This window comes from Sporolactobacillus sp. KGMB 08714, assembly GCF_036598985.1.
Classification (GTDB): domain Bacteria; phylum Bacillota; class Bacilli; order Bacillales; family Sporolactobacillaceae; genus Sporolactobacillus.
Genome location: NZ_JAUUBW010000067.1, coordinates 1 through 57,671, shown reverse-complemented (window position 1 = coordinate 57,671; position 57,671 = coordinate 1). Strand labels below are relative to the sequence as shown.

Sequence of the window (57,671 nt, the reverse complement as noted above, 5' to 3'; positions counted from 1 at the left end):
TCGGTCTGGGAACGCCGTACTGGGACAGTGATGCCCGGGGTGCGGTATTCGGGCTGACACGGGGGACGACCAAAGAACATTTTATCCGGGCCACGCTCGAATCGCTCGCCTACCAGACCAAAGATGTGGTGAATGCGATGGAGGAAGATTCCGGAATCAAGCTGAAAACCTTGCGGGCGGACGGCGGCGCTTCGCTGAATAATTTCTTAATGCAGTTTCAGAGCGATATTCTCGGCGTACCGGTCGAACGGCCGACAAACAGTGAAACCACGGCGCTGGGGGCCGCTTATCTGGCAGGGCTTGCCGTCGGTATCTGGAAAGACCGCAGCGAGATCGCGAAAATATGGAGACTGGGCAAAAACTTTCATGTGCAGATGAGTGTGGAAAAACGTGCGGCACTTTACAGCGGCTGGAAAAAGGCAGTGGAAGCAACACGGGTGTTTAAGCCGGCCGCTGCCGATAAGAATCCGGTTACGAATGCCGACTGAGAGCAATTCATTGGTATTTTGCAAGGACTTGCGGGAAAATAGAATATGTAAAAGTTAATAAATCGGTCATGAATCTGGAGCGGCCGCTGAGTATGCCCGAAGAATCCGTCATTTTCAGGAAACCGGGGTATACCGGCGGTCTGCTTTTATTTAATCTGAAAAAACGGAGGATGAACGGATGGCTTTTTCCACATTGAACAGGACACAGTATCTTGATAAAATGGCGGACGGACCGCTCGATTTGTTTGTCATCGGCGGCGGCATTACCGGTGCCGGCATTGCTCTCGACGCTACGGTGCGCGGACTGAAAGTCGGGCTGGCCGATATGCAGGATTTCGCCGGCGGCACGTCGAGCCGGTCGACGAAACTGGTTCATGGCGGGCTGCGCTACCTGAAACAGCTGGAAGTCAGAATCGTCGCGGAGGTCGGCAAGGAACGGGCCGTTGTCTATGAAAATGCGCCCCACGTCACGAGTCCCGAGAAAATGATGCTGCCTATCTATAAACATGGAACTTTCGGCAGAATTTCTACATCGCTCGGTCTGAAACTTTACGATTATCTGGCGGGTGTGAAAAAGAGCGAACGCCGGGTCATGCTCAGCCGGAGCGAGACACTGGATAAAGAACCGCTTTTAAAGAAGGAAGGGCTGAAAGGGAGCGGTTATTATGTGGAATACAGAACGGACGATGCCCGGCTGACGATCGAAGTCATGAAAGAAGCCGTCCGACGGGGTGCTGTCGCCGTCAATTACGCGAAAGTCGACGATCTGATTTACAGTTCGGGACACCGGCTGACCGGGGTCAGAGTCACCGACCGCCTGACAGGCAGGACATACAGTATCTATGCCAATAAGATTGTCAATGCCGCCGGCCCGTGGGTGGATTCCATCCGTGAAAGGGATCATTCAAAGAAGGGCAAGCATCTTCATCTGACTAAAGGCGTACACATCGTCATTGACGGCAAGCGCTTCCCAATGGATCAGTCTCTTTATTTTGACACAACGAACGGAGACGGACGGATGATTTTTGTCATTCCCCGCGAAGGAAAAGTGTATGCCGGTACCACGGATACGACCTACACGGACAAACCGATCGATCCCAAGCCGGCGGCGGAGGACCGGGATTATATCCTTGCAGCGATCAACGGCATGTTTCCGACCGTCCATCTGACGGCCGGCGATGTCGAGTCCTGCTGGGCCGGCGTTCGCCCTCTGATCCAGGAAGAGGGCAAGTCTCCCTCCGAAATTTCCCGGAAAGACGAAATTTTTCTTTCTGAATCGGGACTGATTTCAATAGCCGGCGGCAAGCTGACCGGCTATCGGAAGATGGCGGAACGTGTGGTTGATGAAGTCGTCGGCCAGCTGCACAGGGAAACCGCAAAGGACTATCCGGCATGCGAAACAAAACAGGTGGAACTGTCCGGCGGCCATTTCGGCGGGGCGGAGCATTTTCCGGTTTTTATTAAGAAGAAAACCGCGGAAGGAATCGGGCTGGGACTGACAGAAGCGGAAGCACATTGGCTGGCCTGCAAATACGGAACCAATACGGATCTGCTGCTGGAACTGATCCGTTCGCATCGTGACGAAGCGGAGGCGCACCATCTCCCGCCGCTTATTTACGCGACGCTCGAATATGCTGTGACGGAGGAAATGGCTGTTTTGCCAGTCGACTACTTCACGCGAAGGACAGGTACGACGCTCTTTAACATCGAGTGGGCCAGGGAATGGGAGGAACACGTCATCAATTTTTTGGCTGCCCGATTATCCTGGAGCGAAGAACAGACCCTCCGCTATCGAAAAGCGCTGGAAGCCGCTTTTGACGAGGCCTCAAATCCGCAATGACGGCTTTCATCCGCTTTCCGGCCTGAAAGAACGGGCAGAGTCCGGATCAGGCTGCAAAAACAGAACCGTTTTCTCCCTTTGCTGTGCGGCTTTTTGTCTTTCGGACGTGTTTGCCGGTAGAAGGCCTGCAGAATAAAGCGGCTGAAAAAGACAGACAAACCCCGGCCGATCAGGATAAAAATCAGTTTGCCGAACCGAGAGAATCTTCGGCCGCAGGGAATGGCGGAGTGTATGAGCCGGAAAGCAAGACCTGCAAACCGGGGAGCGAGGTCAATGAATCGTAAAGCCTGATAAGGCCGTCCCATCATCGATTTTTCGACGATGGGGCATTTATTTTGTTTTTAGTCAGAGGGATGCCGAGAATGGGAGAGGACTGGCGGAGAACCGCTGTATTGCATAATTCCGCATTTTTAATGGCAGACTTATTTAAAGAATCTTATTTGCGGAAGGTGGCCTGTATGCATCCCTCCTGGTTATCGCTCATCCCGTTCTTTTTAGTGATTCCGATATCGATTTTTACACGTCAGGTCCAGCCGGGTTTATTTGTGGCTTTGCTGGTCGGCAGTTATATCATCGAACCGACGCTTTTCGGAGGCATTCATAAATTTCTTGATTACGTCTTCCTGGCCGCTGTCAAGCCCAACAATATGAAAATCATTTTATTCCTGTACGGTTTCTCGGGGCTTCTCAGCGTCGTTAAAATGGCCGGCGGAATTAAGGGCTTTGTTGACTGGGTTACAAAAAAAATTAAAACGAAAAAAGGCGCCATGGCGCTTATATGGATCTCTACACTCGGAACTTTCAGCGATCCCGACTTCCGGATTGTCACCGTGGCCCCCATTATTAAGGCCCTTCAGGAAAAGCTGAAAATGTCCAGGCGAAGTGCCGCCTATATCATCGATGTGACCTCGAACCCCGTTGTGGCCCTGGTCCCGGTTGCAACGGCTTTTGTCGGCTACATGGTCAGTTTAATCAATACCTCATTCAAACAAAACGGAATCGGCGGACAGCCCTATACGGTCTATATCAAGAGCATTCCCTTTAACTTCTTTTCTTTTGCGATCATACTGGTCGGGCTTTACTACACTTTTTTTACACAGCCTGAAAATAAAAAGGGCGCCGGGGCCGGTCAAAATCGGAAAAAATCAGACGGTGTGCAGTCCTATGCCGATAATTTGCGTTTGGACGCGGCATCGGAATCAGATGCATTTTCCGCTCGGCGTCATCCGAAAACGGCACAGACGGCTTTGCAGTCGAATGAATACAATAAAACAGAAACAGAACGGATCAGTCCGGCGTCGGGGCAGGCTGAAATGTCCGATTCTTCATTACCGTTAGATCCGACGGCGGAAGCCATGCACGGTATTAGTCAAACCGGAAAGAGGGAAACAGCCGATCGCTCATTAAATACGCCTGATCCGAAACCGCCGGGAACCGGCAATCCTTATTCGCGATTGTATCGTGAAGAATACGCCCGCCATTTGGACGCGGCCGATCGCTCCGCGCTAAGCGATTCGGGGAATCGGAATGGCGAAGAGGAGAATGAGCCGTCGCGGCCGTATAATCTGCTGGTCCCGATCCTGCTTTTAATTTCTCTGACACTTTTTCTGAGCTGGTGGAACGGTCATTATCATGCCCATTCATTTGTAGATGCCTTCCTGAAAGTGGACGAACTGGATGTCATGCTTGAGTCTGTGCTGATCACGCTGATCGTGACAATCGTTCTCGTCATGCTGCAAAAATTCCCGACTGCCAAAGTGGTTACCCGCTTCATAAACGGGGGCAACCAGCTGATGTCCGTCATTGTCCTTCTGACACTTATCTGGGGTGTTTCCGACGTTTCCACGGATTTAGGTTTTTCACAGTATATAACCGGCTCCGTCGGCGGGTGGATTCCGCCTCATTTTGTCGCTCCGATCCTGTTTATCCTCGGTGCCTTTCTCTCTTATTTCATTGGCTCTTCCTGGGGAACATGGGGCCTCTTAATGCCGCTCGGAATCACACTGGCCCATCAGTCCGGCGCCAATCTTTTTCTGGTGATCGGCGCCGTCTTTGCAAGCGGGACTTACGGTGCCACCTGTTCTCCGCTCAGTGACAACAGTGTGACTCTGTGCACCATGATGGATATGGATGTCATGGACTATTGCAGGTGGAAGCTGATTCCGACAACTATTGCCGCGGGAATTGCTCTTGTCCTCTTCGTCGCGGCTTCCTTTATTTTTAAATAGGCATAGCGGGCACCGCTCGTTCTTCAGTAACATCGGAACAGGGCCTCCCCTTCCTTTTTTCGGATTGGCTTCCGTTAAAAGTCTTTTGACTTTAATAATGAAGTATTTGTTTTGCCTGATCTGTCTTTTTACCGAACAGCCGTGGAGAAATTGCCGCTTTTTCCGTATGGGAATCACTGAAGCGATATTGAGCGCGTATATTGCTGATGAAGATAGATGAAGCTATTTTATGTAACCTGATATAAAATTTATATAAGGGAAAGAGTGCCATGCCAACGATCAATGTGCGGACGGAGCGCGATTTTCTCGGCGCACGGGAAGTGCCGGCCGATGCCTATTACGGCATTCAGACACTGCGCGCTGCCGAGAATTTCGCAATCACCGGATATCGAATACAAGATGAACTGATTAAAGCTCTGGCTGTCGTAAAAAAAGCGGCGGCTCTTGCGAACATGGATGCCGGACTCCTGAATCCGGAAATTGGCCGGGCTATTGCACAGGCCGCGGAAGAAATCATTAACGGCAGCTGGCATGATCAGTTTATCGTGGACCCGATTCAGGGCGGGGCGGGAACGTCGATCAACATGAATGCGAACGAGGTCATTGCAAACCGGGCCCTTGAATTAATCGGAAAAGCAAAGGGCGAATATGCCGTAATCAGTCCGAACAGCCATGTCAATATGTCCCAATCAACAAACGACGTCTTTCCCACAGCCACCCATATTGCCTCGCTGCGGCTGCTGAAGCGTCTGCTGCAGACGATGCAGCAGATGCATGAGGCGGTTCTTAAAAAAGCGCGGGCCTTTGACTCGATTATTAAACTTGGCCGCACCCATCTGCAGGATGCCGTACCGATCCGGCTCGGTCAGGAATTCGAAGCCTATGCCCGGGCCATAGGCCGGGATATCGGACGGATCAGGGGTCTGGCCGACGGCCTCTATCAGGTGAATATAGGCGGGACAGCGGTCGGAACGGGTCTGAACGCCGATCGGAAGTACAGGGAACACGTCGTGGTCCGTCTGGCGGAGATCAGCGGCCTGCCTTTAAGAAGAGCCGAGGATCCTGTCGACGCCACACAGAATACAGATGTTTACACCGAAGTCTCGGCGGCGCTGAAGATATGCATGATCAGCCTGTCAAAAATAGCCAACGATTTACGCCTGATGGCTTCGGGACCGCGGGCAGGTTTCGGTGAGATTATCTTGCCCGCCCGCCAGCCGGGCTCCTCGATCATGCCCGGAAAAGTCAATCCGGTCATTGCCGAAGTGATCAATCAGGTTGCATTTCAGGTAGCCGGCAACGATCTGACCATTTCGATGGCCGCCGAAGCCGGGCAGCTGGAATTAAACGTCATGGAACCGGTCCTGGTGTTCAATCTGCTGCAATCGCTGACGATTATGGATCATGCCTTTCTTTCATTTACAAATTATTGCCTGAACGGGATTGAAGCGAATAAAGAACGTCTGAAAGCCTACGTTGAGAACAGTGTGGGGGTCATCACGGCGCTCAGTCCGCATATCGGTTATGAAGCGGCTTCCCGGCTTGCCCGTGAAGCAATTCTGAAAGGAAGACCGGTCCGTGAAATCTGCTCTCAAAGCGGTCTGCTCTCGGAAGAAGAATTGAATGCAATGCTGAACCCTTATGAGATGACAGAGCCGGGTATTTCAGGTAAAAAAACGGATCAGGATCTGTCTTTGCAAAATAACGGGCAGAAGATTAGAGAAATCGGCCGGTTCTGGTGAAACGGACAACGATCCGGCGGAATAGAATAAGACAACGTTCGCAGGGAAAGTGATTCTTGCGGACTTTTTTTGTATTCCGGAGCGATCTTCGGCTCTGAACGATCGATCCGTAAAAGTTCGCAAATCGACGGTAATCGACCGAGAAACGGTAATAAACGACTGAGAATCGGCGGCAGCGCCCCAAAAATTGCCGGTCGGCGGTTGACAATTATCGTTAAAACCCAAAAAATCAATATAGGCCTATAATCGGTGTTTATTCGGATCTTTTCGGCCGGCGCCGGACGATGATCTTTGCCTGCTGAGGGCGGGCTTTCAAAAAGAACGGGCGCTCTTTCGTCTGTTCAGACGGATGCGGCGGAGGATCCGGCTTGATATAGATACCCTGCAGGGGTATAATAAATATACAAAGGAGGGAAAAGCGATGAATCAGGATGAAGACTGCCGCTGCTCCCATACTGAACTCGGCATGCAGCCGGGAAAATCGCCCGTTGAACCGCGGACAGCCGAAGAGAAGCAAAAGATTATCAACCGGCTGAAGCGCGTGGAAGGCCAGGTTCGCGGGCTGCAGAAGATGATTGAAGAAGACCGTTATTGTGTCGATATTCTGATCCAACTGTCCGCCGTTGAGGCTGCTCTGAAAAAAATCGGCTATTCCGTGCTTGAGCGGCATACAAGGACGTGCGTTTCCCGGGCCATAGAAGAAGGCCGGGGGACCGATCAGGTCAATGAACTGTTAAAAGTCCTGAAACTTTTTTAAATATAGAGGATCGGGGGGGTGTATGTGACTAAGAAAAAAGAAATGCAGATCGGCATCACAGGCATGACCTGCGCATCCTGTTCCAATAGAATTGAGAAAGTGCTGAATAGGATGGACGGAGTGACGGCAAATGTCAATCTGGCGCTTGAGAACGCGCAGGTCACTCTGGATGAGGATCAGGCAAAACCGGAGGATATCGCTGAAAAAATTCGGAAACTCGGTTACGGCGTCCTCGAGAAGCGTCTCGATGTTGCGATTCACGGCATGACCTGTGCGTCATGTGCCGCACGGATTGAAAAAGGATTGAATCGGATTGCCGGCATCTCTTCCGCCCGGGTGAATCTGGCGACAGAAACCGGCACGATTATCTATCAGCCCGGAATTGTGGAACCGGATTCAATATATGATAAAGTGAAAAAACTCGGCTACGAGGCCGTTCCCCTTCACGATACGGGAAACAGTGAAAAAAATAAAGAACTAGTTGGGAAAAGGAACAAGCTGATTCTGTCGGCACTGCTCTCGCTTCCGCTTCTATATACGATGATCGGGCATCTTCCCTTTCAAACGGGCATGCCGATGCCGGCGCTGCTGATGAATCCATGGTTCCAGTTCCTGCTTGCAAGCATCGTTCAGTTTTATATCGGCTGGCAGTTTTACAGCGGGGGAGCGCGGGCACTGCTCAATAAAAGCGCCAATATGGATGTGCTCGTGGCGCTCGGGACGAGTGCGGCCTACCTTTACAGTGTGGTCGGGACTTTCCGCTATCAGCTTGCCGGCGTCAAAAATCCCGCTCTCTATTTTGAAACAAGCGCGATTCTGATTACGCTTGTTTTACTTGGAAAGTACCTTGAAGCCCTGGCGAAAAAACAGACGACAACGGCAATCACCGATTTGATGAAACTTCAGGCGAAAGAAGCGACCGTGATTGAAAACGGCCGTGAACGGAAAGTATCTGTCGATGAAGTCAGATGCGGCGATTGGCTCCGGGTCCGTCCAGGCGAGAAGATTCCCGTTGACGGAATCGTCGTCGACGGACATTCTTCAGTGGATGAATCGATGATTACCGGCGAATCTTTGCCGGTAGAAAAAAATGAGGGCGACAGAGTGATCGGCGCCACCGTCAATGCTCATGGCCTATTGACCATGAAGGCGGAAAGGGTCGGCAAGGATACGGCTCTGGCGGGAATCGTCAGGATCGTCGAAGAAGCGCAGGGATCGAAAGCGCCGATTCAGCGGCTTGCCGACAGTATCTCGGGCATTTTCGTCCCGATTGTGATCGCCATTTCAGTGCTGGTCTTTGTCGTCTGGATATCGGCTATTTATCCCGGCGAACTGGCGCCCGCACTGACGGCCGCAATCAGCGTGCTTGTCATTGCCTGCCCGTGCGCACTCGGCCTGGCAACGCCGACGTCAATCATGGTCGGAACCGGCAAGGGGGCCGAGAAGGGTATTCTTTTCAAGGGCGGCGAATACCTTGAGGCCACTCAGAATCTTCAGGCAATCATGTTTGACAAGACCGGAACGATTACAAACGGAAAACCTGAAGTCACGGATCTCATTCCTTTCGGCGAGATGGATCGGCACGAGCTGCTGATACTGGTCATGGCGGCGGAAAACGCCAGCGAGCATCCGCTTGCCCGGGCAATCGTTTCTTATGGTGAGGATCAGGGCATCTATACCTTCCCCGCACCCGAAAATTTTGAGGCGCACGCCGGGTACGGTATTACCGCCGAAGTTGCCGGCCATAAGCTGGCTGTCGGCACCCGGCGATTGATGGGCCAGCAAAAGACTGATATCCGCATGGCTTCGGAAGAGGCGCGGAGACTCGAATCCGATGGAAAGACGGTCATGTTTGCCGCGGCAGACGGCCGGCTGCAGCTGATTATTGCCGTGGCCGATACGATCAAGGATTCATCGAGACAGGCTATTGCCGATCTGAAGGCACGGGGCCTCGGCGTCTACATGATCACGGGTGATAACAGGCAAACGGCGGAGGCGATCGCCCGAAAGGCGGGGATCAGCCATGTCATTGCCGAAGTTCTTCCTGAAGAAAAGGCGGAAAAAGTTAAAGAACTCCAGAAACAGGGGCTGAATGTGGCCATGGTCGGCGACGGCATCAACGACGCTCCCGCCCTGGCTGTGGCCGATATCGGCATGGCGATCGGCACAGGAACCGATGTGGCGATTGAGGCGGCCGACATAACGCTGGTCGGCGGCGACCTGAAGCATGTAGCCAAGGCGCTGGATCTGAGCCGGAAAACAATGCAGAACATACGCCAGAACCTGTTTTGGGCCTTGTTCTACAATGCGATCGGCATTCCCGTCGCGGCCCTCGGCCTGCTTGCTCCGTGGGTAGCCGGAGCAGCGATGGCCTTCAGTTCCGTCTCGGTCGTTTCAAACAGTCTGAGATTGAAACGCATGCGCATCTGATCCGATACATTGATTCGTTGTGGTTCGGAAGGAGGTGATAACAGGTGGCGGAAAGGACTCTTGAAGTCGAAGGCATGAGCTGCGACCATTGCAAAATGGCCGTTTCGGGTGCATTGAATGGATTGGACGGCGTTTCTGCCGTTTCTGTCGATCTGGCAGCCGGCAAAGTGGATGTCAGTTATGACGAGAAAAAAGTAAGCTTTGAACAGATGAAAGACGCTGTAGAAGACCAAGGTTATGATGTGGTTAAATAAACTGCTGCAAAGATAGCGGAATCGGAAAATCACGCTGGAAAAACGTCTCTATTTTGTATGCCGTGCGTGCATACAAGAGAGACGTTTTTTAATGTAAAAAAACCGCCGCTGATCTATTATTCTCTGTTTTTTTGCCGAAAGCACTCTCTATTCGGAGGAAAATGTTTTATCCTATATATAATAATAGAAGGAGAAATCGGAGGGGGACAAGGTTGACGATGCTGGATGCTCAGCTTGCACAAAAAATCGTCGGGGAAGTCCGGCTGCTTACCGAGGAAAGCATCATTATTGCGGATCGGAACGGCATTATTATTGCAAGCACCGACGGGGAACGGCTGGGGCAGCTTCATGAAGGGGCACGCTGGGCGATTGTCAGAAGGGAAACGCTGACTATTACACAAGCGACGGCCGGACAGTGGCAGGGCGTCCGGGCCGGCATCAATCTGCCGATTTTTTTCCGGGATGCCGTTGTCGGTGTGATCGGCATCACCGGAGAACCGGAAAAGGCCGCTCATTACGGGCATCTTCTGCAGAAAATGACAGAACTGCTCATTCAGGAAAGCTACTATCAGGAACAACAGGATTTTCATGAGCGGATGCTTGAACAATTTGTATTTGACTGGCTGAACAATCGTGAATGGGATGATTCATTTATCAGCCTGTCAAAGATACTGAATATCAATCTCCGCTGTGACCGCCAGGTTGTATTCGTGCGCATCCTCCGGCCGGCCGGAAAGAAAGACGGCCGGCCCGGTGCCGTACTGCGGGAACTTCTTAGCCCGAATAAGGACGATATCTTTGTTCGCTGGGGGAACGATCATTTGCTGCTGCTGATCGACGTATCCGACCGCCGGCGCGATCTGCCGGGTCAGATCGAAGAATGGGCGTCCCGTATTAAAAAGCGGATAGGAAAACAGCCGACGATCGGCGTCGGTTCGGCTCTCCCCGCGAAAAAGCTGAAGTATTCCTTCCATCAGGCGAAACGCGCCCTGAACGTCACCGGTAAACTGCAGCCGATCATCTATGACAAAGATCTGACGCTGGAAATGATCAGCGACGGCCTGGATAAAGAAACAAAGCAGCTGTTTACCGAACGGGTGATCGGTCAAATACTGTCGGACCGGGAACTGCTCGATACATTGAGAAATCTGTTCGCTCACAGATTTTCATTCAAAGAAACCAGCGCTGTCATGCATATTCACATCAATACCCTGCATTATCGTTTGAAAAAGCTGCAGCTGGAAACGGGGCTTGATACAAAAGATATGCGCAGCCGTGTCGTCCTTTTTCTTGCTCTGACTTTTTTGGATGATCAGACAATAATGCCATGAATGAAAGCGTTACTTTTAGCGATTTACACATAGAAAAAACAGGATTATTAAATTATAATAATACTAAACAATCACAATATCGCCATAAAAAATTCATAGATTAAACAAGATTTGACGGATACAAGCTTTACGGTAAAGAAACGGAGGAGAGAGCATGTCTTCAAGAAAATTCCAGAAGAAGCTGAACAAACTTAAAGAAGGGCTCGCCGATATTGTCGGAACGGAAAATGTCGACGATACAACAACCGGCAGGCTGGTCTATTCCTATGACGCGACGCCGAATTATCAGTCGCTTCCGGACCTGGTGGTCGCACCCGGTAACGCCGAAGAAACCGCTGCGGTTCTAAAAATGTGCAGCGAGACGGAAACACCTGTCTATTCAAGAGGATCGGGATCCAATCTATGCGCGGATACTTGCCCCGTCAAAGGCGGGGTTGTTCTGCTGTCTAAACGTATGAACAAAATATTGGAATTGGATAAAGAAAATCTGGCGGTGACGGTAGAGCCGGGCGTGATCACAAAAACCATCTGCGATAGGGTCGAGAAAGAAGGGCTGTTCTATCCGCCGGATCCGAGTTCCATGAAAGTATCGACAATCGGCGGAAACATCAGTGAAAATTCGGGCGGCCTGCGCGGATTGAAATACGGCGTGACGCGCGATTACGTGATGGCGCTTCAGGTTGCCCTGCCGAACGGGGAGCTGATCCGCACGGGGGGAAAGCTGACCAAAGACGTTGCGGGGTATGATCTGACGCGCCTTTTTATCGGATCGGAGGGGACGCTGGGCGTAATCACGGAAGCCACGCTGAAACTCATCCCCAAACCGGAATCGCAGAAGACTATTCTTGCGCTGTACCAGGATATCGAGGCGGCCGGCCGCTCGGTTTCCAAGATTATTGCCAACAAGATGATACCGGTCACACTGGAGTTTCTCGATCAGGATACTTTACGGGCAGTCGAAGATTTTGCCCACATCGGACTGCCGACCGATGTTAAAGCCATTTTGCTGATCGTCCAGGACGGCCCGCAGGAGATCGTCGACCGGGACATTAAGAAAATTGCGGAGATCTGCCGCAGCGAGCAGGCCGTGGATGTTCAGCTTGCCGCTTCCGCAGAACAGGCGGAAAAACTGGCGACGGCGAGAAGGTCGGCATTGAGCGCGCTCGCCAGGCTGAAACCGACAACGATTCTGGAAGACGCCACGGTGCCTCGTTCGGAAATCGCAACGATGGTCCGGGCAATTGCGGAAATTGCTGAAAAATACAAAGTACGGATCTCGACATTCGGGCACGCGGGCGACGGCAATCTCCATCCGACCTGTCTGACCGATTCACGGAACAAAGAGGAGATGCAGCGTGTCGAGTCGGCTTTCGCCGAAATATTCGAGAAGGCGATTGAGCTGGGCGGCACGCTTACCGGAGAACACGGGATCGGCATGACGAAAGCGCCCTATCTGAAGTGGAAGATCGGGGAAGCGGGGCTTGAAGTGATGCGCGGAATCAAGCAGGCGATTGATCCGAAAAACATTATGAACCCCGGCAAAGTGTTTGCGGAAGAATCGAAAGAAAGGATGGCGGCGGCAAAATGATGACGGCATCGGTGAAAAAGAAAATCCAGAAAGAATTCAAAGAAAAGATGGATTATGATGAATTGCTCAACTGTATGCGCTGTGGTTTTTGTCTGCCGTCATGTCCGACCTACATCGAAACCGGCCGGCAGGAAAAATATTCGCCGCGCGGCCGGATCGCACTGATGAAGGGCGTTGCCGACGGGATTATTGAACCGGACGACGACATGGCGCATTCACTCGATCTTTGTCTCGGATGCAGGGCCTGTGAACCGGTTTGCCCGTCCGGAGTAAAATACGGCCGCCTGCTGGAGAATGCCCGCAGTATCATCCAGGCGAACAAGAAACAGTCGCTACCGGTGAAAATGCTGAGAAAAGGAATTTTTGAAGAACTGTTCCCGCATCAGAACAGAATGGAGAAGGCGACCAGTCTGCTCGGATTTTACCAGCGGAGCGGCCTGTCCAAAGCGGCCCGCAAGATCGGATTTATGGAACTCTTTCCTTCCAGCATGGCGACGATGGAGAAAGTGCTGCCGGAAGTGCCGAAGCGCAGGGAAATAAAACGGCGCCCGCGTTTCTTTGAACATGAAGGAGAAAAAAAAGCGACGGCGGCGCTGTTTGCCGGCTGTCTGATGGACACCATGTTCTTTTCTACAAATAATGCAACGATCCGGCTGCTTCAGAAAGCGGGCTGCGACGTGGTGATTCCCGAAAATCAGTTGTGCTGCGGTGCGCTTCACGGGCACGGCGGGGAGCTGGAGAGGGCCAAACAGATGGCCAAGCAGAATATTGAGGCATTTGAGAAAGAAGAGGCAGATTACATTGTTACCAATGCCGGCGGCTGCGGCGCCTTTTTGATTGAATACGATCACCTTTTAAAGGACGAGCCTGAGTGGGCCGATCGGGCGAAGCGTTTTGTTTCCAAGCTCAAAGATATTTCTGCGGTTCTCATGGATCTGGATTTTCTGAAAAAGAACAGGCTTCATCTGCCTGAGCAGGCGGTCACGTATCAGGATTCCTGCCACCTGCGCAACGTAATGCAGACGTTCGAAGAACCGCGCGCGCTTCTGAAGGCGATCGAAGGTGTGCACTATGAAGAAATGGAAGGCGCGAATACATGCTGCGGTTCAGCCGGTATCTACAATATTGTGGAACCGGACATGGCGATGCAGATTCTCGACCATAAAATGGAAAAGGTTGAAAAAACACACGCACGGACGATTGTCACGGCAAATCCGGGCTGCCTGCTTGAAATGAAGCTGGGGATTGAACGTGCAAATAAAACAGGTTCGGTCCGGGCCGTGCACATTGCCGATCTGCTGCTTGAAGCACTTGATTAGGCGTACTCCTATTTGCAAGCAGAGTTGATTGCCGGACAGTCCCTTACTGAGAAGCTGCCTCCGACGGCCGATAAACCAAGCGCCACGACTGATAAACTGTTCCAGACGATTGATAAACCAAGCTTCCCGGCGCTGCGGCTCGATCGTCCAGCTTCGGAGCAAGTTTCCGGTGATTGGGAGCGAGTTTTCGGAAATTCGGAGCGAGTTTAGCCCGATTCGGCGCGACTTAGGCCTGATTCGGAGCGACCGCTCAAATTCGGCGCGACTTTCTGGCAATTCGGAGCGAGTTTCCGGTAATTCGGCGCGACCTAGGCCTGATTCGGCGCGACTGTTCAAATTCAGTTTGATCGCCCGACTCTGATCCGGGGCAACCGTTCATCGGGTTCGGCTTCCTAAGTTTGGTGCAGTAAGGGGCTTTTATTTTCAGCACATCTGCATGTCAATCATTGGCTGCCCGGGGCAGCAATCTTTTTTTGAATGATCGCTTATCTTTAACGAAAGACTGCTGATTCGTGTGAGTAAACATCCCTATTTGTATATTCAGAGTGAAGACGGGGATTCCGTTCCGGCGCTCATTTGAAAGAGGGCCGATAAAAAAACCGCGATGGAAATCAGTTCATCGCGGTTTTTATGACCCGTTCATTTGCTATTTTCCCTTGCGTGCACGATCTTCAAGTTTCGAGACCGGAGCCGCGGACGTATCCGGCGGTCGTCCTGCAGGATTGACGCTGGTTGCTGTTTTTCCCTTATTTGTCCTGTATTCCTTGTCCCTTGTTTTAGCCACGCATAGCACACCTCCCCCCGGTCATAAGCTGCGCTGCCGGGGTCCGTATTATGCGTCCGTCCGGACGGGTTACAGATACTTGAGCATGTTAACGTCCGTTGCCGCAAAGCCCAGCTTTTGGTAGACATGCATCGCACGTTGATTATGGGCAAAGACATGCAGACTCAGTTTCTCCAGGCCGGCCTTTCGGCAATAATCACAAAGCGCATTCAGCGCTGCCTGGCCGAGCCCCTGATTCTGAAAGGTATCGAAGATCTCGAAGTCATAAATGAAGGCGTTCCTGTTTGACTCATTCAGATGATAATAAAGCCACAGCCTCCCGATTTTTCTTCCGAAGCCGTCCAGAAAAGTAAAAAAATGGTTATTGGGTGTGAAGAAACCGCGCGGCAGCAGGCGGTTGAACTCGTCGATCGCGTTATGCGGCGCGTCTTCCGCCGTCCACGCTCCGCTTCGCTGTTTTTCAACTGCATATTGCTGTACCATCCGGTGCATATAAGGAAGGAAATCCGTTTCTTTCATATCCGTTATTTTTACGATCACAGAAAAGCCCCCTGTCGTTCAATCTGTAAATATGCTGCGCAGATCACGGACCAGATTGAGAAAATGATCGGGATTGTTTTTAATAAAGGTCCCGAGACACCGCGCTGTCCGCCATGCCAAATCATACATTTCCGGGGTGATGATTCCGGCGTTAAGCGCTTCGTTCAGCTCATCCTCGTCAACCAGATAGAGGTCATGGCTCGGGAAAAGGATGATATCCAGGTAAAGATCATCGAACCAGAGAACACCGTCCGGATCACACCCTTCCTGATATGTGACATCAAAGTAACACTGGACCAGCTGTTTTTCCGCGTTAAACATTGCTGTCAGAACAAAATGTGCCGGAGAGGCGGGAAAAAGCTGCAGCCAGGAAAAGGAGCGGTCCACTGTTTTTGTCCGGATTCCTCCATAGATGACCGAAAGAGGAGCTTTGATATCGTCAAAAATAAGCAGTACGGCCTCTCCATGGAATGAAGGCCACATGAACGATTTTCGGGTCATGCGGCTTCCGATGATCCGGCGCCATCCCCGCCTGTCGGCATATTTTCTTTTCATTTTATTCAGCTTCAAAGAATCACCTTCTGTCCCTGCCTATCTATTGTATCGTAACTTATCCAAAAAATGGGTAGTCGGATTCCCATTTTCCTGTACTTTTAGAAAGTATTACAGTCAGGCGGAATAAAGTATCGACGGCCGGTTGAGGAAAGTATCTTTTTCAGAATACGGGAGCTGTATCTGTAAAGAAGGGAGATCGTATCGGACGGCGCTTTATTCAGAATGATACAGAAATAGGATACTGAATTGTGCGGGGGATCAGTGCCGGGATCACTATTTTATCCGGTAAAAGAAATGCAGGACATCCCCGAATATCTTTAGCGGAAACATCCTGCCGTATTTAGACTGCTTGAATAACGCCTGTCAAGCTCGTTGACCGGCCTTCATTGAAAAATCAGTCAATGACCGGAAGCATTCTCGTTTCTTTCTTCATTTCGGAGTGACAGAGCGGACATTTCGGATGACTGTCAAACGAGAAGGCATCTCTCATCCATCCCGAGCATGATTCATTGGTGCACGTCCAGACAGCCGTTTCTGCTTCAGGAACCGGTTCTTGAGGGCCTCGATTAAATCCCATGTGTCAAAATCCCCTTTCCTGTTAATCTTATTATTATATCCTATTTAGCCGAATAAATAAACGGAAACGCCCGACCTATTCCAAGTGCCGCCTGATCTTTCTCCCCCCTGATGCCCGGCATGAAAGGAACATGACGGGAAGAGGAATGCGAAAACGGGAAAAAGCCGGCGGCAATCATTCCTCTGGAACAGGAGAAGAAACCGGTCGCAAACGGAAACAGGGGTGCGAATAACTGGTGGCTGTATTCACGGGCGGAGCAAACGGCGAAAGCGGCGGTTTTTCAATGACGGACACGCCGGCTGGGCACGCTTGGGAGGATTTCCTTTTTTACTAAAGCTGTGCTAAAGTATTGATTGGAGGTTTTGCGAAACCGGCCGCAGGAAGACATGCACGACTCAGTGATGTGGAAGGATTGGATTATGAAATCTGCATGGAAAGTGATTAAAGAGCAGGTCGGCAACTTTTATCTGATCAGACGGCTGTCGCTCTATGAACTGAAAAGCGAGAACAATAATAATTATTTAGGCATGTTATGGGTGATTCTCAACCCGACGATTCAGATTCTTATTTATTGGCTTGTTTTCGGCTATATTTTGAGCCGGAATACGAAAATATATATGGGACACGGCGTAGAAGTTCCCTATGTTGTCTGGCTGATTTCCGGAATATGTCTTTGGTTTTTCCTCAATCCAGCCATCATGGAAGGCGGAAGATCCATTTATTCGCGTATCTGGTTCATTGCCAAGATGAATTTTCCGATGAGTACGATTCCGAGCTATGTCATTTTTGAAAAGTTTTACCAGCATTTAATGCTAATGGCCATCATCATCGTTATTTTGCAGTTTACAGATTTCAAAATAAGTTTCTATATTATACAATTGCCCTATTTCATGTTTGCGGCGCTCGCTTTTCTGCTGTCCGCGTCGTTGATTACCTCGACACTGACGACCATTGTCCGCGATTTGCAGCAGGTGCTGATCTCGCTGATGCGCATGATGATCTATCTGACGCCGTTTCTCTGGGCACCGTCGCGGCTGCCTGTTTTTCTGCAGAACGTGATGCTGCTCAATCCGATGTACTATCTTGTTGAGGGGTATCGGGCCTCCCTTCTCGGCATCTCGTGGTACGGCATCGAACACATTAAGTATACGATTTATTTCTGGGCCGTCATTGCTCTGATGTTCATTTTCGGTTCGGTGATCCATATGAAATTCAGGGATCACTTCGTAGACTATCTGTAAGGTGGACAGGTTCATTATGGGAAAATCGGTTATCGTGAGTCACGTCACGAAAAAATATAAGATGTACACTAAAAATTCTGAGAAAATCCTTGATCTTATTTCTCCGAAGAGCTACGGCAAGTCGTTTTACGCGCTTCGGGATATCAGTTTTGAGGCGGAAAAAGGCGATGTCATCGGCATTATCGGTGTCAACGGCTCCGGTAAATCAACGCTGTCGAACATTATTGCCGGCGTTGTTCCGCCGACATCGGGCACGGTCACCGTCAAGGGCGAAACGGCACTGATTGCGATTGCTTCCGGTCTGAAGGGTGAATTGACCGGAAAAGAAAATATTGAGCTGAAATGTCTGATGCTCGGCTTCAATAAAAATGAAATCAAAGAGCTGACACCTGACATTATTGAATTTGCCGATATCGGCGATTTTATCGATCAGCCGGTCAAAACATACTCAAGCGGGATGCGGTCGAGACTCGGTTTTGCCATCTCGATCCATATTGATCCCGATATTCTGATTATTGATGAGGCGCTTTCCGTGGGGGATCAGACCTTTGCCGAAAAATGTCTGGATAAAATGAATGAGTTCAAAGAAAGCGGGAAGACGATCTTCTTTATCAGCCACTCGATCGGTCAGATGAAGCAGTTTTGTGAAAAGGCGCTGTGGATTCAGTACGGACGCGTTGACGATTACGGACGGATGAAGGACGTCATGCCCAAATACGAAGCGTTTATTAAGGACTTCAAGAAAATGACGCGGCAGGAACAAATGGATTTTCAGGAGAAAGTCAGGCGGAGCCGCATGGTCAATGCTTGATGCGTCGTGAGAGGCGCGTGTTGCTTTTCGCAGGCAGCCGGTCTCCGTTCCGTATCGTACGGATCGGAGCGGAAACATCTGCCCTATGAAAAAATCCCGCTCACAGGAGCGGGATGATACATAAAGTGTATTGGGGTTAGGGTTAGTAATCATATAGCCGTTTTTCGGCAATCCGAAACCTCATTTCTGATTTTTTATAAGAAGCGCTTTTTTTTCGCTGAAATTGCATACTTTTCCGTATATTTGATATATAATATATATATTAGTATTTAAATTTGTGAAAATAAGTACATTCTTGATTTCAGATAAAAAGTATCCGAATCCATGCGGCAAGGTCTGCGTCCGGCGGTGTTCCGTTTAAAGAGAACAGATGCTTTCAAAGATACGGAGACGCTGAAATTTTTTGGAATTGCGTTTTGGCAATCAGCCGGGTTTTAGATAGGCATGGACGGAAATGATATCGGGAAAGGCCGAGACGGCGTTCTGATAATATGGAAGGAGTGAAGGGTGCGCGTCGGATCTTTTTGAAAACGGTTACTTATCCGGCGGCCCGATCAGAGGATGAATAATGTTAATTTATTAAGAACCGCAGTGGAAAATCGGAAAAAATATCTGATTGAAATGCTGAAGGAAAACAGAGCGACCAGCGATCCGGGCAGCTTGAACAGATGGACGCTGTCTGAGCTTGAAAATGAATGGAAACGCTATCAGAAATGGCAGAAAAGGAATATCGGATAAGTGCAGCGCGCGAAAACGGACAAAAGCGGAGAAGTATGCGGAAAAACGTGGTACAATAATGAGCAACGGGCGCCTTTATCCATGAGCAAAAAGCGGGCGAAAATTGCCGAAATAAAAAGAGCCGGCGGAGCGGAAAGGCGCTGAAAAACCGGGGAGACGATTTTTTTTGGCTGCGATTAAAACATTTGAGGATTTTTACGGAAACAGGGTCAGTCTTGCTGTTGCCGATTTTCCGTTTTCCGATCGGCCGAAGCACGTCTGGGTCATCTGCCGTTTTCATGAACAATGGCTGCTCACGCTGCATTTGCGCCGGGGCCTCGAATTCCCGGGCGGTAAAGTGGAGAAGGGTGAAAATGCCGACGATGCTGCGCGCAGGGAAGTCGATGAAGAGACGGGGGCGCATATCGGCCGCCTGTTTCCAGTCGGCCAGTATCGTGTCGACGGAAAAACCGATTCCATCGTTAAGAATATTTATTATGGCGAGATCGATCGGATCGAACTGAAAAAAAGCTATCTGGAAACCGGAGGTCCGCGATTTATCAGCAGGCTGCCCGATTCGCTTGCGACGGACGGAAGATACAGTTTTTTGATGAAAGACCGCGTGCTTTCCGAATCAATGAAGGCGATCGCTGCCGGGAAATTCGGCGGCCGCCGGGTTCTTCATGTGCATCGGGATGCATTTGATGATTAAAAAAAGGCATCGCCCTCGAAAATAAAGGGCAATGCCTTTTTGATTGTTCACATTTATTATTCAGCCAGCGGCCCTGCAGAGCGGATCGCTTCGGATGCTTCAGGAAAACTGCCGAAGTTGTTTTTGAATTTTTTGGCAAGCTGCCGGGCGCTTTTATCGTATGCATCCCGGTCGGACCACGTCTCCCACGGCAGCAGGACTTTGTCGGGAACGCCGGGGCATTTTTTCGGAATGTGCAGGCCGAAGATCGGATCCGTGACCGTTTCCGTATCGGAAAATTTGCCTTCAAGCGCAGCCTGGATCATCAATCGAGTATAGGAGAGCTGCATTCTTTTTCCGACGCCGTACGGTCCGCCCGTCCAGCCTGTGTTGACCAAATAGGCAGCCGCGTGATGCTTTTTGATTCTTGCACCCAGCAGTTCGGCGTAGGTCGATGCCGGAAGCGGCATAAACGGTGCTCCGAAGCAGGTTGAAAAGGTAGCCTCCGGATCGGTCACGCCTCTTTCGGTTCCGGCCAGCTTACTTGTGTATCCCGACAGGAATTGGTACATAGCCTGTTCCGGCGTCAGCAGGCTGATCGGCGGCAGCACGCCGAATGCATCCGCCGTCAGGAAGATGATGGCATTCGGGTGTCCGCCGACGCTCGGAATCAATGCGTTCGGGACATTTTCAAGTGAGTAGGCAGCACGCGTGTTCTCTGTCAGAGAACCGTTGTCATAATCCGGTTTGCGGTCATCATGATGGATGACAACGTTTTCGAGAACAGTGGCAAATTGAATGCTGTTGTAAATCTGCGGCTCTTTTTCTTTTGAAAGCCGGATTGTTTTTGCGTAGCAGCCACCCTCGATGTTGAACACACCCTGATCCGACCAGCCGTGTTCATCATCGCCGATTAAATCACGGTCGGGAACATTTGATAAAGTCGTTTTTCCTGTGCCGGAAAGGCCGAAGAATAAAGCGACTTTTCCGTTCTTTCCCTGGTTTGCCGAGCAGTGCATCGACATAACTTGTTTCTGCGGAAGCAGATAGTTCATCACTGTAAAGATCGACTTCTTGATCTCGCCACCGTATTCGGTGCCGCCGATCAAAACGATGCGATGCGTGAAGGAAATAATGATAAATGCTTCCGAACGGGTACCGTCAATCGCCGGATCTGCTTTGAATCCGGGGGCGGAAAGAACGGTGAAATCGGCACTGTGGCTCTTCAGTTCATCCGGAGTCGGGCAAATGAACAGCTGACGGCAGAACAGATTCTGCCAGGCGTATTCATTGACCACCTGAATGGAGAGACGATGATTCGGATCGGCTCCGGCAAAACCCTGAAAAACAAAACGATCCTGCTGATCGTTCAAGTAGCGAACGACTTTCTGATAAAGCTTAACGAAAACAGATTCACCGATCGCCTGGTTTCGATTCCAGTCAATCCGATTTTCTGTTGTTTCATCTTTTACAAAGAATTTGTCTTTGGGGGACCGTCCTGTATATTTTCCGGTCGTCACGGCCAGTGCCCCCTTGTCCGTTAAAGCGCCTTCATTTTTAGCGAGCGCTTTCTCAACAAGTTCTGCAGAAGACAGATTCACAAAGGTATTTTTCGCTTTGAACAGTTCAGAGATGAGCGTATTGGAAACCGTCACATTCATATTAACATCCCTTCCTCATTTTATAGCCATCATACTTTCGACACCTAAAGTATAGCACACTTAAAAAGTGAACCATAATTATTTCGGAAAAATTGCCGGAATCTCCTGCACGCACCGGCATAATGGTATGGCTCAAAACCGCCCTTTAAGAGGCGGCGGAATTTCATTGACAGTGGTAATTCCCTGCGTTATTATGGGAATTATAATATGGCTGCTCTTATTCCGAGTAGGTGGAGGGACAGGCCCGGTGAAGCCCGGCAACCGGCCGCTTGCGGTACGGTGCTAACCTGCAGGAGAAATTTTCTTCTGATTAATAAGAGATGCGTGATAAGAAACGGCCTAATCCTTTACACAAGGGAACGGGCCTTTTTCATGCCTTATTAAAAGAAAAGTCACGGATCGGGTACCGTTATAACTATTTTGTATATAATGTCTGAAAGGCAGGGAAGGAAAATGAAGAAAAAGTATTCAAGAAGACTGTTCACGTCGGAATCGGTGACGGAAGGCCATCCTGATAAAATCTGCGACCAAATATCAGATGCGATTCTTGATGAGATTCTGAAAGGGGATCCCAACGCGCGCGTGGCCTGCGAAACGGCCGTAAACACCGGCCTCGTTCTTGTCACGGGAGAAATATCGACATCGACTTATGTCGATATACCGAAAGTGGTGCGCCGGACGATCAGGGACATCGGCTATGACGACGGCAAATACGGATTCGATGCTTCGAACTGTGCGATTCTGACATCGATCGAGGAGCAGTCGGCGGATATTGCCCAGGGCGTGAACCAGGCGCTTGAAGCGCGTGAGGGGAAAATGACGGATGACCAGATAGAGGCGATCGGAGCCGGCGACCAGGGACTGATGTTCGGCTTTGCGGTTAACGAAACACCCGAGCTGATGCCGATGCCGATTTCACTCGCGCATAAACTGGCCAAACGCCTGGCCGACGTCAGAAAAAGCCGCGAACTGACATACCTGAGGCCGGACGGTAAGACGCAGGTAACGGTAGAGTATGATGAAGAGGGCCGTCCGGCGCGTATTGACACGATTGTCGTTTCGGCACAGCACGATCCGGATGTGGCTGAAGCCAGAATCAAAAGGGATCTGCTTGATCATGTGATCTATCCGACACTGCCGCAGGACCTGATCGACAGTAAAACCAAATTCTTCATTAATCCGACAGGACGTTTTGTCATCGGAGGGCCGCAGGGCGATGCGGGCCTGACGGGGCGCAAAATCATTGTCGATACTTATGGCGGATATGCCCATCACGGCGGCGGCGCGTTTTCGGGCAAAGACGCAACGAAAGTCGACCGTTCGGCATCCTATGCCGCGCGTTACGTGGCCAAGAATATTGTTGCGGCAGGCCTTGCCGATAAATGCGAGGTTCAGTTTGCCTATGCGATCGGTGTGGCTCAGCCTGTTTCGATTTCCGTCGATACATTCGGGACAGGGAAGGCGGCGGAAGAACGGCTGGTAGAACTGATCCGCGACAATTTCGATCTGCGTCCGGCGGGTATTATCAGAATGCTTGATCTGCGCCGGCCGATTTATCTTCAGACAGCAGCGTATGGCCATTTCGGACGGACCGATATTGATCTTCCGTGGGAAAGAACGGATAAGGCCGAATTGCTGAAGCAGCAGGTTCTGGCGGGTTCCTCGGCATCCGAAAAATAAAAACCATGATTAAAGCCGTTTTCCGTTGGGCTTGAGAGCGGAAAACGGCTTTTTAAATGATTCGGGAAAATTGAAGCCGGGCGTACGACAAGAAACGAAAATTTTTTCGATAATAGTGTATTATAATAAAAAGGAGATTGAGCCGGGCCGTATCGCTAAAATAATTTTTTAGACGGATTCGACGGCGCGGAGACGAAAACTATTTCATAGTGTAGACGGTTCAGAGAAAGACAAATTAAGACGGGCAAAGGAGGTATTCTTCATGGCCGTACCATCCGGACCGCTGCGGCTGATGGCGCAAATTTATCGGAAAGTGCTTCCGCAAGTACACGGCGAGCTTGAAAACTGGAAAAAGAAAGCGCGCGCCATTCCGGACCCGGAACTGCGCAGACAGGCGCTCGCAAGCCTGCAGACGAAAGCGTTCCACTGTGAAGGCGGCGCTATTTACAGCTTGCTCGCCGGAGAAAAAAGAAGCGAAGTGATTTCTTTTATCGTTGCCTACCAGACGATCAGCGATTATCTGGACAATCTGTGCGACAGAAGCGTATCGCTTGATCCCGTGGACTTCCGCAGGCTTCACAGCGCCATGTTGCACGCGCTGACTCCGGGCACCGGCCCGTCCGATTATTATCAATATCGGGACGTCTCGTCCGACGGCGGTTATCTTCAGGATCTTGTATCGACCTGTCAGGGCGTTCTGTCCCGATTGACTGCGCTCGGCGACATTCAGCCGGCACTGCATGAGCTGGCCGGTTTTTATTGCGATCTTCAGGTGCACAAACATGTCGAAAAGGATCAGCGCGTTCCGCGGCTGATCGCCTGGTTTCAGAAGTATAAGAACAGATTTCCTGAAATGAGCTGGTATGAATTTGCTGCCTGCTCGGGTTCCACCCTCGGCATTTTCTGCATCGTATCCTATGCGGCTGCCCGGGGCCGTGAGATGGGGCAGCTCGTTCAGACGATCAAGAACAGTTATTTTCCATGGGTTCAGGGTCTGCATATTTTAATGGATTATTTTGTTGATCAGGAAGAGGATAAACAGGAAGGGGATCTCAACTTCTGCTTTTATTACAACAGTGAGGAAGAAATGATGGCCCGCTTTAATCATTTTATTGAGGAAGCGGATGCGGCAATTGACGGCATGCCGGACCGGAACTTTCACAAAATGATCAATCGCGGGCTGCTCGGCATCTATCTCGCAGACAGAAAAGTGGCCAGGCAGCGCAATGTACGGGTTCTGGCCAGAAAATTAATTCGGCGTTCCGGGGGCTGCGGTTTGTTTTTCTTTGTCAACGGATGGATTTACCGCAGGCTGCGGCAAAGCGTCTGAACGCAGCAGACCAGAAGGCGGGCGCCCTTTCGAGTGCCCGCCTTCTTCAATTTTTCATGCAGCATTCAGTTTTCGGGCGATCGGGCAGCCTGAGGCCGATAATATTTCCCCTGCCAGCTGTCACGTCTCGCCAGCTCGTCGTCGATGGCGTCAAGCACTTCCCATTTGTTCAGGCTCCACATCGGACCGATCATCAGATCGGCGGGACCGTCCCCGGTGAGTCTGTGAATGATCATGTGCGGCGGCAGGATTTCCAGCTGGTCGCAGACCAGGTTCACATAAGTATTGAAATCGAGAAACTTCAGCAGACCTTTTTCATACTGCTTGACCATCGCTGTTTTTTTAAGTAGATGAAGAAGATGGATTTTAATGCCCTGGATATCGAGCCCTGCAACCGTTCGGGCCGTTTCCATCATCATCTGCGTCGTTTCGCCGGGCAGCCCGTCAATAATATGGACGCAGACCGGAATGCTCTTTCTGCGCAGTTTTTCGACGCCGTCGGCAAAACACTGATAGTCGTGTGCCCGATTGATCAGGCGCCCGGTCCGGTCGTGGACGGTCTGCAGGCCGAGTTCGACCCATAGAAAGGTGCGGCTGTTCAGTTCCGCCAGATAATCGACGACATCGTCCGGAAGACAGTCCGGACGTGTCGCAATCGACAATCCGACGCATCCTTTCTGCTCGAGAATGACTTCAAAACGTTCCCTGAGTCTTTCAACTGGCGCATACGTATTGGTAAAGGCCTGAAAAAAACCGATATAGCCGGCTGCATGTGGCCACTTTTTCAGCATTCTCGTTTTCACCGTATTGAATTGTGTGATCAGATCGTCACGGCGGTCTCCGGCAAAATCTCCGGAACCCTTCTGGCTGCAGAACGTGCAGCCGCCGTAGGCTACTTTTCCGTCACGATTCGGGCAGTCGAATCCGCCGTCCAGCGGAATTTTAAAGATTTTTTCTCCAAATTTGCTTCTGAGATAGGTATTCCAGGAATAATAACGTTTATCCGGGCCGAAAAAATCCGGCCGCTTTGTTTCGGGCATACATGATGGCCCCTTTCGGCAATCTATCGCAAATTTTAGCAGAATTCTGCGGAAACATAAAGCGCCGGGGGCGGAGGGATGATTTCTGTTTAAGAAAAATGATCAAATTCAATCCGCCCTGTATTGACACGGTATGACGGATTACATAGAATGGACTATAAATGAACTATACAGCATGATTATCCAAGCGGCGATGAAAAGGAACAGTAACTTATAGTAGATACGGAAACAGAGAGCCGGCGTCTGGTGCGAGCCGGTCCGACGAACAAGTGAACTCGCCTTTGAGCTGCGGCGGCATCCTTTGCTGGACGCCGTCCGCCGAATACCCACGTTAAGGGAATAAGCGGGTGCTGTTCTGCCGGGCGGAGCGGGCACTAATCTGGGTGGTACCGCGGGAATGGAATCATATAGTCATCAACCTCTCGTCCCTGACATGAAGTTAAGGACGGGGGGTTTTATATTTTAAACAAAGAAAAGCGTTCAAAAAGGGAGGAATTCGCCGTGGCACTTGCTTTCGATCATCGGAAAATCGAAGCGAAATGGCAAAAATATTGGGAGGATCATCATACTTTCAAAACAAATGATGACTCGGATAAACCAAAATATTATGTTCTGGACATGTTCCCCTATCCTTCCGGGAAGGGCCTTCATGTCGGGCACCCGGAGGGCTATACGGCAACGGATATTCTTGCACGGATGAAACGGATGCAGGGATTTGAAGTCCTTCATCCGATAGGATGGGATGCGTTCGGACTTCCGGCAGAACAGTATGCGCTGGATACGGGACATGATCCTGCACAGTTTACCGCACAAAATATACAGACCTTCAAGCGCCAGATCAAATCGCTCGGTTTCTCGTACGACTGGGACCGGGAAATCAATACAACGGATCCGGATTATTACAGATGGACGCAGTGGATTTTTCTCCAGCTTTATAAGAAGGGCCTGGCCTATATGGCAGAAGTACCGGTCAACTGGTGCCCGGCGCTCGGAACCGTGCTGGCGAATGAAGAGGTGATTGACGGCAAGAGCGAGCGCGGCGGTTTTCCGGTTGTCCGCAAACCGATGAAACAGTGGATGCTGAGGATTACGGCCTATGCCGACCGGCTGCTGAATGATCTCAATGATCTGGACTGGCCGGAGAGTATTAAGGAAATGCAGCGCAACTGGATCGGACGCTCCGAAGGCGCCGAAGTCGTTTTTCCGGTTGACGGCCACCCCGGGAAATCGGTGACGGTCTTTACAACGCGGCCGGACACGCTGTTCGGTGCGACATACATGGTGCTTGCGCCGGAGCATGGACTGGTTGATGAAATTGTGACGGCAGAGCAGCGGAGCGCTGTTAATGCCTACCGCGATGAAGTGGCTGCCAAAAGCGATCTGGAACGGACGGATCTGGCGAAGACGAAAACCGGCGCTTTTACCGGCGCCTATGCCGTCAACCCGGTAAACGGCCGGAAGGTCCCTATATGGATCGCCGATTATGTGCTGATCACTTATGGATCCGGTGCCATCATGGCCGTTCCGGGGCATGACGAACGCGACTATGAATTTGCACGGAAATTCAGCCTTCCGATTATTGAAGTGGTTGCCGGCGGCGATCTGTCGAAGGGCGCCTTTACCGGCGACGGCCCGCACGTGAACTCGGATTTTCTGGATGGACTGGGCAAAAAAGAAGCCATTGCGAAAATGATCGACTGGCTGGAGAATCGCCGCGCCGGGAAACGCAAAGTGACCTACCGGCTGCGCGACTGGCTGTTCAGCCGCCAGCGCTATTGGGGCGAACCGCTTCCGATTATCCATATGGAGGACGGATCGATGAAGCCGGTGCCTGAGGAGGAACTGCCGCTCCGGCTGCCGAAAGCGAAAAATATCAAACCTTCGGGAACGGGTGAATCGCCGCTCGCCAATGAGACGGACTGGGTCAATGTCATTGATCCGGAAACCGGTATGAGAGGGCGCCGGGAAACCAATACGATGCCGCAGTGGGCCGGCAGCAGCTGGTATTTCCTCCGGTATGTAGATCCGCGCAATAAAAAGCAGCTGGCCGATCCGGAGAAGCTGAAAAAATGGATGCCGGTCGATCTTTATGTCGGCGGCGCGGAGCATGCGGTACTGCACCTTCTGTATGCCCGCTTCTGGCACAAGGCCCTGTATGATCTCGGTATCGTGCCGACGAAGGAACCTTTCCAAAAGCTGGTTAATCAAGGGATGATTCTCGGAAGCAATCATGAAAAGATGAGTAAATCCAAGGGAAATGTTGTCAATCCGGACGAGATTGTGGCTTCCCACGGCGCGGATACGCTTCGTCTCTACGAAATGTTCATGGGGCCGATCGACGCGGCGGTTGCCTGGTCGGAAAAAGGAATCGACGGCTCGCGCCGGTTCCTTGACCGGATCTGGCGGCTGTTTGTCGGTACAAACGGCAGGCTTTCGGAAACAGTATCTGAAACAGCCGTTCCCGATGCCGGATTTGAGAAGATTTATCATCAAACGGTTAAGAAAGTGACCGAAGACTATGAATCCATGCATTTCAACACGGCCATTGCCCAGCTCATGACTTTTATTAATGAAGCTTACAAACAGGAGCAGATTCCGCAAACGATGGCCGAGGGCTTTGTCCAGATGCTTTCTCCGGTTGCACCGCACATAGGCGAAGAAATCTGGTCGCTGCTCGGCCATGATCAATCCGTTGAAAAATCGCTGTGGCCGAAATACGATGTCCGCAAACTTGCCGAAAAACAAATTGAGATCATTGTGCAGATTAACGGGAAAATCCGCGCCAGACTGACCGTTGATAAAGGAACTTCAAAAGAGGCGCTTGAAGAAAAAGCGATGCGTGAAGCGGCGATCATCCGCCGTCTGGAAGGGAAAACGGTAAAGAAAGTTGTTGCCGTTCCCGATAAGCTCGTTAATATTGTTGTCCGGTAATGATGTACAGAGCCGGAAGGAAGGATCCGAAAAGATATAAGACAAAGGTGACAATCCGTTTGTTCGCTGCGTCATCAGTGGCGCGGTGTTTTTTTTTTGGCTGCAGTTCGGGCGGCGGAAGAAAACAATCCGCGGTAAAGCCCGGCTTCCGGCTTCCTTTATCTGTCTTTGTCTTTTAAGAATAGCCGCATAGCGGTAAAATCTTTTAAAAAATGACTTATCTTTTTTATCGAAAAGAAAATTAATGTGGTAAAATACAAAAGGACCGCGGGCGGACAGGCCCGAGTATACGGCTCCGGGAGCGAATGTAATGGCCACTTCAAAAATAATCAGGGGGACGATGATTCTTGCCGTCGCCGCCTTCATTTCTAAATTTCTGGGTATTCTCTTCTTTATTCCCTACCAGGCAATGACCGGTTACGAAGGTACTTTTCTTTATCAGTTTGCTTACACGCCTTACGCAATTATTTTGAGCATCTCGACGATGGGACTGCCGCTTGCCGTGGCGAAATTTGTCTCGAAATACAATGCGCTCGGCGATTATGAGACAGGAAGGCGCCTGTTCAGATCCGGCATTTTGCTGATGTCGGTGACAGGCATTCTCGGATTCCTTTTTCTCTTTCTCGGCTCTCCGTGGATCGCCGATTTGTACGGCGTCGGCAAAGCGGATGTCAGCAATGTCGTGCTGGTTATGCGTGTCGTCAGTATCGCAATTATTATCGTTCCGGTGATGAGCCTGCTGCGCGGCTATTTTCAGGGCTTTGAATCCATGGGGCCGACGGCGGCCTCACAGGTTGCCGAGCAAATTGTCCGGGTAGCGTTTATACTGATCAGCGCATTCATTGTGATGGATGTCCTGCACGGCTCGGCCGTGACGGCCGCCGCCCTGGCCACTTTTGCCGCGTTCGTCGGCGCTGTTGCCGGCCTTTATGTTGTGATGCGTTATTGGGTCGTCAGGCGGCCTGATGCACAGAAAAATGGTGTGATCAGAAAGCGGAGAACCCGTGTCTCTCTCCTGTCGATGTATAAAGAACTGACAGCCTATGCTGTTCCTTTCGTTGCCGTCGGCATTGCCCTGCAGCTTTATCAGGCGATTGATCAGGCAATGGTCTTTCATTATCTCCGCTACAGCGCAAGTATGCTGAAAATCATCGTTCCTGATCTGACGATGAATGATCAAAAGTTCGTGATGATTCCGGACACGCTGGCGACGTCGCTGGCGGCCAGCGTCGTCCCGGCCATGATCGTTTCCTATGCCCGGCACGATCTGGAAGATGTCAATCAGAAAATTACACAGGCACTGCAGCTTGTTTTGTTTCTGACGGTTCCCGCCGTTGCCGGCCTTTCGATTCTCGGCTACACCGTTCACGGATTGCTGATTGATATCACGTCCCCCGGCCTGGAGATCGGCGGCCGCATCCTGCGCTGGTATGCGCCGAGCGCGCTGTTTTTTTCTCTTTTCGAAGTCACAGCCTCCATCCTTCAGGGAATCAATCATCAGCGTACGACGCTGATCAGCCTCGTCGCCGGCGTTATTGTAAAGCTGCTTCTTAATCCGGTTTGTATGCTGCTGTTCGGCATGATCGGTCCGATCATTGCCACCGATATCGGTTATACTTTGTCGATTGCCATCAACATCGTTTCGATCAGACGGGCAACCGGCTACCGTTTCTCGATGATTGCCCGGCAGCTGGCGCATATCATGGCCTACACCGTCATCATGCTGCTGAGTATTTCTCTGATTTTCAAGCTTTTTGGCGGAGGGTCACCGGCGAGCAGGGGCTCTGCGGCATTTGTGCTGTTTGTAAGCATTGTTGTCGGCTCTCTCATCTATCTTGCACTGGCAAAATGGACGGGACTGCTGAGAAAAGTCATAGGCAAATCCCGCCCGATCCTGCCTCTAAATAAAACAAAGAGGATCCGGTAGGCCGTGCTTCCCGGATCCTCTTTGCATTGAATCGGCAATTTCTTTCCGGCACCGGAACGTATTTTATCTGGGTATTCCGCCGGGCGGAATCGGAAGCCCGATCCTTCTTTCCAGCAGGCGCACTCGTCTGTCCATCCGCTCGAGCTCGCGTTCAAGCCGATCCTGCCTTCTCTCGAGAGAAATCAGCCTGCGCTCAAGCCGGCTGCCTCCGCCTGTCTGAACCGGCTGGTCGGGCATTCTGCTTCCTCCGCTTGTCATCGGATCGTACCACTCAAAGCTGTTTTCCGTAAAAGATGCGGCCGTTTCACTTGTGTAAGGGTAAGGAAAAGGAGTTTCCGCGGGGCCGCCGGCCTGCTGTTCGGCAGACAGCGGCCGGGACGGGAAATAAAACCTGTCGTGCGGCTTCGGAACGTCTCCGGACGAAGCAGAATCATAGAAAAAAGGAGCGCCTGCGGACAGGGATCCGTTGCCATCGTTGTAAGTCATGAGTGAAAGCCTCCCTGGTCATTGGTTTTTTGCCTGACTTAATAAACAGTCTATGACACAGGAAGCCGATAAGGGGCTGTCCGCGGAAAAATAAATCGGGGCATGTTTCCTTTATATTATTATAGATAGGAGGAAAAAAAATTTTTGAGAAGGATGGGCAGCCGAACAGAAGCACCGTGTCGCGCGGCTTGTCCGGCATGAGGCCGTTCCGGTCCCCGCAACGGTACCTTCGTCTGCGTCGGAGATTTGAATAAAGCCGGGTTTTCTAATCTTCCGGCAGAAGCGTGTGTTCATCGTACCAGCGAAGCTGTTTTCCGATGCTCATCCCCTCAAGAGGGACGATAAAATCAATGCCGAGCCGGTTGAGCTCCGGTTCAAGGTAATTGCGGTAAATCCTGCCCCCATGCAGGTAAAGAGAGACCGATTTCAGATTTTCAAGATCGTTCAGCATGGCGATGACCCGTTTGCCCCAGGCGACTTTCTGGTATTGGGGGAAGGTCCGGATCGAGATATCGTAAGGTTCCATGATTTTATCGGGGAGCAGCAGGCCGTCCCTGGCATTGTAAAAGTAAAAACGATCGTAAGTCTGCCTCGCGTAACGAAGTGATTTAATGAATAGCGGACTTTTATAGAAATCGGTGACCGGGGCGGGGCCGTGTGCTTTCTTTCTTGCTGTTGCCAAAAGGCCGATCTTTTTTTTCATCAACTCTACTCTCCCTTGACAGCGCGCTGCAATTTGTTTCTGAAATCATTATACATGAATGAGCGCTGCCCGTCTTTTGTAAGCCGTTCGTGAATCCGGGGACAAGGCGGAAGAATTTTTGCTGAAAAAGAAACGGAGAGAGGTGATTCCCGATAACGGTGCGGAAAGGGGAAACGGGGGAAAAGTGCCTATCGCGGCCGTGCGCGCCAACAAAAAAAGAACCGCCGGAAGCAGTTCAGGAAACTCTTACTTTTTTATTTGTCACTGTCCAGTGGCCTCTTCTCGGACTCCTGACCAAATTATTATAGGTTAAAATATTCAAGTCTCTCTGCATAGTTCTCTGTGTCATGTCAAATTCTTCAACCAGCTCTTTCGTCGTGACGGTTCCCTGCTTGCGAATAAATAAATAAACAGACCTAACGCGATTTAGCATTCGATCAGTTGAAGGACTCAAGAAACCACTCCCTATTTTTTTATCAATAAAAAGATACGTCTCTTACTGACAGGAAATACTCAACCTTCTGAAAATACGGAAGAGTTTTCCGGATAGGTGCAAAACAGTTCTGAGTGAAGGAAAACACTTTTCAAAGGGTCCCCTCTTGACATTTTTAATATAACTCTTTTTTAATAAATGTCAAATGCTTTATTAGACTTTTTCGTGAATTAGATTTAATTTTTGAGAGCTGTTCAGACAGCGTTTTCAGAAAAAAGCAGCAGTTCCCGATGGCTTTCATCGGAAACTGCTGCTGATCAGCCTTGTCCCTTATTCAGTATTCAGCTATTCAACGGGAAAAGATATCCCCCGAAAGGTAGCGTTCACCCGTGTCATTGATCATACAGACGACGAGATCACTCGGTTTGAACCGTTTGGCGACCTGAAGAGCGACATAGACGGAGGCGCCGGACGACGGTCCGCAGAGAATGCCTTCCTCCCGTGCCAGCCGGCGGGTGATTTCATAAGCATCCTCATCCGTTACCTGGATAATTTCATCGATCAGAGAGAGATCGAGAGTTTTCGGAATAAAGCCCGGGCTGGTCCCGACGATTTTATGACGGCCGGGTTTGCCTCCGGAATAGACAGGCGATCCGGCCGGTTCGCAGATATGGACCGTTACGTCCGGAAATTTCTCTTTTAATGTTCTGCCTGTCCCCGTAACGGTTCCGCCCGTTCCGGCTGTTCCCACGAATGCTTTCAGCGGCATTCCGAGTGCTTCAACGTCGCGGATAATTTCAGGGGCGGTTGTCTTGCTGTGAGCTTCCGGATTGGCCGGATTATCGAACTGCATCGGCATAAAGCTGTCCGGTACGGTTTGAGCAAGTTCTTCGGCTTTTTTGATCGCACCGGGCATTTTGTCTTTGCCGGGAGTCAGGACAATCTGGGCTCCGAATGCTTTCAGCAGGTTGATCCGCTCCGGCGTCATGGTATCCGGCATGACGATGACGGCCTTATAACCGCGGGCCACCGCGTTCATCGCTAGTCCGATTCCCATATTGCCCGATGTCGGTTCGATAATGGTGGCTCCCTTTTTTAATTTTCCTTCCCGCTCGGCGCTCAGAATCATATTCAGGGCGGCTCGGTCTTTTACACTCTTGGTCGGGTTGAAGTATTCCAGTTTGGCGTAGATTGACGCGCCGTTGGGGTCGGGCAGCCTGTTGAGCCGGACCATCGGCGTATTTCCGACAAGATCGCTTACTAAATTCACAATTTTCATCATAATATGCATCTCTCTTTCACAATTCCTTCTTTAAAGAGATGTTCGAAGGAAGAGCAGAATTTTCGCGAAGAAGAAAACCTTTCGTCTCCCCCTGCCTTCCTGCCTTCCCGCTTCGAACAGGTCCTTGTAACACTGTCGCCGTTTCCGTTGCGGCGTATTCACAGTATTCACCTCATTTTCCTTCCTCATTATACAGGATGCGGCGAACGAAGGTCGACCTGTTTTTTTATATTTCCGAGTAAAAAGATTTAATTTACGTAAAAAAAGTTTGGCAGCTGTAAAAAGTTGCAGAAGGGCACTGCCAGGCGATATGATCAGAAGAGAAGGGATGGATGACAATGCCTGAACACTATTTTCTTTTTCTTGCCATACCCGTCCCTGACACGATCGGCCGGCTGCTGGCAGCAGATGCGGATCGGCTGCGCCGGACATGTACGTATCGTTATTGGACGGATTCCCGCGACTGCCATATTACTCTGTTTTTCTTTGGCGCTCTCGCTTCAGAAAAACTGGGACCGATCAGTCATTCGATGGAGCTGCTTGCGCGGGAGACGGCCCCGTTGTGCCTGACGCTTTCCGACATGACCGGATTCGGGGATCAACGGCACCCGCGTGTGATCTATGCGGATCTGGAACCGTCTGCAGAGCTTTTCCGGCTCAGAGCGCGTGCGGCGGACAGGCTGTCCCGCCAGGGCCTGTCTCTGGAGCGCCGGCCGTTTAAGCCTCATATTACCGTGGCTAAAAAGTGGTCGTCCGGAACGGCTGCCGCTATAACGGCCGGAGATTCGCCGTGGCGCGGCTTGTCATGGAAGGCGGACGGCATGATCCTGTACACGGTTCGGCCGGGCAGGCTTCCCCGCTATCTTCCGCTCAAACATTTTCTTTTCGGAGGGTGATAACGGGACCCTCCGTCGCCTGTTTTGTACTACAATAAGAGGGGAAGAAGGGGTGGATGAGAGGAGTATGGCTCAGATGATAAAAATCAGGCAGTGCGTTTCACGCTATCAGATCGATCTGCCCGGATATGCCGGCCGCTTTGTCTGGCTTAAAAGCAGGAGACTTGCCGAATGGAAGGAGGAAAGAGGACTTCAGGACACGGATCGGAGCCTCTCAGGTGCAAAAGATACGACGCTTCCTGCGGATCCGGAGAGGCTATTTTATGAATGGCTGTTTGAAGAACAGCTGGACTGGGCAACGAGAACGGCGGACAAACATTCTCCGTGCCCGAATGAAGTGCACGGCCAGAACTGGCTGAAGAAAATTCTGCGGGCGGTTAACGATGTTTCATTCGTGCTGTATTGTCCGGTGCTGCTTTCAAAATCAGCGGCTGTCCAGCTTGATTCGCTGCTCATTACCAATGATACGATCTGGTGCATTAAACCCCTGATCGGGGAAGAAGGCAGCGTTTTCCAGGAGGTGTCGGCCCGTAAATGGCGGGAGATCCTGACAGGGTCGGTACGGGAACGGCTTAATCCGCTGATCTCTCTGGTCAGAACGGAAAGCGTCGTGTCCTCATTGATGAGCAATCTGGGGATCAAAATGAAGACAGCGGGAGCCGTCTTCGCTCCGGAAAGTTATATCGAATTTGTGCATAGAAAACCGGATATCCGTTGTATTGATCTGCGCAGCAAGAGAGATTGGTATGAAGAGCTTTCCGCGCATTCTCTGATGCTGAAAAAGGAACAGATCACAGCGGCCGAAACGCTGCTGGCTCACAGCGAGACGGATGCGGAAATGCGGTTTCAGGACGCCGGAATTTAGGCAGAGAATGCGGCGTGTGTGCTTTTTCGGAAAGGAAGCATCTGGAGATTGTTCAATCATAGAGAAAGTGGTATATTTTTATGCGATGGTCCATTTTTATTGATCGGATTTTGAAAGGCAAAGGTGACCTGTCTTGATGAGATTTTTTGACAGCGAGGAATGGGTTATTTCGTCTGCGGGTGGAATGACCGGGGAGGCTTATATGGCCGAGTCCGGGAACAATAAACTGTTTATCAAACGCAATTCGTCACCGTTCCTCGCCGTGCTTTCAGCCGAGGGAATCGTTCCGAAGCTTTTGTGGGCCCGGCGGATGGGCAACGGGGATGTGCTGACGGCCCAGCAGTGGATGAACGGCAGAGTGCTGAAGCCAGGAGAAATGTCATCAAAACGGGTGGCCGGGCTCTTAAAAAAAATACACACGTCCGATCCGCTTTTGTTTATGCTGAAAAGGCTGGGGAAAAAACCGGTTTCGACAGATCAGATGCTGAAGCAGCTTGTTGACCGGGCTGAGAAAGGCAGGCAGACGAAAGCGGTGCGTGAGGCCATCCTTTTTTTACAAAAGACGGCCGGACAGGCGGAGCATGCACAGAAAGCGGTCTGCCATTCCGATGTCAACCATAACAACTGGCTTCTGGATAACGACGGAAAGTCTCTTTACCTGGTCGACTGGGATCAGGCGGTTATTGCGGATCCGGCCGTGGACCTGTCGATGCTGCTTTACTGGTATGTCGAAGAAGACAAATGGGAAGACTGGCTGAATCTTTACGGCTGGGACCTGGATGACTCTCTCCATCTGCGGCTCGTATGGCACATGATTGCCACGACGCTTCGATTTATGTTCTGGCATCAGGAACATGCGGAGGTGAAGAAAATTATTCTTTTTGAAAAAGATTTGCTCTGGCTGAATGAGTATGCGGCGAATATAACCTGTTAGCCGGTTTCTTCAGCCTGTGTTTCTAAAGGAGCGGAGGCCGGCGCTTTTTCAGGAACGCCGGACCGGGTTATTTGACAAAATCGTTGAGTATAAGGAGAGCTTTACATGAGGGTACGTCATAAGCCATGGGCAAAGGGGAAACTGGACCGGCATTCGGATATTGTGATTCGTTCGCCGAAAGATTACAGCGGCGAGTGGTATGATATCTTCCGCCGCGAAGCGCCCCTTAACGTCGAAATCGGCACGGGCAAGGGCCAGTTTATCGTGGGCATGGCCCAGAAGTACCCGGACGAGAACTTTATCGGCATCGAGCTGCATGAGAGTATTATTGTGTCTGCTCTTCAGAAATGTCTGGATGCCGAAGTAGAAAATGTACGGTTGATCAATGCGGACGCGCGCAGACTGACGGAATTATTTGCGGAGGATGAAGTGGACTCTATTTATTTGAATTTTTGCGATCCGTGGCCGAAAAAACGGCATGAGAAGAGAAGGCTGACTTATCAGACTTTCCTGGCACAATATGAATATGTATTGAAAAATCAAGGAACGGTTTACTTTAAGACAGATAATCAGGGCTTTTTCGAATATTCGCTGGAGAGTTTTTCGAAATACGGTTTTACACTGCAGAATATAAGCCTCGATTTGCATCGATCGCAGTTTACCGATAATGTGACGACGGAATATGAGGATAAATTTTCTGCAAAAGGCCAGCCCATTTATCGTTTTGAAGCCGTTTGCGACGATTGAAAAGCCCTGTGTTTTCCGGACACAGGGCTTTTGCTTCTCGATTAATTTTGCTTCTTGAGTTCAAGCAGGGTTCCTGTATGCGCGTCGGCAAGGAAGTCATAATGGCCGACCGTTTTCTCCTCCGCCACGGTCAGGCCGCCTCTGTAGACCCGACTGGTGAGCGCATCTCTTGTCAGTGTCTGGGGAGAAAGATAAATCCATGCTCCGTCAACCGAAAGGCTTTCCTTTGCCGCTTTTCTGACTAAATGAAGCACTTTTTCCGAGCTTAGTAAACGATGACCGCCGTTTTTAAACTTTTCAACCGCTACTCCTGCGCTGAAACCTGCAATTCCTGCGGTCAGGATGACGGCATAAAGACCGGATTTCATGATAATCCCTCCGATTTCTATTTCTTGGCTGAGGCACTTTTTCTCAAGCAATGGCTATCATTTACCATTATAGGCGGAATCATCCGATAAACCAAGAAAAGCTGAGGCAGTGGAAAAATCCGAGCCTGATTATAAAAAGGCTTTGTCGCCCGGCAGTGCCTGCTCGGACGAATAGAGTTATTTATAAAAAAATAATGTATCAGAAAGAGGTAGCTTATCTATGGAAATTATTGGCGTCGGAACAAAAAACCCGGCAAAGATTGAGGCCGTTACCCGCCTGGTTTCGATTGAAGGGGCAGACGCCGAAATCAGAAGCTTTGAGGTGCCGTCGCGCGTTTCCGCGATGCCGATGTCCGATCTTGAAACGCGGCAGGGAGCCATGAACCGGGCCAGGGCGGTTCTCGAAAAAGACAGCGAAGTTTCTGTGGGAATCGGACTGGAGGGCGGGGTCAGCCTGCTGGACGGAGAAATGTTTCTTTGCAACTGGGGAGCTATGGCCGATCGCTCCGGCAGGATCATTACGGCGGGCGGCGCACGGATCAGGCTTCCGGAGATCCTTGCCGAAGGCGTCCGCCGGGGACGGGAGCTCGGGGATGTCGCCGATGAGTACGTCCATCAGAAGAACGTGAGAAAACACGGGGGAACGATCGGCATCCTGACAGAAAACCGGGTCACAAGGAGCGATATGTTTTTTCATATTTTAGAACTGCTTAAAGGGTTGAGCGAACACCGGAAAAAGAGGTAATGGCGCTTCTTCCGAACGTATTCGGCTGAAAAATAAAAATCCGTCCTTGCAGACCGGGCCGGCCGGCAGTCTTCAGGACGGATTTTTAAATACTATAAGAAAATTTTTAAGGATGATAGGGATAAGATAAGCGGACGGACAGATGCGCCGCGTCCTGCGGCCTGTTCGGCATGAGGCTGTCCCGTCCCCGCGGCGGAGGGCTGAAGGCCCGGCTAAGCCAAGTTTTTCAATCATTTACTCTCCCCTGCACTTTGGGGGCCAGTCTATGATAAAATGATGTTATTCGGAGCGAAGGGAAGGCTGTTCGCCAATGAATCAGCAGGAATTAAAAAAGATCCTTACGGAAAAACTGGCATCGGAAGGACGCCGGATCCGTTACGATCATAAATCGGGCAAAATCAGAGTCGTTAATACTGACAGCGGGAAGGGCGTTACCCTGTCTCTGGCGGATATTCTGGAACGCAGCTCGCGGGAAGGCGCCCGTGCCGTTGAGGAGAGCGTGTACTATGCGGACCGCGCTCTCCGCGATATGGGGCGTTCCCTGAGCCTCAAGGGAAAAGAAAAGCAGATCTTTCCGGTCATCCGTTCGGCTTCGTTTCCGCTGACGACATCCGACGGACGGAGTCTTGTTTTCCGGAAACATACTGCGGAGACGAGCATATTCTATGCGGTTGATCTGGGGAGTTCGTACCGATTGCTGGACCGCCGGCTGCTGCAGCAGGAAGGAATGGATGAGCAGCAGATCGTCGAGGCGGCGGATTTTAATCTAAGGTCGCTTCCGGCCAGACCCAAAAAAGATGTGGTCCGAAACAATGCTTTCTATTTTATTAATTACAATGACGGGTACGACGCAAGCAGGATATTGAACAGCCGCCTTTTGGAGCGTATGAAAACCAAGGCCCGCGGAGAGCTGACGGTTGCCGTTCCGCATCAGGACGTGCTTATTTTCGGAGACATTGTTAATCCCGAGGGATATGATATCCTTGCGCAAATGACAATGAAGTTTTTCGCATCGGGAAAAGTACCGATCACGATTCTTCCTTTTATTTACGACAAAGGAGAACTTGAACCGATTTTTATTCTTGCCGGCAAACGCCGCATAGACGGTCGAACGACCGATCATTAATATTTACGAAAGGGAGAAGCACATGATTTTTTATTATAATCGGGAAGGCATCGGTGATATTCTGATTACCTATCTGAAAGAGGGCGGTCTGCGAAAGTTTGAGCGAAGAGGCGATGTATCGGAAATTTTTGAGGCCGAAACCGGAGAAGTTCTCGGCTACAATTTTTTCAATGCATCGACGTATCTTCCATTGGATCATAAAGAGGGGCTGATCAAAGCGAATCAAGATTTTATCAGCCGTCTGAATGAAAAACTTTTATCATATGGATTTTCGGAGCGGATCATAAATAATGATCGGCCGTTCATTGTAACCGGGTATGTGCTCAAGTCGGAAAAGCATCCGGACTCCGATCACATGCACGTCTGCAAGGTTGATGTCGGGCCGGAGCAGCTGCAGATCGTCTGCGGCGCCCCGAACATCGAAGAGGGTCAGAAGGTTGTCGTTGCGAAGGTCGGCGCGCTGATGCCGGACGGAATGGTGATCCGGCCTTCGGTTCTAAGAGGGATTGCCTCGGATGGGATGATCTGTTCGGCACGTGAGCTCGGGCTGCCGGGTGCGCCGCAGAAGCGGGGCATCCTGACCCTTGATCCGGTGACGGCGGTAGGACAGGATTTTTATCAACTGCTGCCTCGCTGACCGACATTCCGCGGCACTGAAGCCTGCAAGAGTAAAGAGGTGAATCTGAAATGGCAGAAAAATGGTGGCACCGTCTTTTTAGCCTGGATGACGGGGAAGAGGAGGACAGCGGCAACGGACATGACCGGGCGCATGCGGGGGATGGCCGGGAACCGCACTCTGTGGGACGGTTCGAAGACTCGCATCGTCATATTGAAGTCAAGATGGCTTCGCGCTATCCGGAAGGATATAAGAAAGCTCCGGCTGAAGACGGGCACGAGCCGCTGCGCCGTGATTCAGATGTTCCGGGAGTGCTGGATAAAAACCGGGCGGACAGATCCGTCTCTGCCGGAACAGCAAGACAGGAAAACGGGAATGCGAAAGAGAAGAAAGCCCCTTTCCGCCTGACCAAAGTCCCTTCTCCGGTATTCGGTTATAAAAAGCCGCCCGCAAGTTTTTATGGGAAAAAAGCGGATGAAGATTTCTATCTGGATACTTCGAAAGAAGAACAGGAAAAAAGACAGATTGCGGAAAAAAAGAAAAATGAGGCGATGCATCAGCGCATCCCGCTTCCTTCACTGAAGACTCCGCCTGTCATTGACAGGAAAGTCATTGAGGAGCCCGCGCTTCACCGCCGGGCGGATACATCCGCTGTGTCTGAAGACAGGAACGGAAAAAAGAGGGACGAACATCCGGACGAACCGTCCGATTATCTGTCCGCGCGCGCTCATACGGCTGCTCCGGGGAAACCCGGGGAGACGCTCCGGCCTGTTCCGGAAGCGGATGGGTCGGTTCCGCACGGCCTGCCGGCTGCCGCAGCGCCGGTCTCCGTAAGTTCGGGGCTGCCGGAAGCTGCGGCGGCGACCCGGGAGACGGCCGTACCGCCACGGACAATGCCGGTAAACAGCAGCCTGCCGAGATCGCCGCACCGTCCCCACCATCAGTCGAAAGTCCCCTTCAACGTACTGATGTTCCAATCCGATCATCATACTCATCGCAGGCCTGTGGAAAATGGAGAGAGACAAGGGAATCAAGCGGGCGAGTCCGGCCTGCAGCTCCCGCTCGATCTTCTCGATGATCCTCAGGAATCCGGAGAAGAGAGTGAGGAATGGATTGCCGGAAAAGAAAGAATATTGGCTGAGACGCTGTCGAATTTTCGGGTTGAGGCGGATATACTGGGCCATGTCCGCGGACCGAGCGTGACGCGGGTCGATATCCATCTGCATCCGGGCGTAAAGATAAACAAGGTGCTCGGCCTGGCGGAAGACATCAAACTGAGCCTTGCCGTTAAGCAGATCAGAATTGCTCCGGTGCCGGGGCGCAGCGCGGTGGGTATTGAAATTCCGAATGACCGGCGCAAGCCGGTGCTGTTAAAACAGATTATGAACTCGGATGCTTTTCTGAAAAGCAAAGCCCCGCTTACAGCAGCGCTCGGGCAGGACGTCTCGGGAAACTGCATCGTGACGGATCTTTCAAAAATGCCCCATGGACTGATTGCCGGCGCAACCGGTTCCGGAAAGAGCGTCTGCATTCATTCTTTAATATTAAGCCTGATTTATAAAACGTCTCCGGATGCCCTGCGTTTTCTTCTGATCGATCCGAAGGTGGTTGAGCTGGCTCCTTATCAGAAAATTCCTCATCTGGCTGCTCCGGTTATTACCGAGCCGAAGGAAGCAGCGCTTGCGCTGAAGTGGGCCGTTGAAGAAATGGAAAAAAGGTACAGGCTGTTTGCAAAAACCGGAGTCAGGGATATTGCCGGCTATAATGGCAGCCGGCCGGCCGGCGAGGATCAAAGCGGAAAGCTTCCTTATATCGTGATCGTGATCGACGAACTGGCGGATCTGATGATGGCCTCGCCGCAGGATGTAGAGGAATCCGTCTGCCGAATTGCCCAGAAGGCGCGGGCGGCGGGCATTCATCTCCTGCTCGCGACGCAGCGTCCTTCGGTGGACGTGATTACGGGTTTAATCAAATCAAATATTCCGACCCGAATCGCGTTCAGTGTTGCTTCCCAGGCCGACTCGCGGACAATTCTGGATTGCGGGGGCGCGGAACGGCTGCTCGGAAGAGGAGATATGCTTTTTGCCGAGAACGGTGCCCGGACGATCCGGCGGCTGCAGGGATGTTTCGTTTCCGACGAGGAAATCAGGCGTGTCACGGATGCCTTTGAACATCGGCCGGCAGCGGAATACTTGTTTGATGCGGAGTCTTTTGCCGAAGCGGATTCCGAAGCGGACGGCCGGGAAGACGATCTTTTTAATAATGCGGCCGCATTTGTCGTCGAGCAGGGACAGGCATCCGTCTCAAGCATCCAGCGCCACTTCCGTATCGGCTATAACCGCGCCGCACGCCTTGTCGATCAGCTTGAAAGCCGCAATGTCGTTTCAGGTGCGAACGGGAGCAAGCCGCGTCAGGTGCTGATATCCAAAGAAAAATTTGAGGAGCAAATTTCGGGCGATAAATCGTATTAGTAAAATTTGCTTTTACAACCTCGTCGATAAAGGTTAAAATAGGTGTCGAGAATTTTTTCTTAACTTTTATGAAACAGGTTTTTCATGTCTGACAGACTGACCGGCTGCGTCTTCGGTTTTCCGAAAACGCGAAGGGCGGTTTCTGTTGACTGTTTTGTTTTCCGAAAGGATGAAATGATTCGGCAGGAACGAAAAATAAGGCCGGTTTCACTGACAGCGGCATCCGGGCGCTCCAGGGCCGGTGCGGACGTTCGCGGGCGGTGCATGCCGCAGGTATTTGACGGGAAAAATAGGAAACGGGCACGGGATAGCGAAATACGTTATGGCCGGACGATCATCATGACTGCTTTAATCAAGGCAAAAACACTTATTGAAGTAAGAATGAGTATACTATTGGTATCGTCAGTTGGGTCAAGCACGAAGCATGTTATGGAGGTCGTTGTATGACGAAATACCACTTTGTCGGAATCAAAGGTACCGGGATGAGTGCCCTGGCGCAGATTATGCAGGGCCTGCATCACGAAGTTCAGGGTTCCGACTATGAGAAGCGTTTTTTTACTCAGAAAGCGCTGGAAGATAAACACATCAAAATTCTGCCGTTCACTAAGGATAATATTGCATCCGACGAGGTTGTTATCGCCGGGAATGCTTTTCCGGATCAGCATGAAGAGATTGCTAAAGCACGGGAAATAGGTATCCCTGTGTATCGTTACTATGATTTTCTCGGCGATCTTGCCAAAAAGTACACAAGCATTGCCGTCACGGGGACGCATGGAAAAACATCCACGACCGGACTGCTGTCTTATGTCTTTGAAAAATTCGCTCCGGTTTCTTATTTGATCGGAGACGGAACAGGATCGGGGAACGAGAACAGCAAATATTTCATTTGGGAATCGTGCGAATATAAGCGCCATTTTCTGCATTCCGAACCGGATTACTGCATTATTACAAATATCGAATTCGATCATTCCGATTACTACAAGGATCTTGATGACGTTGTCAGTGCTTTTCAGGAACTTGCCCTGAAAGTTAAAAAAGCGATTTTCGCCTGCGGGGATAATGAGAAACTGCAGATGATCCAGTCAAATGTGCCGATCATTTATTACGGCTTCAATGAAGAAAATGATTTTCAGGCACGGAACGTTGACTTTCAGTCCGACGATAGCGGCACGTCGTTCGATGTCTATATACGCAACGATTTTTACGGGCACTTTAAGATCCGCGGTTACGGGAACCATAACGTCCTGAATGCGCTGGCCGTGATCTCTTTCTGTAATTATATGAATGTGCCGATTCAGCTTGTCAAGGAACGGCTGGCTTCGTTTCACGGCGTCAAGCGGAGATTTTCGGAAACCGTTCTTTCGGACACGGATCAGGTGATGATTGACGATTATGCCCACCATCCGACCGAAATCCGCGTAACGATAGAAGCCGCGCGGGAGAAGTATCAGGACAGAAAGATTGTTGCTGTTTTCCAGCCGCATACGTATTCGCGAACCATGACGTTTATGGATGAATTTTCCGAAGCGCTGGGAACGGCGGACGAAGTCTATCTCTGTGATATTTTCGGTTCTGCCCGTGAAAAGAGCGGCAAGCTTTCCATCCACGATCTGCAGGACCGGATTCCCGGGTCGCACATTCTGCATAACAGCAATATCGAAGATTTGAAGCAGTACGGTCACAGCGTTCTCCTTTTCATGGGCGCCGGAGATATTCAAAAATATCAGAGCGAGTACATGAGAATTTTGAATTTATAATGCGATTCTGCAGTCCTCCTGCTTTTTTTCGACATTTTTACATGATAAAATGAAACATGAAACGCCGGTGAGATGGAAATGCACCGGTCGTCGGCCTTATTCGAGGTATAGAAACGTGTTTATTTATCAAACTAATAGCGAATCGATTAAAAGGAGGACATACGGTGATCATTATTTTATATTTAGCTGTTGCCGTAATCGCAGTTGCTTTTGCGGTGCTTGTTTATTTTCTTTCACAGACTCTTCGTTCCGCCCAGAAAACAATGGATGATGTCGCGTCGACTTTGGAGGATGTTCAGAATCAGATGAAAGGGCTGAATGAGGAGACAACGGAACTGCTGCATCGGACGAATTTACTGGCAACGGATGTCCAGAAAAAATCAGCGAATCTCAACAGCGTTTTTGATGCCATTCACGGTTTCGGCGAATCGTTGAACAATATCAATACTTCCGTTCAGAAAGTGACATCAAGCATCGAAAGCAGCGGAGAAGAAAATGCCGGCAAAGTTGCCCAGGCGGTTCAGTGGGGCAAGGCAGCCATCGATTTAATCCAACGCTGGAAGCATTCTAAAAAAAACGAATAAGGAGGGATGCCCGGTGAGTGTTTCGGCCAGACAATCGGGAAAGGGACGCTCTTTTTTATCCGGTGTCTTTCTCGGCAGTATTCTTGGTGCTGCGGTCATGTTCTTCATTGCATCTCCTTCCGGGAAAGAAGCGGTGCGGAGCATCGGGAAGGAAACCATTTCTCTGAAAGGAAAGGGTTCCGAATTTTTGAAGCTCGCAAAAAATAAATCCGTCAACTTGAAGCGGCCGTTTTCACGGGACGGAAGAACCGGAAGTGAAGAGAACGGCCGGATGATCCCGATTCCGAGGGATTACGTATAACGACTTGATTTTGCCGGCAGAGCGCTTATCATTCTGCCGGAAGGGTCTTTTTACGGCAGAAAAGCATAGCATTGCCGATGCCGTTCTGATACTATAAATGAAAGGCGTCAATTTATAGTGTTGGGGCAATTTTCGAGTGCCGAAAAATGAAAACGTTCTAGAGTGCGGACCGAAATTCGGATTGAATGGAGGTAAACGGTGGAAAATCGAGGAGGACGAGGGCAATGAGCGCAACAATTTATGATGTGGCAAGAGAAGCGGGAGTTTCGATGGCGACGGTTTCAAGGGTCGTGAATGGGAATCCGAACGTTAAACCGACGACGCGGAAAAAGGTGTCTGAAGCAATCAAAAGACTGGGATACCGTCCGAATGCCGTCGCCCGTGGCCTGGCGAGCAAAAAGACAACCACAGTCGGTGTGATTATTCCTGATATTTCGAGTGTCTTCTTTTCCGAACTTGCCCGCGGTATTGAAGATATTGCAACGATGTACAAATACAACATCATTCTCTGCAATTCTGATCAAAATAAGGACAAGGAAATTCGCCTGATTCAAACACTGCTTGGCAAACAGGTGGACGGCATTGTTTTTATGGGAGGAAAAATCGCGGCAGAGCACATTGAGGAGTTTAAACATTCCTCAGCCCCGGTTGTCCTTGCGGCGACGGTCGACGAAGGAAATCAGATCCCGTCGGTGAATATTGATTATGAACAGGCTGTTTTTGAAGCTGTGTCGCATCTGATTGAATCCGGGCACAGGGAGATCGGCTTTATTAACGGACCGATTGACGTGCCGATCAATGGAAAATACAAACTGAACGGCTACAAGCGGGCGCTGGCGGAGCACGGCATCCCCTTTAATGAAACGTTGCTGTCTGTAGGCGATTACACCTATGAATCCGGCAAGGAAGCGACGGAGCAGTTCTTGAAGCAGGAGGTGAAACCGACGGCCATTTTTGTAGACTCCGACGAAATGGCGATCGGCTCCATTCATGAAATTCAGGATGAGGGCAAAGAAGTGCCGGACGACATTGAAGTGATCAGCAGCGAGAATACGCGCCTTGTTCAGATGGTCCGCCCGACATTATCCAGCATCGCAGAACCTACATACGACATCGGAGCGGTGGCCATGCGACTGCTGACGAAAATAATGAATAACGAAAAAGTGGAGAGCTCCACGGTCGTCCTGCCGCATCATATCGATTTCCGCAATTCGACGAAATAAATTTGTCACAGATTTAAGAGAATAAAATAGAGGGCGTCTCATCAGGTGAATAGCCGGTGATGAGGCGCTCTCTTTCATTTCATATTATAAACATCAATCGATCAGAATCCAGCGCGTTCTTTCGCCCCGGATTCCCGGAAAATGATGACAAGGAGTGAGGCCGGCATCGGTGAAAGATTTCCACTGTAGCGGGAGCCTGCCATCGGATGATACGTCCTGCCCCTATAGTCGAAATGGACGGTTCAGATATGCAGGTGCCGCCAATGGGCCTCTTTTGAAGCCTTATTTCTGTATTTTCCCAAGCAAGGCGGGATCTGCGGACTGTAGATCCGTGAATGGGAAATAGGTGCTTAAAAAGTCCGGTTTAATTCTGAAGCCGCTGATCTGGCCGGGCTGTGTATGACTGGGGCTGTTCCCCTTGCCGGACGGGGAAGCGAAGGCCGGTTCCAGCGCTTCAATCGTCCGATTGGGCAGGTATTTTACATTCATCAGGTCCGTTTTTACGAAACCGGCTGCCTGGCACATCGGCGTGGCCTGTTCGTCCGTGATCCCGCAGAAAGTATGACGGACGATGCCCGGCGGCTGTTCGAAGCGCTTGGCCGGTTCCATGAGCTGCGGATCGATCTGATAGGCACCGTTTGCGAAACCGGCCCACAGCTGCCGCGTCTGTGTGGAATAAGTGAGCGGGTTCATCGGTTCATTATGCGCATAGCCGTTCCAGACGCCGAGTGTCACGTTCGGATTGGAGGCGACAAGCCATGAGTCTCGCCAGTCCTGGGATGTTCCGGTTTTCCCTGCCCAGTCCGCCGAGAATTGCAGCGATCCGGGGAGCCTGGCGCCGGTTCCGTATTTCAGAACGTCCCGCATCATATCCACCATCAGGTAGCTTGTCTGCGGCGAGAAAACACGGACGGGCGCCGATTCGTGCCGATAGATAACATGGCCGCTGCCGTCGACGATTTTGTCAATCATGTAGGCATCAACAAACTGCCCGCCGTTCGCAAAAGTTGTAAAGGCATTCGTATTTTCCTCGACGGTGATTCCGCGGGCGATCCCTCCGAGGGCTGCGGATATATTGTAGCCGTCCGAACCGGCCAATGTCGTAATCCCCATTTTTTTCAGATAGTCGGGCGCCCGGCCTGTAACGCTGTTTAACCGCGTAAAGACACTGACGGCCGGAACGTTGTCCGATTGCGCAAGCGCCGCTCTGGCGGTCTCAAATCCATGATAAATCTGATGGGTCGCGGTTGATCCGTAATCCGTCGGCTGATAGACTTGCCCGTTAATCGTCCGCTTATAAGGCAGATCGGGAAGGATCGATCCCGGCTGGATCAGCCCGAGCTCCATGGCCGGCGCGTAGACAAGCAGCGGTTTCATCGTCGATCCGTTCTGCCGGGGCACATTCGTTGCATAATTGTACTCGGATTGCTGAAAGCTGCGTCCGCCCACGAAACTGATGATTCTCCCCGTTCGGTTTTCAATCAGGATGGAGCCGACCTGCATCGGATCTTTCACTGATCCGCTTTTTCCGGTCCGGCTGCTGCCGACCGTAACGATTTTGTCGGGGCTGTAACCCGTGTAATTTTGCGCGACATGCTGCATGCTGTCGTAGATCGGTTTATTGATCGTTGTGTAAATTTTGTAACCGCCTGTTGCCAGCCTGTGGGCAGCCGTCTGCAGCAGTCCGTTGAAGATTTTATAATGCCCGGTCAGCGTGCCCAGGTTTGTTCCGTGCAGCTTGGCGATCTCTTCGGCAGATTTGCTTCCATAGAGTTTTCTGCTGTATTCATATTCGACCTTTTGATAGGCCATGTAATCATTGTAAAGCGTATCGCCGTCGTAGCTTTCCTGCTGCGCCGCAAGCTTAGCCAGAATCGTCTGCGACCGGTCGGCCGCTTCCTTCATCAGATAAGGGTAATCAACGGCTGCCGACTTCTGCGGTTTCGCAAAATGGCTGCGGTAATCATAGTTCAGAGCTGCGTCCAGCTGGCTTTTACTGATATAACCCGTATCGTACATGCGCTGCAGCACCTCATGCGCCCGGCCGACGCCTGCAGTGATATCTGTCTTGACATCGCCCTGTTTGGTAAAGGGCGTATAGACAAAAGGGTCCTGCGGCAGGCCTGCGATAAAGGCGGCCTGCGCAATATCCAGTTTGTCGGCGGCCACGCCGAAAATACCTTCCGCTGCTGCTTCAGCTCCCGCAATGTTGCTGCCCGAACGGTCCCGGCCGAAAGTGGCAATATTCAGATAGTCTTCAAGAATCTGATCTTTTGAAAAAAATTTTTCAACACGCAGCGCCAGAAGAATTTCCTTGGCTTTTCGGGCAAAAGAAACTTCGCTGGTCAGAATTTGATTTTTTACAAGCTGCTGAGTAATCGAACTTCCGCCCGTCACCTGGGGCTCATTCAGCAATTGTTCGAAACTTGCCCGGATGACGGCTTTCGGTACAACCCCATGATGATGATAGAAAAGTTCATCCTCTGTCGCAATCACGGCGTGAACCAGATTGGGGGATACATCTTTAAGTGCCGTTTTGGTACGGATCAGATCGCTGTTCATTTTGCCGATCGGAATATTTCCCGCGAAATAGCCGACGCTGCTTTCCGAGTAGTCGTTGATGTCCCGGCTCAGAGTTTTGTAATCGGGAACCGGCTGATTGCGGACCAATTCGGCAAAGTATCCGGAAACGGCGCCAATCGCGAAAAAAAAACCAATGAATAATACGGAAAGGAAAATCAGAAATGAATTCCAGATTCTATTTTCTACTGAAAGGATTGTCCGGATCATGGAGCTTTCTGCCCACTTTTCCGCCAACCGGTCGAAAAATCGGGAAAAATTATTGAAATGGGACGTCATGGCAAATCTCCTCTGACAATTGTTTGATCCTTAAAAGACAATAAAATTCTGAAGAAATTTAAAATGACCGGGCTCTTTAATATATTATCCTAAAATAAATTTCTTGAAAAGGGAAAAAAAGGGAACCCTATTCTAAAAAAGACGGATTCCGCTTGAGAAACAGGCCTGCCCCGAATGATGAAGCGATCCGCGCGATTTGTCCGCGGGGCTTGAAAGGGATCGATCGGATCCGGCTTCCGGTGCCGGTTCACAGCTCTTAAGGAAGTGCGAAGAGTCGAGCAGCCGGGGAAAAGCAAAATATGATATCTCTTTCGTTCATTTTCCTGCTGTACCGTCCAATGATGATCGACTTTTCCTGTAAACGTCAATCTCTCGAAAGACAAGAGCGTTTCTGCTATCAATCCCGGTGATGACCGATAAATGGCAGGCAACGACCGATTAAGGGTAGTTCACGACCGATAAACCGCCTGTGCTGACCGATACCGCGAACAAGTTGACCGAAAAAACGGCCGGGATGACCGAATCCATCGCCCCAGACCGATAAGCGGTGCGCCGCCGACCGATTAATAGTGGCTCAAGACCGATAAACCGCCTGTGCTGACCGATAACCTCCCGGGACCGACCGATAAATCGCCGCTCCGACCGAAAAATCGTGCGTACCGACCGAAAGATTCCCTACCGCGACCGATAAACAGTGCGTACCGACCGATAACCTCCCGGCAACGAGGCCCCGATTGATAAATCGCCGCTCCGACCGAAAAATCGTGCGTGCCGACCGAAAGACTCCCTGCCGCGACCGAAAAACTTGCCACGCCGACCGAAAGACTTGCTGCGCCGACCGAAAAATCGTGCGTGCCGACCGAAAGACTCCCTGCCGCGACCGAAAAACTTGCTTCGCTGACCGAAAAACTCCCTGCCGCGCGGACAGGCGCTGATATTGAGCAAACAGTCCGATCTTTTTCTTTTGTCTGCCGCGGATTTCAGTAAATCATGGTTAAAATCGTCGATAAATGCAGGATATAAGCAGTAAAAAGCAAAATATCAGCAGTAACCGGCATAATATCGCCATTAATGTGCTTAAAATCAACGGTAACGCCTAAATAATTGATCGTAAATGGAACGGAATCAATAGGTGCGAATAATCAGAACAGAGAACTTGTTCCTGATTCTCTCTCTTTTTCGGAGAAATCAATAATTGTTTGTATCAGCATTCAAAAGAATAGATCGGCGCTCGCGCCAAGCCGTCGCTTTAGGGAGGAATCGACGGCGTGTTCTCGCAGAGGGTCTGATTGGATACATGAGCTGAGAGGATGACCATTAAACACAAAAAAGAACCGAAGAGAATTTTCATACGAAATGAAAATCTTCTCCGGTTCTTCGCCCTTCCCTGCGGAAAGCATCCATTCATTGTTTATTTTGAATAGAATTCGACGATCATGGCTTCGGTAATTTCTGCAGGCAATTCTGAACGCTCGGGCAGGCGCGTATAGGTACCTTCTAAAGTGTTCGGGTCAAAGGTCAGGTATTCGGGAACAAACGTATTTGTTTCCAGTGCATCTTTGATAACAATAAGATTCCGCGACTTTTCTCTGACACCGATCGTTTCTCCCGGCTTTACGCGGTAGGAAGGGATATCGACGCGATGTCCGTTCACCGTAATGTGGCCATGATTGACGAGCTGGCGCGATTGTCTGCGCGTACGTGCCAGACCGAGACGGTAAACGAGATTATCAAGACGGGATTCAAGCAGGATCATGAAGTTTTCGCCGTGGACGCCCTTCATTTTTGCTGCATCGTCGAATGTACGGCGGAATTGACGTTCATTCAAACCGTACATAAAACGCAGTTTTTGCTTTTCCTGTTGTTGAAGGCCGTATTCAGATAGTTTGATACGCTGAGAAGGACCGTGCTGTCCCGGAGCATACGGACGTCTCTCGAGTTCTTTTCCCGTTCCGCTGAGCGAAATGCCCAGACGCCGTGATTTTTTCCATACAGGACCAGTATAACGAGCCATAGAGATGACTCCTCCTTTGTCATTTTAATGGCATAAAATGACACCTCGCAAACACTTCCAATGCTATTTTGCTATCTTGCACGTTCGCCCAGGCAGTCTAGGTTACGCAGTACACCTCGGAAAGAGGAACAAAATAGAAGAAACGGACATTGGATGCTTGACGATGCTGCCTCATTTTACACGAAGAAAATTATACATTTTTTATTTGCCTGTTGTCAAGAAGAAGTGTGGGCCGCGGGCCGGATGACAGCACCATTTCCGTTTTGAAGATCCGTATCCCCGTCCGTTTCAGAGATATTGGACGAGCGTTTCCGCAAATGCTTCAAGAAACTGCTGATCTTCTTCTGAAAAGCGGTCGGGAACCGGACTGTCAATATCCAGCACGCCGATTAAACTATTTCCTTTTAACAGCGGGACGACAATTTCCGAGCGCGAGGCCGCGTCGCAGGCAATGTGGCCCGGAAAGTCATGGACATCTCTGACGCGGACGATTTCTTTTCGCTCGGCAGCAGTTCCGCATACACCCTTGCCGACGGGAATCCGGATGCAGGCCGTTTTTCCCTGAAAGGGCCCGAGAACGAGTTCATGTTTTTCAAGCAAGTAAAACCCGGCCCAGTTGATATCGTCCAGATATTGATTGAGCAGTGCCGATGCATTGGCCAGATTGGCAATCCGGTTCGGCTCGTCGCCAATCAGTGCTTCGAGAGCATTGATCATCGTCTTATTGACAGAATTCATAATTTTCACCTTCGGTTTTTCAAGGGAGTACTCTCATTTTATCAGATCAGGTCGAAAGTTTCATCGGAAAAGTCGAACGATTTTTGCAGGGTAGACGCTTGATGAAGAGAAGGCTTATATTAGTGACATTGGATGCAGTCATTCTGAAGGGATGTGGAAGAATGCTGACGAGACATGCGAATCCGGCCAATGGAAGAAGCACGCGCGAGGCCGTCATTCATTCGGCGCTGAAATTATTTAATATGGGCGGCTATGACGGCACTTCCGTGCGCGCCATTGCAGCGGACGCGGGTGTAAATATTGCTTTGGTTTCTTATTATTTCGGCGGAAAACAGGGGCTTCTGGAATATCTTATGGCCTCTTTTTTGGAAGGGTACTTAAACAATCTGGAGAAAGCGGAGCGTGAGGCGCAGGACGCGGGAAAACCGCCGGATGAGTGTCTCGTCTCTGTTGCGGATGCACTGATCGGCTATCAGCAGCAATCTCTTTATTTGTCCCGCTTTGTCCACCGGGAGATGACGCTGGACAATCAGCTTGTCCGTGAATTGATGGCCAGTTATCTGATGAAGGAAAAGTTTCTGCTGACCCGGCTCTTTGAGAAAGCGGCTCCGGAATTAAAATTTGATCCGATGTCGGCCGACTTCGCGCTTTTGCAGTATCGGGACATGATCATGATGCCCTTTCTTCAGCCCCAGTTTCTTAGAAAAGTTTTTTATCTGCAGCCCGGTGAACCATCTTTCCGCATGAATTATCTGCGTTATATCAGAAGGTGGGTGGAGCGGCTCGCCGGCCGTCCTGTCGGAAATCTGAAATAAGCCGTGTCATCGGAGGAGGTGGGGGAAGGCGCTGCGTGTTTTTTACTGTCAGGCGCCGATTGTGGCAGGAAACGGGATTTTCACAAGATGCGGGGGCAGACCCGGCCCCTGTCCGATTCGTTATCGACGAACCGGAAGCAGGGCGGAATGGCGCCGAAACGGATCTATGCGGGCGAACCGGTCAGAATTTCTGCAGAACTGGCCGGCTTTTTTGTGCCCCGGATCGGTGACGGGGAGGTCCGGCGCAGAGAAGAGCCGCCGGTTTCCCGGGAAAAGCACGGCAGCATTCAGGCGAAGACGGCCGTTCGGCCGATCATATTTAAATGCCGTCTTCCATTTGTCGAAGAATACATAGAGGCCGGGACCGTTTGTGCGGTGCCGGCGATTTTCCGACTTCCCGGCTGCTAAAAATCGACGCATTCTTTCATTTTTTAATCTTATTGCGCCTTTTTTTGATACAATATAGAGTAGCTGAGTGTGAATGGGTTACATGCGAGAATGGGGGAAATTCCGTATGCTTTATGTGATAATCGGCCTTATTTTAATTGGCGTCATTGTGATCGTCTACGGTGCATGGATGCGAAAAAAAATGTACGGCGAAATTGATCGTATCGAGACGTGGAGAGTAGAACTGATGAATCGGCCCGTCGCGAAAGAGATAGCGAAAGTGAAAAAGTTGAAAATGGTCGGCGATACAGAGAAAAAGTTTGAAAAATCGCGATCGGACTGGGACAGGATCATTACCGCGGAATTGCCGGCGATTGAGGAGACTCTTTTTAACGCGGAAGAGCTGACCGATAAATATCGCTTTAAAAAAGCGGAAAAACTGATTAAAGCGCTTGAGGAGAAAAGAAAAGGAATTGAGGAAACGATCGATCACATGCTTCATGATCTGAATGTCGTTGTGGACAGCGAGAGCAGGAACCGCAAAGACGTGATACCGATCAAGGAAAGCTATCATCAGATCAAAAAAAATATGATTACCCAGCGCAATCAGTTCAGGCAGGCGCTGCCGTTTCTGGAAAAATCCGTTCGGGAAATCGATGAACAGTTTAAAAAATATGAAGAAGAAAGCGATCAGGGGAACTACGTAGAAGCGCGTGAAATTCTTCTGAGCGTCAAGAAATCGGTCGATAGTGCCCAGATGCGGATTGAACGCATTCCGGGACTGTTTGAAGATCTCCAGCGGACGATCCCGAATCAGCTGAAGGAACTGAGGCAGGGCAAAAAAGAAATGACGGAACAGGGCTATGCCCTTGATTATCTGCAGCTCGATTCGCAGACTGAAGAGATGGAAAAACAGCTGCACGTGCTTTCGGAGGCCGTCGCCAAAATGGAGCTGGATGAAGCACAGGAAGGCTGCAAGGGCATTCACGATCAGCTGGACTGGTTATATGCCCAGCTTGAAAAAGAAGTGCTGAGCAGGCAGCAGCTCCATGATCTGGCGCCCAGTATTGAGAAGAGGCTGGACCGCGTAGGAGGCAAGATAAAAGAGCTGGCCGATGAGACAGAAACCGTCAGAGACAGTTATCATATTGACGTCGAGGATCTGAAAGCGCGCCGCGACATAGGCCAGGCTTATCAAAAACTGGAGGGCAGCTTTGTTGAAACGCGCGAGGTTCTGAACAATCATACGGAAGCCTTCAGCTCGATCATTGAAAAACTTGAGAAGATGCGCGCGGATATTGAGCAGGTCGAGTCTCTTGCGGATGAATTCGGCAGGAAGATTAAGGCTCTGCGCAAGGATGAACTGGCGGCCAGAGAAACCATCCAGAAATTGAAACACACGCTTTTTGAGTCCAAAAGGATCCTCCGGCAAAGCAATCTGCCGGGTGTGCCCGCTTCATTTTCCGATGCGCTTGCCGAAGCGGGGAATTTGCTGAAGGCCGTGAATCTCAAGCTCGATGAAAAACCGCTGGATATGGCGGGTGTCCGCAGTGCACTGAGCCAGGCTCAGGAAAAGGTCGACGATGTCCGCGGCCGGGCGGACCGGCTGGTGGAAACGGCCGCCCTGGCGGAAGAAATGATCCGTTACGGCAACCGTTATCGCAGCGAGTATGAGGAAATCGACCGGGAACTGAAAACGGCGGAAAAACTGTTCAGAGACTTTGATTATCAGGCGGCCGTTGAGACGGCTGTTCGGGCGATTGAGAAAAAAGAACCCAAGATTCTGAAAAGAATGGATCTGTATCAGGATCAGGAACGGCAAATGTGATTGAAACGGCGTTCTTTTATATTTTTCCCCCTGTTTCGGCCTGATTCCGCGTCCCGCGGATCGGGCCGCCGTTTTTTTATCGCGTTCCGATTGCCGTTTCGTCGACAGCCGGAACATCACATGTTAAGATTCAGATAAAGCGGTAAGAATTGAGATGAGAAATAAAAACGATTCTGCCCGTTTCTAATCGAAATGGGCCGTTGCAGGCCATCTGAAAGGAGCTTATAAACAAATCAATGATTTATCTCGATAACAGCGCAACAACCAAGCCTTATGCCGAAGCAATGGATACGTACCGGACGGTGGCCGAGCAATTTTTTGCCAATCCGTCTTCGCTTCATAAACTGGGCGGGAAAAGCGAAGCCCTGCTGTCGCGCTCGCGCGAACAAGCTGCCTCGCTGCTCGGCGTCGATAAAAAAGAGATTGTGTTCACTTCGGGAGGTACGGAAGGCAACAATCTTGCTATAAAAGGAGCGGCGCTCGCCTACCGCGGCCGCGGCCGCGGCCGCCATCTGATCACGACGTCTGTTGAGCATGCTTCTGCCCTCAATGCGTTCGGACAGTTGGAAAATCTCGGCTTCGAGGTGACCTATCTGCCCGTGGATCACGAGGGCCGGGTATCTTTTGATGATTTTAAAAGGGCATACCGCGAAGACACGATTCTTGTTTCCGTCATGCACGTCAACAACGAAGTCGGGACGGTTCAGCCGATCCGGGAAATCGGAGAATTTCTGAAGGCACGCCCGACAACGGTTTTCCATGTGGATCATGTCCAGGGGTTTGCCAAGGTGCCGCTTCGGCTGGCGGAGAGCGGCATTGATTTATGCACGATTTCCGGCCATAAGTTTCACGGTCCGAAAGGGACGGGAATCCTTTACGTCCGCAACGGCACGCTGCTTGATCCTCTTTTCGCCGGGGGCGGCCAGGAAAATCAGCGAAGGTCCGGAACGGAAAATCTTCCGGGAATCTGCGGGATGGTCAGGGCGCTCAGGATGACTCTTGAGCGCGAAAATGAAGGAATTCTTCACCTGACCGCTCTGCAGAAGAGGCTTCGCGACGGACTGCCGCAGATCGGCGGGACAGTGATTCACACGCCGCAGAGCGGTGCGGCGCCTCATATTGTCAATGTCTCATTAAAGGGAATCAAGGCCGAAGTGCTGGTTCATGCTCTTGAAGAAAACGATATTTTTGTCTCTACGAAATCGGCGTGCTCCTCAAAAGATGATGAAGCAAGCGGCGTTCTTCTGGCAATGGGCGTACCCGAAGACGAAGCAAAAGAAGCGATACGGATCAGCACGGCTTTTGAAACGACGGCGGAGGAAATCGACGCTTTCCTTTCGGCACTCGCCGTTCAGACACGACAATTGAAAAGAGTAATGGGGTGAAACAGATGGTTTATGATTATTTGATCATCCGTTTCGGGGAAATTGCTATCAAGGGAAAGAATAAGAAAGCATTTGTCATGAAACTTGAGGATGATGTACGCGGGAAATTGAGCCGCTTTCCCCGTCTTTATATAAAACGGCATTTTGATGATATTGAAATTCAGTTGAACGGCGAAGACGCCGATCAAATCATTCCCATTCTTCAAAGAATCTTCGGCATCCAGAATATCTCTTCGGCAATTAAAGTCGGAAACGATCTGGATGCGATGCACAGCGGCGCGCTGCGCATCGCCGAGCAGGAAGAGGGCGTGAAAACATTTAAGATCGCCGCGCGCAGGAAGGACAAGCGATTTCCCGTTCACGGCAGCGAGCTGAACCGGGATCTGGGCGCATGGCTGCTGAAGCATTGTCCTCATCTTAGCGTCGATGTCCATCACCCGGATCTGATCCTGCGTGTGGAAGTCGGCTATCACGAAACCCGGATCTACGGGCATGAGTACAAAGGGGCGGGCGGCCTTCCGGTAGGCGCCAGCGGAAAAGTGCTGCTGATGCTGTCGGGAGGCATCGACAGTCCCGTCGCCGGCTATCTTCTGGCCAAACGGGGGGCGCTGATCGAGGCGATCCATTTTCAGAGCCCGCCTTATACGAGTGACCGCGCCAGACAGAAAGTGATCGATCTGTCAAAAAAGCTGCAGTCGTTCGGAGGGAGCGTGCGCCTGCACCTTGTGCCCTTCACGCGGGCACAGGTTGCGATCCGGGATGCCGTTCCGGAGGATTACCGTATTACGATCATGAGACGGCTGATGTTCCGGATTGCGGAAAAAGCAGCGGCAGAGAGCGGTGCCCTGGCTATTGCGACCGGGGAAAGTCTCGGCCAGGTTGCCAGCCAGACACTGGAAAGTATCAATACCATTAATCAAGTGACCGATCTTCCGGTTTTAAGGCCGTTAATTACGATGGATAAGCTGGATATTGCCGCTATTGCCAAGCAAATTGATACATATGAAATATCCATCCGTCCCTATGAAGACTGCTGCACGATTTTCCTGCCCAAAGCCCCGAGGACGCGTCCGGACAGATTCCATGCAGGCCGTTTTGAACGCTCGTTAGACATGGAAGATCTGGTGAATGAAGCGGTCCGGGGGATTGAAACGCTGACTTTTGAAAGCAGCGAAAGTGAGGATGCATTCAGCGGACTGCTCTGACCGGCTGTTTCAAAGCTTCTCATTTCTTCACCTTGTGCGATTTGCAATAATTACCACCGATCCTTGTGAATGCGGGAAATGGGGCCTGCACATGATAAGGGCACAAGGAGGTGAGAAACATGGCTGAAAATAACAGCAACAAGGTTCTCGTGCCGGGCGCAGAGCAGGCACTGGAACAAATGAAAATGGAAATTGCTTCCGAATTTGGTGTGCAATTAGGCCCCGATACGACTTCGCGCGCCAATGGTTCCGTTGGTGGTGAAATCACGAAGCGTCTCGTAGCGACTGCACAGCAGCAGCTCGGCGGAAAAGCGTTTTAATGAAAAAACGATCGTTTAAAGGGCGGCTCAGGCCGCCCTTTTTCTTATGGACTTTAGTCCGTTGAGTACGCGTAGCGTGCGAAACATAAAACCCCCTGCTATGCGGGGGGAGTACCAAGAC

At 50.7% G+C, this 57,671-nt stretch carries 51 protein-coding genes, 1 riboswitch and 1 other annotated feature (1 of these 53 running past the window's edge); of the genes, 37 read left to right on the top strand and 14 right to left on the bottom strand.

The annotated features are described in order from the left end of the window. The 10 genes from glpK to Q6A92_RS18350 form a co-directional block, all read left to right on the top strand. On the top strand, window positions 1–488 hold the end of the coding sequence (gene glpK / locus Q6A92_RS18395; RefSeq protein ID WP_332238986.1) for a glycerol kinase GlpK. 1,042 nt of this gene lie to the left of the window's left edge; 488 of the gene's 1,530 nt are visible here — the last part of the coding sequence; the start codon falls outside the window, past its left edge; it ends in the stop codon at window positions 486–488. Between the two features lie 178 nt (window positions 489–666). Beyond that, window positions 667–2,328, top strand: a complete 1,662-nt coding sequence (locus Q6A92_RS18390) for a glycerol-3-phosphate dehydrogenase/oxidase (protein WP_332238985.1) — start codon at window positions 667–669, stop codon at window positions 2,326–2,328. Window positions 2,329–2,786: 458 nt separating this feature from the next. Then, a complete protein-coding gene (locus tag Q6A92_RS18385; protein WP_274400592.1) occupies window positions 2,787–4,556 on the top strand; it encodes a Na+/H+ antiporter NhaC family protein in 1,770 nt (589 codons plus the stop codon). 269 nt (window positions 4,557–4,825) lie between these two features. Further along, window positions 4,826–6,298, top strand: a complete 1,473-nt coding sequence (gene aspA, locus Q6A92_RS18380; RefSeq protein ID WP_332238984.1) for an aspartate ammonia-lyase — start codon at window positions 4,826–4,828, stop codon at window positions 6,296–6,298. Between the two features lie 421 nt (window positions 6,299–6,719). Next, window positions 6,720–7,055: a metal-sensitive transcriptional regulator gene (locus Q6A92_RS18375; RefSeq protein ID WP_274400595.1), complete on the top strand. Its 336-nt coding sequence runs from the start codon at window positions 6,720–6,722 to the stop codon at window positions 7,053–7,055. Window positions 7,056–7,097: 42 nt separating this feature from the next. Further along, window positions 7,098–9,485 (top strand): heavy metal translocating P-type ATPase, encoded by a 2,388-nt coding sequence (locus Q6A92_RS18370; protein ID WP_274400683.1) that lies wholly within the window; start codon window positions 7,098–7,100, stop codon window positions 9,483–9,485. 44 nt (window positions 9,486–9,529) lie between these two features. Then, the gene (gene copZ / locus Q6A92_RS18365) at window positions 9,530–9,739 is read left to right on the top strand and encodes a copper chaperone CopZ (protein ID WP_274400596.1); all 210 of its coding nucleotides are present in this window, start codon (window positions 9,530–9,532) and stop codon (window positions 9,737–9,739) included. A 218-nt stretch (window positions 9,740–9,957) separates the two neighbouring features. After that, the gene (locus Q6A92_RS18360) at window positions 9,958–11,070 is read left to right on the top strand and encodes a CdaR family transcriptional regulator (protein WP_332239028.1); all 1,113 of its coding nucleotides are present in this window, start codon (window positions 9,958–9,960) and stop codon (window positions 11,068–11,070) included. A gap of 154 nt (window positions 11,071–11,224) precedes the next feature. Further along, the gene (glcD, locus tag Q6A92_RS18355; protein ID WP_274400597.1) at window positions 11,225–12,658 is read left to right on the top strand and encodes a glycolate oxidase subunit GlcD; all 1,434 of its coding nucleotides are present in this window, start codon (window positions 11,225–11,227) and stop codon (window positions 12,656–12,658) included. Next, a complete protein-coding gene (locus Q6A92_RS18350; protein ID WP_332238983.1) occupies window positions 12,655–13,977 on the top strand; it encodes a (Fe-S)-binding protein in 1,323 nt (440 codons plus the stop codon). The genes glcD and Q6A92_RS18350 overlap by 4 nt, the downstream gene beginning before the upstream one ends. A 646-nt stretch (window positions 13,978–14,623) precedes the next feature. On the opposite strand, the gene Q6A92_RS18345 is transcribed toward Q6A92_RS18350, so the two are convergent. The 4 genes from Q6A92_RS18345 to Q6A92_RS18330 all read right to left on the bottom strand — a co-directional run bounded on the left by Q6A92_RS18345 (window position 14,624) and on the right by Q6A92_RS18330 (window position 16,433). Continuing rightward, window positions 14,624–14,761, bottom strand: coding sequence for a small, acid-soluble spore protein L (locus Q6A92_RS18345; protein WP_274400599.1), 138 nt, complete (start codon window positions 14,759–14,761; stop codon window positions 14,624–14,626). A gap of 69 nt (window positions 14,762–14,830) precedes the next feature. Further along, a complete protein-coding gene (locus Q6A92_RS18340) occupies window positions 14,831–15,301 on the bottom strand; it encodes a GNAT family N-acetyltransferase (protein ID WP_274400600.1) in 471 nt (156 codons plus the stop codon). Between the two features lie 18 nt (window positions 15,302–15,319). Further along, window positions 15,320–15,871 (bottom strand): DUF402 domain-containing protein, encoded by a 552-nt coding sequence (locus Q6A92_RS18335; RefSeq protein WP_274400601.1) that lies wholly within the window; start codon window positions 15,869–15,871, stop codon window positions 15,320–15,322. 379 nt (window positions 15,872–16,250) lie between these two features. Continuing rightward, window positions 16,251–16,433, bottom strand: a complete 183-nt coding sequence (locus tag Q6A92_RS18330) for a cold-shock protein (protein ID WP_274400602.1) — start codon at window positions 16,431–16,433, stop codon at window positions 16,251–16,253. 419 nt (window positions 16,434–16,852) lie between these two features. On the opposite strand from Q6A92_RS18330, the gene Q6A92_RS18325 reads away from it, so the two are divergent. The 4 genes from Q6A92_RS18325 to ytkD all read left to right on the top strand — a co-directional run bounded on the left by Q6A92_RS18325 (window position 16,853) and on the right by ytkD (window position 19,914). Next, window positions 16,853–17,674: an ABC transporter permease gene (locus tag Q6A92_RS18325; RefSeq protein ID WP_332238982.1), complete on the top strand. Its 822-nt coding sequence runs from the start codon at window positions 16,853–16,855 to the stop codon at window positions 17,672–17,674. A 16-nt stretch (window positions 17,675–17,690) separates the two neighbouring features. Then, window positions 17,691–18,485 carry a teichoic acids export ABC transporter ATP-binding subunit TagH gene (gene tagH, locus Q6A92_RS18320; RefSeq protein WP_332238981.1) on the top strand — a complete coding sequence of 265 codons (795 nt, stop codon included), beginning with the start codon at window positions 17,691–17,693 and terminating at the stop codon, window positions 18,483–18,485. 561 nt (window positions 18,486–19,046) lie between these two features. Further along, window positions 19,047–19,223, top strand: a complete 177-nt coding sequence (locus Q6A92_RS18315) for a Fur-regulated basic protein FbpA (RefSeq protein WP_332238980.1) — start codon at window positions 19,047–19,049, stop codon at window positions 19,221–19,223. Window positions 19,224–19,389: 166 nt separating this feature from the next. Next, complete coding sequence (gene ytkD, locus Q6A92_RS18310; protein ID WP_332238979.1) at window positions 19,390–19,914, top strand: RNA deprotection pyrophosphohydrolase; 525 nt, start codon at window positions 19,390–19,392, stop codon at window positions 19,912–19,914. Window positions 19,915–19,970: 56 nt separating this feature from the next. On the opposite strand, the gene pckA is transcribed toward ytkD, so the two are convergent. Continuing rightward, the gene (gene pckA, locus Q6A92_RS18305; protein ID WP_274400609.1) at window positions 19,971–21,554 is read right to left on the bottom strand and encodes a phosphoenolpyruvate carboxykinase (ATP); all 1,584 of its coding nucleotides are present in this window, start codon (window positions 21,552–21,554) and stop codon (window positions 19,971–19,973) included. A 214-nt stretch (window positions 21,555–21,768) separates the two neighbouring features. Then, a riboswitch (SAM riboswitch) is annotated at window positions 21,769–21,874 on the top strand. 133 nt (window positions 21,875–22,007) lie between these two features. Between pckA and metK the strand changes: the two genes are divergently transcribed. After that, window positions 22,008–23,234: a methionine adenosyltransferase gene (gene metK, locus Q6A92_RS18300; protein ID WP_274400611.1), complete on the top strand. Its 1,227-nt coding sequence runs from the start codon at window positions 22,008–22,010 to the stop codon at window positions 23,232–23,234. A 262-nt stretch (window positions 23,235–23,496) separates the two neighbouring features. Continuing rightward, window positions 23,497–24,564 carry a tetraprenyl-beta-curcumene synthase family protein gene (locus Q6A92_RS18295; protein ID WP_274400613.1) on the top strand — a complete coding sequence of 356 codons (1,068 nt, stop codon included), beginning with the start codon at window positions 23,497–23,499 and terminating at the stop codon, window positions 24,562–24,564. Window positions 24,565–24,629: 65 nt separating this feature from the next. On the opposite strand, the gene Q6A92_RS18290 is transcribed toward Q6A92_RS18295, so the two are convergent. Continuing rightward, a complete protein-coding gene (locus Q6A92_RS18290) occupies window positions 24,630–25,604 on the bottom strand; it encodes a TIGR01212 family radical SAM protein (RefSeq protein ID WP_332238978.1) in 975 nt (324 codons plus the stop codon). Window positions 25,605–25,788: 184 nt separating this feature from the next. After that, window positions 25,789–26,037: a binding site (T-box leader), on the top strand. Between the two features lie 68 nt (window positions 26,038–26,105). Between Q6A92_RS18290 and leuS the strand changes: the two genes are divergently transcribed. Continuing rightward, window positions 26,106–28,535, top strand: a complete 2,430-nt coding sequence (gene leuS, locus Q6A92_RS18285; RefSeq protein ID WP_332238977.1) for a leucine--tRNA ligase — start codon at window positions 26,106–26,108, stop codon at window positions 28,533–28,535. 310 nt (window positions 28,536–28,845) lie between these two features. After that, the gene (locus Q6A92_RS18280) at window positions 28,846–30,462 is read left to right on the top strand and encodes a putative polysaccharide biosynthesis protein (RefSeq protein ID WP_274400617.1); all 1,617 of its coding nucleotides are present in this window, start codon (window positions 28,846–28,848) and stop codon (window positions 30,460–30,462) included. Window positions 30,463–30,525: 63 nt separating this feature from the next. On the opposite strand, the gene Q6A92_RS18275 is transcribed toward Q6A92_RS18280, so the two are convergent. From Q6A92_RS18275 to cysK, 4 genes are all read right to left on the bottom strand, one after another. After that, window positions 30,526–30,948, bottom strand: coding sequence for a hypothetical protein (locus Q6A92_RS18275; RefSeq protein ID WP_274400619.1), 423 nt, complete (start codon window positions 30,946–30,948; stop codon window positions 30,526–30,528). A gap of 265 nt (window positions 30,949–31,213) precedes the next feature. Beyond that, entirely contained in the window at window positions 31,214–31,651 is a 438-nt protein-coding gene (locus Q6A92_RS18270) for a DUF6884 domain-containing protein (protein WP_274400621.1), read from the bottom strand. Between the two features lie 235 nt (window positions 31,652–31,886). After that, on the bottom strand, window positions 31,887–32,105 hold the full coding sequence (locus Q6A92_RS18265; protein WP_274400623.1) for a DeoR family transcriptional regulator: 219 nt from the start codon (window positions 32,103–32,105) through the stop codon (window positions 31,887–31,889). A gap of 328 nt (window positions 32,106–32,433) precedes the next feature. Then, window positions 32,434–33,366 (bottom strand): cysteine synthase A, encoded by a 933-nt coding sequence (gene cysK, locus Q6A92_RS18260; RefSeq protein ID WP_332238976.1) that lies wholly within the window; start codon window positions 33,364–33,366, stop codon window positions 32,434–32,436. A 338-nt stretch (window positions 33,367–33,704) separates the two neighbouring features. Between cysK and thpR the strand changes: the two genes are divergently transcribed. From thpR to trmB, 4 genes are all read left to right on the top strand, one after another. Continuing rightward, window positions 33,705–34,262 (top strand): RNA 2',3'-cyclic phosphodiesterase, encoded by a 558-nt coding sequence (gene thpR / locus Q6A92_RS18255; protein ID WP_332238975.1) that lies wholly within the window; start codon window positions 33,705–33,707, stop codon window positions 34,260–34,262. A 52-nt stretch (window positions 34,263–34,314) separates the two neighbouring features. Beyond that, window positions 34,315–35,127 carry a hypothetical protein gene (locus tag Q6A92_RS18250; RefSeq protein WP_332238974.1) on the top strand — a complete coding sequence of 271 codons (813 nt, stop codon included), beginning with the start codon at window positions 34,315–34,317 and terminating at the stop codon, window positions 35,125–35,127. A 136-nt stretch (window positions 35,128–35,263) separates the two neighbouring features. Further along, window positions 35,264–36,061, top strand: coding sequence for a phosphotransferase family protein (locus tag Q6A92_RS18245; protein ID WP_274400628.1), 798 nt, complete (start codon window positions 35,264–35,266; stop codon window positions 36,059–36,061). A gap of 105 nt (window positions 36,062–36,166) precedes the next feature. Continuing rightward, window positions 36,167–36,808: a tRNA (guanosine(46)-N7)-methyltransferase TrmB gene (trmB, locus tag Q6A92_RS18240; RefSeq protein WP_274400630.1), complete on the top strand. Its 642-nt coding sequence runs from the start codon at window positions 36,167–36,169 to the stop codon at window positions 36,806–36,808. A gap of 41 nt (window positions 36,809–36,849) precedes the next feature. Here the strand turns inward: trmB and Q6A92_RS18235 are convergent, their stop codons facing one another. Next, a complete protein-coding gene (locus Q6A92_RS18235) occupies window positions 36,850–37,176 on the bottom strand; it encodes a hypothetical protein (protein ID WP_274400632.1) in 327 nt (108 codons plus the stop codon). A 220-nt stretch (window positions 37,177–37,396) separates the two neighbouring features. On the opposite strand from Q6A92_RS18235, the gene Q6A92_RS18230 reads away from it, so the two are divergent. The 9 genes from Q6A92_RS18230 to ccpA all read left to right on the top strand — a co-directional run bounded on the left by Q6A92_RS18230 (window position 37,397) and on the right by ccpA (window position 45,999). Continuing rightward, a complete protein-coding gene (locus tag Q6A92_RS18230; RefSeq protein ID WP_274400634.1) occupies window positions 37,397–37,921 on the top strand; it encodes a DUF84 family protein in 525 nt (174 codons plus the stop codon). Window positions 37,922–38,231: 310 nt separating this feature from the next. After that, window positions 38,232–39,047: a DUF1444 family protein gene (locus tag Q6A92_RS18225; protein WP_332238973.1), complete on the top strand. Its 816-nt coding sequence runs from the start codon at window positions 38,232–38,234 to the stop codon at window positions 39,045–39,047. A gap of 22 nt (window positions 39,048–39,069) precedes the next feature. Continuing rightward, on the top strand, window positions 39,070–39,684 hold the full coding sequence (ytpR, locus tag Q6A92_RS18220) for a YtpR family tRNA-binding protein (RefSeq protein WP_332238972.1): 615 nt from the start codon (window positions 39,070–39,072) through the stop codon (window positions 39,682–39,684). A 50-nt stretch (window positions 39,685–39,734) separates the two neighbouring features. Beyond that, window positions 39,735–42,134 (top strand): DNA translocase FtsK, encoded by a 2,400-nt coding sequence (locus Q6A92_RS18215; RefSeq protein WP_332238971.1) that lies wholly within the window; start codon window positions 39,735–39,737, stop codon window positions 42,132–42,134. Between the two features lie 84 nt (window positions 42,135–42,218). Further along, window positions 42,219–42,581 (top strand): hypothetical protein, encoded by a 363-nt coding sequence (locus Q6A92_RS18210; protein ID WP_274400640.1) that lies wholly within the window; start codon window positions 42,219–42,221, stop codon window positions 42,579–42,581. Next, on the top strand, window positions 42,578–43,891 hold the full coding sequence (murC, locus tag Q6A92_RS18205) for a UDP-N-acetylmuramate--L-alanine ligase (protein WP_332238970.1): 1,314 nt from the start codon (window positions 42,578–42,580) through the stop codon (window positions 43,889–43,891). The genes Q6A92_RS18210 and murC overlap by 4 nt, the downstream gene beginning before the upstream one ends. A gap of 164 nt (window positions 43,892–44,055) precedes the next feature. Then, the gene (locus tag Q6A92_RS18200) at window positions 44,056–44,475 is read left to right on the top strand and encodes a DUF948 domain-containing protein (protein ID WP_274400642.1); all 420 of its coding nucleotides are present in this window, start codon (window positions 44,056–44,058) and stop codon (window positions 44,473–44,475) included. Between the two features lie 13 nt (window positions 44,476–44,488). Beyond that, entirely contained in the window at window positions 44,489–44,776 is a 288-nt protein-coding gene (locus Q6A92_RS18195; RefSeq protein ID WP_274400643.1) for a hypothetical protein, read from the top strand. Between the two features lie 224 nt (window positions 44,777–45,000). Continuing rightward, window positions 45,001–45,999, top strand: coding sequence for a catabolite control protein A (gene ccpA, locus Q6A92_RS18190; RefSeq protein ID WP_274400644.1), 999 nt, complete (start codon window positions 45,001–45,003; stop codon window positions 45,997–45,999). Between the two features lie 282 nt (window positions 46,000–46,281). On the opposite strand, the gene Q6A92_RS18185 is transcribed toward ccpA, so the two are convergent. The 3 genes from Q6A92_RS18185 to Q6A92_RS18175 form a co-directional block, all read right to left on the bottom strand. Beyond that, entirely contained in the window at window positions 46,282–48,789 is a 2,508-nt protein-coding gene (locus Q6A92_RS18185) for a transglycosylase domain-containing protein (RefSeq protein WP_332238969.1), read from the bottom strand. A 1,480-nt stretch (window positions 48,790–50,269) separates the two neighbouring features. After that, the gene (gene rpsD / locus Q6A92_RS18180) at window positions 50,270–50,872 is read right to left on the bottom strand and encodes a 30S ribosomal protein S4 (RefSeq protein WP_274400649.1); all 603 of its coding nucleotides are present in this window, start codon (window positions 50,870–50,872) and stop codon (window positions 50,270–50,272) included. A 288-nt stretch (window positions 50,873–51,160) separates the two neighbouring features. Further along, window positions 51,161–51,610, bottom strand: a complete 450-nt coding sequence (locus Q6A92_RS18175) for a GAF domain-containing protein (RefSeq protein ID WP_274400651.1) — start codon at window positions 51,608–51,610, stop codon at window positions 51,161–51,163. 122 nt (window positions 51,611–51,732) lie between these two features. Here Q6A92_RS18175 and refZ point away from each other — a divergent pair, with 122 nt between their 5' ends. The 6 genes from refZ (at window position 51,733) to Q6A92_RS18145 (ending at window position 57,550) form a co-directional block, all read left to right on the top strand. Next, complete coding sequence (gene refZ, locus Q6A92_RS18170; RefSeq protein WP_332238968.1) at window positions 51,733–52,425, top strand: forespore capture DNA-binding protein RefZ; 693 nt, start codon at window positions 51,733–51,735, stop codon at window positions 52,423–52,425. Between the two features lie 87 nt (window positions 52,426–52,512). Next, on the top strand, window positions 52,513–52,833 hold the full coding sequence (locus tag Q6A92_RS18165; protein ID WP_332238967.1) for a hypothetical protein: 321 nt from the start codon (window positions 52,513–52,515) through the stop codon (window positions 52,831–52,833). A gap of 106 nt (window positions 52,834–52,939) precedes the next feature. Next, window positions 52,940–54,640, top strand: coding sequence for a septation ring formation regulator EzrA (gene ezrA / locus Q6A92_RS18160; RefSeq protein WP_332238966.1), 1,701 nt, complete (start codon window positions 52,940–52,942; stop codon window positions 54,638–54,640). A 236-nt stretch (window positions 54,641–54,876) separates the two neighbouring features. Continuing rightward, window positions 54,877–56,025 (top strand): cysteine desulfurase family protein, encoded by a 1,149-nt coding sequence (locus Q6A92_RS18155; protein ID WP_332238965.1) that lies wholly within the window; start codon window positions 54,877–54,879, stop codon window positions 56,023–56,025. A 5-nt stretch (window positions 56,026–56,030) separates the two neighbouring features. After that, the gene (gene thiI / locus Q6A92_RS18150) at window positions 56,031–57,230 is read left to right on the top strand and encodes a tRNA uracil 4-sulfurtransferase ThiI (protein WP_274400656.1); all 1,200 of its coding nucleotides are present in this window, start codon (window positions 56,031–56,033) and stop codon (window positions 57,228–57,230) included. Between the two features lie 119 nt (window positions 57,231–57,349). Further along, window positions 57,350–57,550: an alpha/beta-type small acid-soluble spore protein gene (locus Q6A92_RS18145; protein WP_274400657.1), complete on the top strand. Its 201-nt coding sequence runs from the start codon at window positions 57,350–57,352 to the stop codon at window positions 57,548–57,550. Window positions 57,551–57,671 lie beyond the last annotated feature (121 nt).

Excerpts from the sequence above, each read along its gene's own strand:
- Q6A92_RS18225 (WP_332238973.1), top strand. The coding sequence starts at position 38,232 with ATGAATCAGCAGGAATTAAAAAAGATCCTTACGGAAAAACTGGCATCG.
- Q6A92_RS18385 (WP_274400592.1), top strand. The coding sequence starts at position 2,787 with ATGCATCCCTCCTGGTTATCGCTCATCCCGTTCTTTTTAGTGATTCCG.
- Q6A92_RS18350 (WP_332238983.1), top strand. The coding sequence starts at position 12,655 with ATGATGACGGCATCGGTGAAAAAGAAAATCCAGAAAGAATTCAAAGAA.
- Q6A92_RS18145 (WP_274400657.1), top strand. The coding sequence starts at position 57,350 with ATGGCTGAAAATAACAGCAACAAGGTTCTCGTGCCGGGCGCAGAGCAG.
- Q6A92_RS18230 (WP_274400634.1), top strand. The coding sequence starts at position 37,397 with ATGGAAATTATTGGCGTCGGAACAAAAAACCCGGCAAAGATTGAGGCC.
- Q6A92_RS18360 (WP_332239028.1), top strand. The coding sequence starts at position 9,958 with ATGCTGGATGCTCAGCTTGCACAAAAAATCGTCGGGGAAGTCCGGCTG.
- Q6A92_RS18290 (WP_332238978.1), bottom strand. The coding sequence starts at position 25,604 with ATGCCCGAAACAAAGCGGCCGGATTTTTTCGGCCCGGATAAACGTTAT.
- tagH (WP_332238981.1), top strand. The coding sequence starts at position 17,691 with ATGGGAAAATCGGTTATCGTGAGTCACGTCACGAAAAAATATAAGATG.
- Q6A92_RS18295 (WP_274400613.1), top strand. The coding sequence starts at position 23,497 with ATGGCCGTACCATCCGGACCGCTGCGGCTGATGGCGCAAATTTATCGG.
- Q6A92_RS18270 (WP_274400621.1), bottom strand. The coding sequence starts at position 31,651 with ATGAAAAAAAAGATCGGCCTTTTGGCAACAGCAAGAAAGAAAGCACAC.
- Q6A92_RS18165 (WP_332238967.1), top strand. The coding sequence starts at position 52,513 with ATGCGGGGGCAGACCCGGCCCCTGTCCGATTCGTTATCGACGAACCGG.
- Q6A92_RS18280 (WP_274400617.1), top strand. The coding sequence starts at position 28,846 with ATGGCCACTTCAAAAATAATCAGGGGGACGATGATTCTTGCCGTCGCC.
- Q6A92_RS18210 (WP_274400640.1), top strand. The coding sequence starts at position 42,219 with ATGTCTGACAGACTGACCGGCTGCGTCTTCGGTTTTCCGAAAACGCGA.
- ezrA (WP_332238966.1), top strand. The coding sequence starts at position 52,940 with ATGCTTTATGTGATAATCGGCCTTATTTTAATTGGCGTCATTGTGATC.
- cysK (WP_332238976.1), bottom strand. The coding sequence starts at position 33,366 with ATGATGAAAATTGTGAATTTAGTAAGCGATCTTGTCGGAAATACGCCG.
- murC (WP_332238970.1), top strand. The coding sequence starts at position 42,578 with ATGACGAAATACCACTTTGTCGGAATCAAAGGTACCGGGATGAGTGCC.
- ccpA (WP_274400644.1), top strand. The coding sequence starts at position 45,001 with ATGAGCGCAACAATTTATGATGTGGCAAGAGAAGCGGGAGTTTCGATG.
- Q6A92_RS18155 (WP_332238965.1), top strand. The coding sequence starts at position 54,877 with ATGATTTATCTCGATAACAGCGCAACAACCAAGCCTTATGCCGAAGCA.
- Q6A92_RS18175 (WP_274400651.1), bottom strand. The coding sequence starts at position 51,610 with ATGAATTCTGTCAATAAGACGATGATCAATGCTCTCGAAGCACTGATT.
- Q6A92_RS18325 (WP_332238982.1), top strand. The coding sequence starts at position 16,853 with ATGAAATCTGCATGGAAAGTGATTAAAGAGCAGGTCGGCAACTTTTAT.
- thpR (WP_332238975.1), top strand. The coding sequence starts at position 33,705 with ATGCCTGAACACTATTTTCTTTTTCTTGCCATACCCGTCCCTGACACG.
- aspA (WP_332238984.1), top strand. The coding sequence starts at position 4,826 with ATGCCAACGATCAATGTGCGGACGGAGCGCGATTTTCTCGGCGCACGG.
- metK (WP_274400611.1), top strand. The coding sequence starts at position 22,008 with ATGAAGAAAAAGTATTCAAGAAGACTGTTCACGTCGGAATCGGTGACG.
- pckA (WP_274400609.1), bottom strand. The coding sequence starts at position 21,554 with ATGAATGTGACGGTTTCCAATACGCTCATCTCTGAACTGTTCAAAGCG.
- trmB (WP_274400630.1), top strand. The coding sequence starts at position 36,167 with ATGAGGGTACGTCATAAGCCATGGGCAAAGGGGAAACTGGACCGGCAT.
- Q6A92_RS18235 (WP_274400632.1), bottom strand. The coding sequence starts at position 37,176 with ATGAAATCCGGTCTTTATGCCGTCATCCTGACCGCAGGAATTGCAGGT.
- Q6A92_RS18315 (WP_332238980.1), top strand. The coding sequence starts at position 19,047 with ATGAATAATGTTAATTTATTAAGAACCGCAGTGGAAAATCGGAAAAAA.
- glcD (WP_274400597.1), top strand. The coding sequence starts at position 11,225 with ATGTCTTCAAGAAAATTCCAGAAGAAGCTGAACAAACTTAAAGAAGGG.
- Q6A92_RS18375 (WP_274400595.1), top strand. The coding sequence starts at position 6,720 with ATGAATCAGGATGAAGACTGCCGCTGCTCCCATACTGAACTCGGCATG.
- thiI (WP_274400656.1), top strand. The coding sequence starts at position 56,031 with ATGGTTTATGATTATTTGATCATCCGTTTCGGGGAAATTGCTATCAAG.
- Q6A92_RS18330 (WP_274400602.1), bottom strand. The coding sequence starts at position 16,433 with ATGGGATTTAATCGAGGCCCTCAAGAACCGGTTCCTGAAGCAGAAACG.
- Q6A92_RS18185 (WP_332238969.1), bottom strand. The coding sequence starts at position 48,789 with ATGATCCGGACAATCCTTTCAGTAGAAAATAGAATCTGGAATTCATTT.
- Q6A92_RS18275 (WP_274400619.1), bottom strand. The coding sequence starts at position 30,948 with ATGACTTACAACGATGGCAACGGATCCCTGTCCGCAGGCGCTCCTTTT.
- Q6A92_RS18370 (WP_274400683.1), top strand. The coding sequence starts at position 7,098 with ATGCAGATCGGCATCACAGGCATGACCTGCGCATCCTGTTCCAATAGA.
- ytpR (WP_332238972.1), top strand. The coding sequence starts at position 39,070 with ATGATTTTTTATTATAATCGGGAAGGCATCGGTGATATTCTGATTACC.
- Q6A92_RS18390 (WP_332238985.1), top strand. The coding sequence starts at position 667 with ATGGCTTTTTCCACATTGAACAGGACACAGTATCTTGATAAAATGGCG.
- Q6A92_RS18215 (WP_332238971.1), top strand. The coding sequence starts at position 39,735 with ATGGCAGAAAAATGGTGGCACCGTCTTTTTAGCCTGGATGACGGGGAA.
- Q6A92_RS18245 (WP_274400628.1), top strand. The coding sequence starts at position 35,264 with ATGAGATTTTTTGACAGCGAGGAATGGGTTATTTCGTCTGCGGGTGGA.
- rpsD (WP_274400649.1), bottom strand. The coding sequence starts at position 50,872 with ATGGCTCGTTATACTGGTCCTGTATGGAAAAAATCACGGCGTCTGGGC.